Source organism: Lactococcus petauri (assembly GCF_002154895.1).
Lineage (GTDB): Bacteria > Bacillota > Bacilli > Lactobacillales > Streptococcaceae > Lactococcus > Lactococcus petauri.
In genome coordinates, this window is sequence record NZ_MUIZ01000008.1 from 1 (window position 1) to 45,901 (window position 45,901).

The following is a 45,901-nucleotide window of genomic DNA, read 5'->3' on the forward strand; positions in this document are numbered from 1 at the left end:
AAAAGGCTAAACAAGTCCAACAGGAGAAAGAGAAAAAACAAGCGATTGAAAATGCAAAACAAGCAGATAAAGAATTATTGATAAAAGCTAAAGCAAGTCTTGCTGAAGCACAAAAAAATCCTAGTGCTAATAATTTAGAACTTGCGAAAAAAGCTATTTCTCTTGTAAAAGATGATAAAGCAGCTCAACAATTGACGAAAGAATTAGACGGTATTAAAAATCGTGTAAAACTTGAAACTGAAGCTAAAAAAGCAGTCGCAGATTATCAAAAAAATGCTACAAATGCAGATAAATTGAAAAAAGCACAAACTGCTGTATCAAAATTGACTTCTGATTATAGCAAGACTTTAAAAGCAAAATTAACAAAAGATATTGCAGCTTCAAAGTCACAAGCGGATAAGGCTAAACAAGCAGAAGAAGCTAAGAAGGCTGCTAATGTTTCAAAGGAAGCAGATAATTCTAACAAGACAACAAAAGGTAATGCTTCAGAAGTGAATCAGCGACAAGCTGAAAACTCAGCTGTGACGGATTCTATACCCGTAAATGCTGGTGTAATTTCAAATGATAATGTGAATGCTTATCAACCTACCCCACAAGCTCCTGCAGGTGGCGGAAACACTTCAACCCCTGCTACACCTAGTACAGGTGGTGGTAATACAGCAACTCCTTCAACAGGAGGAGGGAATTCAGAGGGTAATAGTAATACAGGTGGCAATAATGGTACTGTAACTCCTCCTCCTGCGGAAACATTTACTGGTTGGGTGAGAAGAAATGGGGTTATTGTTTGGTCGCAAGGTGGCTTTGCTACTTTGGCAGAAGCAGGTCGTGCGGCAGCAATTTGGATGAATGCAAATGCTGATTTTGATGGAGATTATTCATCAGGTGCTTATTAATATAAAAAATAAAGCGGTAGTTTCCTGTGAAACTATCGTTTTTCTATTTTGCCCTCAAATAAGGCATAAAAAGGTTTGGAGCTAGGAGGTGTGGTGTAGTAGTAAAAATAATAGTTTAAAGAAAGCCTGAGCCAAGACAGGCTTTTTTATTTTGCGCAGAATAAAAAAATAAAAATAGGAGGCATTTATGTCTAAATTCAAAAAGAAAAAATTACAAGAAGCATTTACAGAAGAAAAACAAACCCGTTTCCGATTACGCAAATCAGGTAAACACTTTATTACTTCAGCCATGTTACTACTAACCGTAGGGGGGACAGTCGCAGGACTTGTAAAAGCAGATGTTATTAATATTAAGCCATTTTCAAGCCCTGCACGTTCAATTACTCTACCTGATAATGGGCCAGTCAACTATAAGTTTTCGGGTACAGGCACAGTGAAGTTTGATAATGGGCACGAAGCTTCCGCAAATTTTATGGAAGTTAACGGTGCGACAACTTTCTGTTTAGAACCTTTTGTAGATGTTTTCAATGGTGCTTATGCGACTAAAGCGGGTCAAGATGAAGCGGCTCAGAAACAATGGAAGGCAATGACAGAGTACCAACGAAACCTCATTAATAATATCACTTATATTGGTGAAATTAATAATGCGGAAGCAGACAAAAATATCAACCTTGCGACACAATTTGCTTTGTGGTTAGTTGAAGCGGGGCAAAATGAAGTTTCAGGATTGCTTCCTAAAGTTTCAGAAGTTGATATATCAAAACTGAATAATGTTGTTGGCGGTCATAGAATTACAGGCTTAGAATCCACTGGTGCAGATATTTCACAAGTTATCCAACATGCAACAGTTATTCTTAAACAAGCTGTCGCAAGTTCAAAAAAACCTGATTTTAACCCAAATCCATTAACAGTACTTGCTGGATCAAGTGCAACTGTGACAGATAAGGCAGGGGTTCTTGCAGGTGGTGCAGGAGGTTACGGTTTACCTTTTGATAAAATCCAAGCTTCTGAGGGCTTGAGTGCTAAACGTGATGGAAACTCATTAGTAGTTTCTGCTACACCATCAGCTATTGGTAAAGATGGTACGGTTAAAGTTCGTAATTACACCAATGTTGATTTTCAACCAAGTTATATTTATGGCACAATTAATCCTGATGGAAATGTAGGACAAACACTTTATGCCACAACTGACCCAGCTTTATTAAAAGGACAACTTGAAGTCAAAACTATTGGTTTAGGTGAAGTGACACTTCAAAAGACTTCTACAAATAATGCTTTTTCAAATAAAGCTATGGCAGGTGCTGAGTTTACACTCTTTAATAAAGATGGTAAAGCTGTAAAATGGGCTGACGGTCAAAAAGGTTATCCTATCACACCTCTTGCAGGTACAAAGACGAATGATACAAATGTTGTTCTTAAAATGGGTACCGACGGTAAATTAGGGGTTAAAAACCTTGATTACACTAAAGGTTATTATTTCCAAGAAACAAAAGCCCCTGCAGGTTTTGCTTTGAATGCTACTAAAATTCAAGTTTCATTTGATGAAAACTCTAAGTTTGACGGTACAACAAACAACTATCAAGATGATGTTGCAACACAAGATATTCCAACAGGTGCAACAACATTAACAAAAGTCGATTCTGATACAAATTCTTCTAAAACACAAGGTGAAGCAACGCTTAAAGGTGTTACTTATGGCTTGTTCCATTCGGACGGAAAAGCGGTTGAATGGTCTGAGGGCTTAACAGATAAGACCGCAGGTTCTACTGAAAATCTTCCAATTACTCCGCTTTTTGGTACAAAAGCAGACAATAAGAAAGTAGAATTGACGATTGATAGTTCAAATAAAGTTGGAGTGCAAAACCTTCCACTTAAAGAAAATGGTCAATCCTTCTATTGGAAAGAACTGCGTACTTCATCAGGATATTCACAATCATCTAAGAAAATTCCAGTCGTCTTTGATGATAAGAGTGAAGTAGATGTTGCGACTAATGATTTCATGGATAAAGACAAAGCAGCAGATAAAGTAAATGTCTTTAATCTCATGTTTGAAAAAGCACAAGACGTTAACGGTTCTCTTCCAGGTCTTAATGGAGCAGAATTTGAACTCAAACAGCAATCAGGAACAAAAGGTAATCCAATTAAAGCTGTATCAGGTACTGGTACAGACTCTAACGGTTATACAAAAAATGGTTTAGTTGTCTTTGATGGAAAAGCTAATGCACTTGCAGGAAATCCAAGTAAAGACGGAATTGCAATTGGTGATTACCTCTTGACTGAGATTAAAACACCAAATGGCTTGAAACCAATTAATCCTATTGCGATTTCTATTACGGATAAATTGGATAAAGACGGTTCACCTGTATCTTATACAGCTACTTTTACAGATACTGTAACAGGACAGCAAATTGATAAAGTTACAGTTGAAGCTTCATCACTGGTTGATAATAACTTGATGTTCAAACTCAATCTCGGTATCTTTACAGATAAACAAAAAGAGCAGCCAAAAATTACTACAACTGCAACTGATAAAGCAGACGGTGATAAAACATTAGGTGTTGGTCAAGCACAAGTTACAGACAAAGCAGAAATGGAACATTTACCTGCTTCTAAAGACCTTACCTTAACAGGTACGGTAGTTTATAAAGACTCTGGTAAAGAAGTAAAAGATGATAAGGGAAAAGCTATCACTGCTTCTAAGGAGTTTAAGTCAGATGATAAAGGAAAAGCTTCAGTTCAACTTGATTTCCCAACGGTTAATACTGTGAAAGACCAAAATAAAGTCTACACAGTAAAAGAAGTCGCAAAAGATAAGGAAGGTACTGTAGTTGTAGAAGAAAACAACTATAAAGATAATCCTTCTCAATCTGTAAAAGTTGATAAGGCAGACGGTCATACAGAAGTACAAAGTAAAGAAATTTCAACAACTACAACAACAGTTACAGATAAATTCTTCTATGAAGGACTAGTTAAAGGTGATACTTACACTGTTAAGATTTCACAAGCGTATGATCATGACTTGAAAAAAGTTATTGATGTTGACGGCAGCTTAACCTTTAAAGCTACAGATACGAAAGGTACTGTAGATGTACCAGTCAAAGTTGATGCGAAGAAGTATGCAGGACATAAAATTACATTTTATGAGGACGCATGGCATGGTAAAACTCCAAAAGGCACACCAATCATTTCTCACCATGATAAAGATGATGAAAAAGAAACATTCAGTGTTGTAGTTCCAAAAACTTCAACACTGAATACTCCAAAAAGTATTCTTCCACATACTGGAGAAGAAAAGACTATTTGGAGCTTAGTAGGTATTGGTGCAATTCTTGTAGCATTAGCTATTGCTCGTCGTGACAAAATTAAAGCTTTTTTTAATAAAGATAAAAAATAATAATAAATATTAACCGTAAAAAGCGGTGCAGTGGTGGGATAGTGGTGAAAAATGAATCAAAAAATTTGTGAGCGAATTTGTATTTTTAGCTTAGTAGTAATGGTTATAGCAACATATATTATAGTTATAAATACATTTTTCAGGTTAAATATGGACAATGTAGTTGGTATATGTGTTTTATTAGCTTTAGGGGCAGGGTTAGTATTGTTGGTAGCTTCATATTTTTTTGATTAAAAAGTATGTGAGTTAAGAAACTTTAAAACCTCATCATATTTATGTTGAGTATCATTTTTTAAACTTTCTAACTTTTCTTTTTCAGATGTAGTCAAATTATTATTTTCTAATTTATCATTCCAATACGTGTCAGAGAATAGTTCTAGCCCATTAAATGAGAGCTGAACGTCGTTTTCTGCTCCTGTATTTTTGTTTAGAATATAAAAGAAAGTAAGGATTTGATAGCTATTATCAGTTCCTTTTAAAATGATGAACTTAGGAGAAATTATCTGTTGGCGATAGAGTGCAATATTACCATCAAAAAAACTAATTGTTACAGATTTTTCTTGATGAGGGAATGAGTAATGTTTTTGTATTGAAGCTTCTTGATGGGTAATAGAATAATCTGAATTGAGATATTTTGAAGATTGTTTGGCTAATTTTAAAATATAGTCTTGCAAATCCGTTGCATTTCTAGCAATTTCCTTATTTTTAGGGCTAATTTTGTTAAGAAGTGCTTCAGTATTGATTTTAGAAGTTGAAGTAGGTGTAATAATAACATTGCTTTTACTATCAAAGTCAGCTAAAAATATTTCTTTTTCTAAACCTGAGTTATTCCTATCAAGTGAAATATCTATAGTGGGAGCAAGTGTGTAGCCATTAATCTTTTCAGAATTACTTTGACTCAAAGAGAGTTTATAATCAAGTGGTTGGTGATTACTAGTAAAAGTTGTTCCAATTAAGGAAATGGAAATAGAAATACAAATACCAATAATTGAAAGACCGATGGATATCCAAGGACGGATATCCTTTTTACGTTTATTATTCATAAACATATTGTAACAAAATATTGACTGTGAAAAGCAGTGAAGTGGTGGGGTGGTGGCATAAATAAAGTGGGGGTAAAATTTGAAAATTTATAAACTAGCAGATGACTTGGGGGTGGATAAAAAAACACTTCTTTCTTTTGCCCAAAATAAGGGTATTGGAGCCAAAAGCATAGCTTCGGAGCTAACATCTGATGAAGTAGACAATTTACTTATTGCATTTGATGAAGCAGGCGGAGTTTTAGAACCTGTCGAAGCTGTTTCAAAAAATCCAACACCTCAGGCAACTAAAAATGGGGAATCGCAAAAACAAGGTTTTTTCAAATCAGGTCTTTCAAATTTGAAGAAATATGAAAAGCAGCCAAAAGAGCCTAAAATTCCTAAGACTAAAATAGTAAAAGAAGGAACAGCGCTACGCATTTATCGTCTCGTTGCTCTGTTTGTTATTGCTCTGTTTATTGGATTAGGCTATTCAGCTTATAATGCAAATATTCAGGTGACAGAGTTAACAAAAAAAGTGAATGAAACGACTCAAACTTTGAGTGAGAATCAAAAAGTTCTTATGGATCAGAGCGAAAAATTGACAGGTCGTGTAAAAATCTTAGAAGAAGGTCAGAAAAAGTCGGAATCATCCTCAAAGAGAACAGATAAAAAGACTTCAGCGCCTAAAGCTAAAGTGCAGCCGTCTAAAAATAAAAAATAGGAAGTGAGATTAAAATATGAGTATTGAAGATATTAAACATGGCTTTATAGTGTTGCTCGCTATTATTGCAGGGGGGATGATATTCAAGCATTGGAAGAATGCAGCATGGATGGAAATTGTTTCAGTTCTTGCTATTGGTGGTATTATGTGGGCATTATTCACAGGTAAAGACATATTTGCGATGATGTGGAGTGTCATTACTGCCATTCTAAAAGTGTTTGGAATTCATATAGCGTGATTGCCTATGGAAAAACAAGAGAAATTACATTATGATTATGCGATTGGCTTAGAAACACCCTACTGGATACAAGAAATCAGGTTACGAGGGAAGGTTTACTGGACTTTTCAAACGCCCTTATCTGTTCCATTTTTAGGGGTCATGGGTTTAAGTGCAGTCGCAATTTTTCTTCTCATTCATCCGCTACTGCCTATCTTAAGATACGTGCCATTTGTGCCAGTTTCACTTTGTACGATAGCTCCTTGGTTTATAGGAAAAGCTTATGTTGAAAAAGAGCCTGATGGTAAAAAAATGCACTATTTTATTTATGGTACATTTCGTTTTATAAAAAACTTCGGTTTTGATAAACGTTGTATTTATGGTGAGGAACGGAGGGAAGAAGTGCAAGAAAAAATTGTATTTGAAAAAGTAATGCTTTAGAGAAAGCTAGAAAGAGGAATATGAAACTTAGTTACCCAATAGAACGCTATAAGGAGAATTTAGTCTTAACCAAAGAAAGAGAAGTGATGGCTTTTTATACTATCCCTTATTTTTCTTCTTCTCCAATCAATTTTAAGAAAAAAAGAGAAACAAAAGAAACAATAGAAAAAGCAATAAAAAAATTATTACCGAATGCCTATTTTGAACTTTCTTTAGTATCACGTGATTTTCTTTTGGAAGAAAAAATGTCAGACCTTGCGGAAACATTCGTATCTGAAAATAAAAAATCAGGAGAAGTTTATCTTAAAGAAGTAACGGAACGTTATAAAAAAGAGATGGAGATTCCTTATAAATATGTTTGGTTACTAGGGGTCTATCTCTCAAAAGAAATGAAAGATATGTCTTTCAAAGAGCTTATTAAAAATGCAATCACAAAACAAACAACAGCTTTGATGAATGCTTTAGGACGATACGTTCAAGTGGGAGAGGATTGGTCTGAAAATTGGTACCATGCAGAAATGGAACTCAGACAAACACTATCAGCGTTAAAACCTGTACCTTTGTCTGATGAACAAATGTATTATTACCAAAAGCTTCAATTTTTACCTTATATCCCACATTTGTTTAAAGATGTACTGGAATCAAGAAGTATCAACAATATTACAGATACTATGATTTATGCCAATAATATGGGAGAGTTACAGTTTGTAAGTCCTTATGGTACAAGTTACCTTTCAATTTTACCAATTGGAAAGTCTACTGGAATATTGACTAACAATCATATTGATGAAATTGTTCAAAGTTTCAACTTTCCAATTGGTCTTAAGAAGAAGTGTCATTTTCCTGATATGAAAAGTTCATTTGGCTATAAGTCCAAAATGAGCCAAAGCTTAGTCCGTTCAAAAACAATTATGCGTGAAACTGCAAATACAGGAAATGTTATGCATGACCGTATTATTATTGGGCGTAAAGGTTTAAACGATATGGCAAAAAAAGTTCAAGCAAAAGAGCCTATTATTGAATATGGCGCTTTTTTATTTATTGCAGCTTCAAGTCGTGAACAATTGAGAAGCCGTGTAAAAACAGCAATCGGTGCATTTGAAGGTAAATTTGAATTGGAACGTGCACGTATGGATCAAGCCTATCTTTTTCAATCGTTACTCTATGGCGCAAAGTTAGACCGTACAACACGCTTTTGGTATCACTCTTCAGATTCTGCAGGTTTTTCACAACACTTGCCATTTACCACAACAAAGAGCGGTTCAGATTCAGGCTTTCCTTTAGGGCGAGTAGATACGAACTACCACAAGTGGGAAGATTTAAACCAAGCTATTCATGCTTCGAGAAATATTGTCCTCTATAATCCTATGCTTGCCAATAAAGAGGGAATTGCAGGGAAGGTGACTAAAAATCTTTTAACGACAGTTACAGGTATGACAGGTTCAGGTAAGACAATACTTGCTCAATATAAGTTCTTACAAAATGTACATTCTAAAATCAAATCACTTTATATTGACCCCAAACACAATATTAGGGCGCAATGGCTCAGTGTATCGCAAGACCCAGTATGGCGGAAGAAAAATCCCGAACTGGCAGCGGTGATTGATAGAATTAACTTTGTAACACTTGATTATCAGAAAACAGAAAATGTAGGTGTACTTGACCCTATTGTCTTTTTAAATCCAGAAGATGCCTTGACAGTGGCGAAAACCATGCTTAAGTATTTGGGAGAGGGGACATGGAAAAAAGAAGAAACAACAGCTATTTCTAAAGCTGTAAAAGCAATTGTGAAACGTAAAATTGAAGGTGAATCAGTCGGTTTTATGCACGTGATTGATATTTTGAGAGATTCAAAAAAAGAAACTGTACAAGCTGCAGGGGAGTATCTTTTTGAAGCAGTTGAAGGTTCTATTTTATCTTTGGCATTTTCTTATGGAGAAGTTGAGGGAATTTCATTTGAAGAACACGCAACTATTTTAGAAATAGCGGATTTAGAACTTCCTGAATCAGATTCAGATGATGAACTTTCAGAAGAAGAACGTAATTCTGTTGCTTTGATGATGGCTTTAGGCACATTCTGTAAACGATTTGGTTCAATGAACGACCAAGAAGAAACGGTTGAATTTATGGATGAGGTTTGGGTGATTATGACTTCTAAAGAAGGAAAACGTATCATCAAGTCCATGAAGCGTGTCGGACGTTCTCAGAATAATAAGCTTGTTCTTATTTCTCAATCCGTCAATGACGTGAAGGATTCAAACGATACCACAGGTGCAGGTGAACGTTTTTGTTTCTATGAGGATGGAGAGGAAGAACAAATTTTACGTACCTTGAAATTAGAAGTCAATGAAACGAATATTCAATGGATTCGGAATATGAATCAAGGACAATGTGTGTATTTAGATGTCTTTGGCAACATCAACCGCATTTCAATTGAAATCCCTGAAGCGTGGTTAGAATTATTTGCGCCTAAGAATGATTCAGAACAGTCTCAGTTAGAAAAACAATACCAAAAACGTTAGGAGGTAAATATATGGATTTTAGTATTCTATATAAAGGTATAATGAAATATGAAATTTACCGAGAAACTGTTGGGGGTAAGATTGCAGAACCAGTGCCTTTATTTTGGAATTTCATATCAAGTATTCTTATAGGAATGCCATTTCAAATTTTTAAAATACAAGCAGTAATGGTTAGTTTTTTGACAAATCTTCTTAATATTTCAGGCACTTTGAAATCTGTTCAAGCAACTATGATGACTCATGCTAAGGCTATCTTTTTAGGGTTTATTGGTGGTTCAAATGGTACAATTGCACAGGCTTCAGGGGCGGGGATGTTACTTGCTATTACTGGTTTTTACTTGTTTTACCAATATACCAATGGTAAAGGAAATTTCATGCGTGCTTTCATTCATTTGATGGCAGTTGTCGCGACTATGTTTTTCTTTTTTGGAAATTTTACTGTAACGACACCAGCAGGAAATAGTAAAACGGCTATGGGCGGTCAAATCCTCTTTGATACAGTAACCAATATCGCAGATACAGCCAAAAAAGAAATTAATAATGGAATGACGGGTTTTTCTAATACCGAAGAATCGGGAGATTTTATTGAAAATTATGTGGTTAAACCTACCGCAAATTTTATCAATACAGGTAATCCTGCAGGGATTATTAATTCTGAAACTGGAGAAACTTTTTCTTATGAAGCTGCTAGTGGTGAGAAAGAAGTAGATGGTAAGAAAGGTCAAGCTTATGTAGATAAATTAGCTGCAGATGGCTTGATTGATGGTCGTAAAGGTAATCCGTATCTTAAAAATACAGGTAAACAATTAGGTTTTCAAGTTGCTGCAGGTTTTATGGGTGGTATGAATTTATGGATATACGCTGTTCCAATTATCGCAGTCAATTCAACTATATCAGCTCTTTCACTCTTGGTCTGTGTTTTTGTCATAATCATACCTTTGAGCGCTCTATTGAGCTTTGTTCCATGGTTTAGAAATGCTTTCTTTACGACAATAAAAACAACGCTTGGTTTATTAGTTGCGCCATCAATTTTAAGTGTTATGCTTGGAATGTTATTCTTTTTAATGATACAGATTGATTATGGCGTATTAAGTCTGATTATTGGTAAACCACAAACGAATTTAGAAGCTGCAGTATCAGGGTTAAGCAGTATAGAATTTCTTATATTTTTCCCAGTTGTTTTTATCTTGAAAATAGTGTTCATGATGATTTTATGGAAAAATCGTTCAGGTATTTCTCAAAAAGTTGCAGGAACAAATATGGCTTCAGGAAATGCGGAACTTTCTCATATGAAGATGGAATGGGAGCAGTTTAAACGTGGTTTCAAAAAGAATGCTGAGGGTGGTGCTAAAATAGCAACTGGTGTAGCGACAGAAAATCCAGCTCTTATCGCTGATGGTGCTTCTTTGGTTGCCCCTAACATGACGAAGGGATATAATCGTTTTCAAGAAATGAAGCAACAGCCTTCTGAAGATATACAAGAGCCTGAGAAACAGATGGAAGAACAGAGTCCAAATGATAGCCAAGTTCCAAATGAAACTCAACTTCAAGAGCAAAATGCTTCAGAAGAAACTCAAAATATTGAAGTTCCGCCTGAAGAACATATTTTAAATGCAGAGGACAACAGTACAGAACTTGAAAATACAGAAAACTTAATTTCTGAAGAAAGTCAAACACTTGAAAATGAAGAAATATCGGAACAAGTTGATGTTCAAGATTTGCAAGATAATCCTGATATTGAGAAATCGTTTGCGACTGAAGAAGAATCGATTATTGAAGAATCAATGGATCAAAGTGATTTAATCAGTTGGGAAGAAGCGGTTCAGGATTTACAAGAAGTGAGAGTATAAAGTATGAAGAAAATAGGCTTAATAATTGCAGGAGTTCTCACTCCTGTTTTTCTTTTCTTTGGACTAGTCTTAGTACTCTTTGGTTCAATGTTAAGTATTGGAAGTAAAGAGGGTGTTCCCGATATTTCAGGAAATGGCACTCCTCCAGTAACAGGGCAAGCCCTTCAAGTTGCGACAAAAACTTATCAACACTTGATGAAAGAACACAAATTCACTTCTGAGGGAGCTTCAGGGGCACTTGCAGTAGCTCAACGTGAGAGTATGTTTGACCCACAAGCCATTAATCCTGCAGGAGGTGTTGCAGGGCTTTTTCAATGGTCTGGATGGGGGAGTTTTATTAATGGTGACCGTATTCACTCTGAAGGTTCAATTAAAGGAATGGATTTAACTACTCTAACACTTGATAATGAGTTAACGCTTATGGATAAAGAATTAAATGGTTCTTTTTCAAAAGTAAAAACACTTCTTCGTAAGTCTAAAGACCCTGTACAGGCAGCCAAAGATTGGTCGCTTTACTATGAAGGAGTGAGTTTATCAGATGGGCAAACTAATTTGGAGCTGATTTCTCAGTTAGCGAATCAATGGTATGCCTATTTTAACGGTTCAGGTTCATCAGGTGGGGCTATCAAACTTCTTAATGAAGTATTAGGGAAAAAAGTAGGTTCAGGACAATGTTATGCTTTATCAGATTACTATGTGAATAGTATCAGCGGTTTTCATCTTCAGGGGTTATGTGCTTTTAATATTGGTTCAGACAACTTTAGTGCCTTTACCTCTCATGGTTGGAAAGTCATTATGAAGCCAAAAGCGAGTGACCTTGTGGCAGGAGCAGTTGTCAATTGGGGCTTTGGACCAGTTGCAGGTTCAGCAAGTGAGAATCCATACGGGCATACTGGTGTAATTAGCACAGTAAAAGGAAATAGCTTTACAACTTATGAACAAAATGTAGGGGGAGTTCAAATAGTTCAAAAAATGAATCGCACGTGGGATGGCAGTATTACAAGTATTGCAATACCACCACAAGGAGATAAGAAGTGAAAAAAGTAAATTTATTAATATTTGGAGTTTCTTCATTACTATTACTTTCAGCTTGTGGCAATAATCAAATTGTCAAACCAAATAAAATAGAAGTTTCATCATCACAAGTAACGAACACTTCTACCAAGAAAGAAATTGTAAAGACAACTGAAACTTCTGAAAGTTCAGAAATGAAATTTGAACCTTTGAAGGCAAAAGAAGTTGTGCAAGATTTTATTGATAGTTATTACAATTATTCTTCGGAAAACAAGCGTAATGAATTGACTAAAGCTTTTTGTACTTCAGAGGTGCAGAAGAAGTTGCATTTAGTTAAAGTTGCTAAAGAAATAAAAATGGAATCGTCTGTCACTGCTTCAGATATTTATGAGGGAGAAGAAGGGGAGTACTTAGTTATGGTTTCTTATGATTTAAATGGTAATCAAGTGACACCACAGGTATTAAAAATAAATGTTGAGCAAGGAAGTAATCAGTATTTAATTTCTAGTGTTGATTTTCCATTAATGAATTGAGGAGAATATTTTGAGTACAAATAGAATAAGAGATGAATCATGAGGTTCGTTTTACATAAATAAAAATTAAGAAGTAAAGACTTGTTTTGGAACAAGTCTTTTTTGTTTTAAAGGAGAAAACATGGAAGTAAATGAAATGCGCCGCTTAGCTATTTTAGATTTGAAAACTAAAGGTTTTGCGTTGGATAGTTATTGGGAAGGGTCAGGTAGTTGGCTAGGCTGTTATGCCCGTCCTAAAAACAAACCACCTTATGGGTTTGATGAAGCTTATGATGAATTTGGAAACTTGATCCCTAAAGATGGTCGGGATTATACAGAATGGTTTGAATGGAATGTTCCAGAGCTTTTGGAATTACAAAGACAATATCCACAATAATTTAAATCGGTGAATATTAAGGGCGAGAGAAATCTTGTCCTTCTTTTTTTATAGGAAAGGAAATTTAATTTATGGAGAGAGAGTGGTACAAAGATTTAAGAACAAAGGAAGAACTTGGGGAGTTTTTAAAAGTGTCAGACAGTACGATAACAAGACACATAGATGAAATGAAAAAAAGTGCAAAGTTTAGTGAATATATCCATGAATATTCAAAGAAGATACTTCGTATTGAATTTCTTGGTTATTGTCAATTTTTAGAAGAAAAAGAATCAAAACGTAAGAAGATGTTATAATGTTATTACACACATTTCTTTGTTTGGTTTCCTAAGGAGAAAATATGTTTTGGAAACTATTAGAAAACGGTAAGTATAGATATTTTGAAAAGTACTTTGATGTTGAGCAGAATAAATGGAAACAAGTAACTGTCACAATGAATTCAAAGAGTAGGGTATCTCAATCAGAAGCGAGGAACAGGTTATCTCAAAAGATTGAGAAGAATTTACAAAAGAGTAAGGAGTTAGCTGAAGAAAGCAATCAAGAACTTAGTACAATAAATGAGATATTTCAAGATTGGCGATTAGTAAGAGATATTGAGTTAAAGGATTCATCTTCTCATGTTGAAAAGAAGGCGTTTAGTAAGTTTTTAGCAGCTTATGGTGACTTAAAAATTATAGAGATTAAAGCTAAGGACATACAAGATTTTTTGCTTAAATCTAATCTATCTCCAGTTACTCGTACATTAAGGAAAGCACATTTTAATTTGTTCTTTCGTTATGCCACTACTATTGGTTATATTAATGAAAATCCAGTAGATAGGGTTGTTCTTCCAAGAATTAGTAAGACACTTTCAGAAGTTCAAAGGAAGCAAAATAAATTTTTGAACAAAGAGGAAATGAAAACAATTTTGGAATTCTCTTTTAAGAATAAAAGACATCTAAGAAAAACATATTTGTATGAATTTTTATTTTTGACAGGTCTTAGAATTGGTGAAGCTTTAGCTTTAAGATGGGAGGATATAGACACAGATACTAGTAGATTGACTGTTAATCACACATTGGATGTTCATAGTGCCTGCACGGGAGATAGAAAAATAACTTCTCCAAAAACGATTCAATCTTATCGTACAATATATTTAAGTGATAGATGTATAGAAATTTTAAATTACTTTTCTAATAATAAAAAAGACTTAGAGTTTGTATTTGTAAATGAATATGGACGAATATTCAACATGTCTACGTTGTCCCATTATTTTAAAGAAATTTGTACATCTTGTTTGGGGGGAGAAACAGATGAGAGAAAATATACATTGCATATGCTTAGACACTCGCATATTTCATTGTTAATGGAAATGAATATTCCTTTAAAGGCTATCATGGATCGTGTAGGACATTCTAATGAAAAAATGATTCTGCAAGTTTATAGTCACACAACAACTGAAATACAAAAATCAATGGAGAAAAAAATAAAAGGGTTAACAGTTTAAAAACTAACCAAAAACTAACCAAGGAATTGACAATAATTGATTTTAATTGACTATTATTGAAAGAATATAAAAATAGAGGATAGCTTAATAAAGGGCTATTGACAGGTATTGAGGATAATTGAGCAGAATAAAAAATATGAATGTGGTAAAATAAAGCAATGACATGGATTATAATTTTACTTTTCTGCCTTTTGGCTTATGGTATTTTCGTTGAACCGCATTTGATGCGTGTGCGACAAGTGAAAATTTCAAACACAGCCGGGTTGAAAGTTGCACACTTTACCGATACACATTTTAATTGGCACACACATCCACGCCGCTTTTTTAAATTTTCAAAACACATAGATAAAACACAACCTGACTTGATCTTGTTCACAGGCGACTTATTTGATAAAGTCGATTGGGCGCAAGCGCATGATGTTGATAAGGTAAAAGAAATTTTAGCAAAACTTGAAGCACCATTAGGAAAATTTGCGATTTTGGGTAATCATGATTTTTCTCATGAAGGGGATGCGAACTATATAAGAACTTTTCTAAAGGAAGCAGGTTTTACTGTACTTACCAACCAATCACTCATGTCAGGAACAGTATCATTAACCGGACTTGATGATTTACGTGAAGGACAACCAAATTTTAGTATGGTCCCTGAGCAAGGAAAGTTTTCTATTTTAATGATTCATGAGCCGGATACGATTTTACAAGTAGAATTTCCTGAAAAATATGATTTAGTCGTTGCAGGACATAGCCATGGTGGGCAAATTCGTCTTGGTAATTTGCGCTTACGTAATGATGGCTCAAAGGTGTATGATTCTGGTCTATACATATTAGGGAAATATACAAAACTTTTTGTCAATGCCGGTATTGGCTTAACCTTTTTACCAATCAGATTTGGTGTTCCTCCAGAAATCGTCTATTATGAAATTTAAAAAGTCTCCAGAATTTTATCTGGAGACTTTTGTTTAACGTTCTTGTGAAGAGATAATGGTTTCTTTACCATTATTATCAACAGCATGGAAATGCCGAGGCCAAGAATTATTAAAAGGGTATTGGAAATCAACCGTAATGGTTAAAGGATTGTGCGGCTGTGAAAATTTCACAGAAAGCAGTCCTTTTTGGTTGAGTAATTCAAAATTGATAAGGGGCTCAAGCGGGATAACGCCTTTTAGCTGATTGTCAATGATGAACCAAAAACTGTCAATGATTTCACCAGGAATACTAGAGACAGTTCCATAGCTTGCATAGCGTCCTTTTGTTTCAGTAAATGCCATTTTGGTCCTCCTTTATCATTTATCATTAACTTTCTAGTTTAATTTAAACGGGTTTGGCTGATCACTTCTCGAATGTTTTCCAAAGTATCTTCGATTGAATCCTGAGCTTTCATCCCGTACATCAAAAAGATGGCATCGAGAAGACTAATTTGAGAAACGGTTGAAGCGACAGCTTCAGGTCGAAAAGATATTTCTTCAGCGATTGAAATAAGTGCCAAGTCGCTTTTTTTCACCAAGGCTGAGTTGGCAAATGACGTAATGGCAATCACAGGAACGTGATTGCTCTTCAAAATATCAACGATTTTCAGTGTATCTTTGTTTTTACCAGTATGTGAAATAACAAAAGCACAGTCTTTTTCGGTCAGTTTAGAAGCCAACATTTGTTGATAATGAAAATCCTGATGATATACCGTTTGCAGTGGCATACGCAAAAATTTATGGTAAGCAATTAAAGCAACGGCATTAGAGCCACCCAGACCAAAAAAACCACATGTTTTGGCGGATAGGAGGATATTCATAACCTTATCCAAAGTTTCGCTCTCTATCAGCTGCAATGTTGCATTGAGAGAAGAAATATTACTTGTAAAATTCTTGGCAAGAATATCTTTATAGCTATCTTCTGGCGATAGTTCGCTGAAAAAGTTGTCGGATTTAAATTTTTCGGTGCTGTGGATAGCTAACTTTAAATCTTGAAATGAATCAAAACCGATTTTTTTGGCAAAACGCGAAATGGTTGCAGTAGATACTTTAGTATTCTTTGCGAATTCTTGAATGGATAAGCGGGCAGCCGTGTCCATATTTTCAATCAAGTAATTTGAAATGGCTTGATCAGATTTACTGAGATTATCGTAATAAGAGTTGATACGTGTGATGAGAGATTGTGTCATATGCTTTCCAGTCTTGCTTTTATTATATCATAACACAATTTTGAGGTGGAAAATGGGAAATGCTTTTAAAGAGAAAGTTGATTTATTCCTCTTCAAAATCATAGTCTCGTATTGCGCTAGAAATATCACTAAAGTCGAAACCTTTACGGGCTAAGGCTTGGGTGATGCGTTTCTTAAGCTCATAGCCTTCGTATTTTCTACTGTATTTACGGGCACTTTTGTCGAGTTCAGTGTAAAGGAGCTCTAACTCATTTTCTTCATCCACTTCAAGTTCTAGACTTTCAAGAGCTATAGCGCTAATGGCATAGGAAAAACCCTTAGCAGTGAGTCCTTGTGTGATTTTTTGTTTTAGTTGTTGTCGAGTGTGACGACTTGCTTTTTGACGGACTATCTTTTCCGCAAGAGCGACAGCCACGTCAATTTGTTTTTCTTCATTGAAAACTTGTGCTATACCCTCATCAATAAGTTGTAAATCTAGCCCCTTTAGGTGGAGTTTCTGTTTGATCTGATAAGGACCAGCACTTGCTGTGCGTACTTTTCCCTGGATATAACTTTCGATATAAGCTCGGTCGTTGAGGAGACCATTTTTAGTAAGGTTGTCAATGATCGCTTCGATTTGAATTGGTTGGATATTGTGTTCATAGAGGTACTTTTTGACTTCTGATGATGTCCGAGCCTTGTAGGAGATAAAGTAAAGTGCTAAAGATTTACCTTGTGCAAAATTATCAAAAGCTAACAGCTGCTCCAGTTCCGCTGTAGAAAAGGCTTTATCCCTCGTCAGCATATATTTTACAACTGTATCCTCACAGACGTAAATTTTATCTTTAGCTTCCTCCCAGTCCTTATATGAAAAAGGCTCTGTTAGTATAACTTTATAAAGCTTTTTGAGTTTTGTGATTTCCTTGATTTTTATCATAACTTTATTATAACAGAGTACCGGATGAAGGGGAAATAGATTTTTTGGATCTAAGAAAAAAGCACTAGCGAATGAACTAGTAGCTTTTTCTAAAGTTGTCTTTGTTTTTTATCTTGGAGCGATTTATTTGATAGCAACTTTTTGTTTTTGAGCCCCAATAATGAGAAGCATAGCAAGGAGGACAATAACAATCCCTGCAAGTGGTGTATAGATAACGCTACTTATCTTCGCTACCTCGCCACCGGCAAATGAACCCAGTGTAATACCAATGTTGAAAGCTGAAATATTAAAAGCTGAAACAAGAGTGATGTCTTGGGGAGTGAATTTTTCAGCCAGTTGGACAACATAGAGTTGTAAACCAGGCACGTTCATGAAGGCAAATAAACCCAGCAAAAGCGTTGCAAGTAATCCAAGCCACTGAGAAGCCAATAGTGCTGCTATAAAAAGGATAAGCAAACTTGCAGTTAAAGCACCAAACATTTTGAGTAATACAGGTAAAATATTTTTATTTGAGTAATGTCCACCGATAGTATTACCGATTGCTACCGTTATACCGTAAGCGACCAGAACGACAACAACAGTACTTGAGCTGAAATTAAAGGTATCTTCTAATAAAGGAGCTAAATAAGTATAAGCAGCAAAGGTACCACCGTAACCAAAAGCAGTAATAAAGAAAGAAGTCATAATGTATTTATTGCGGAAAATTCTCGCAAAACCACTTAAATTTACTTTGCCTGGTATAGGGAGGTTTGTCGGAATTAAAAAGATGCTCGCTAATAATCCAATCAATCCAATTGCGGCAATGAAGATAAAGGACATATGCCATGTAGAATGTTGTCCGATAAAAGTTCCCAAAGGCACGCCGATAACAGTTGCTACAGTAAGTCCTGTAAACATCAAAGCAATAGCAGAAGCACGTTTTTCAGGACGAACTACATTTGCAGCAATAAGTGTTGACACCGACATAAAGATACCATGTGCTAACGCTGCTAAAATACGTCCAACTAAGAGCAGGAGGAAAGTTGGAGCAAAAGCAGATAAGAGATTACCGCTGATAAAGAGTAGCATAATAGCTAACATTAATGAGCGCCGATTCCATGTGTCTGTAACAATCGTAAGAAGAGGTGCTCCAATAGTCACACCTAAGGCATATAAAGAGACGGTAAGTCCTGCTTGAGATAAATTGATATTAAAAGTGTTCACAATCATCGGCATAAGACCAACACTGATGAATTCTGTTGAACCTATGGCAAAGGCATTAATGGCTAAAGCCAATAAGGTTAGGCTTGGTGAAATTTTTTTCATGAAGGTTTCCTATTTTTTAAAAATTAAATGTTTCTGGATTTGGTCCCACGCGCAGATTTTCATCAAGATTGTTGAGGAGTTCCATATCATCTTGATCCAGAGAGAAATCAAAGATATCACGGTTGGCAAGCATACGTTCTGTTTTGACAGATTTCACGTTAACCAAAATACCTTGCTCTAAATGCCAACGAAGGATAACTTGTGCTGTTGATTTATTGTGCTTCTGAGCAATTGTTTTAATTGTTTCATTGTCTAACAGTTGTCCTTGCATCAATGGGGACCAAGCTTGTACTTTAATATCGTGTGCTTCTAAAAAGTGACGCAGTTCTTTTTGAGCAAGTTTAGGGTGAAGCTCGATTTGATTTACTGCAGGGATAACTTGTGCATAGGTAAAGAGACGCTCTAAGTGATGTTTTTGGAAGTTACTTACACCGATAGCTTTGATACGACCGTCTTTGTAGAGGTCTTCCATAGCTTTCCAAGAAGCTTCAAACCCATAATCAGTACCTGGCCAGTGAATGAGATAAAGATCAAGGTAATCCAGACCTAATTTTTCTAAACTTGTTTCAAAGCTTTGAATGGTTTCCTCATAAGAAAGGTTGCTGCCCCATAGTTTTGATGTGATGAAGAGGTCTTCGCGTGTAAGATTTGTGTCTTCAAGGCCAGCCTTGATCCCCTGTCCTGTGCCTTCTTCGTTACCATAAATTTGGGCGGTATCGATCAAACGATAACCGTTGATGATTCCGTTTTTTACGACTGCAGCAGTTTCCTCATTTGAGATTTGGAAAACGCCTAATCCTAATTCGGGGATATGTGTTGTATTGTTAAGTTTCATTGTCTTTTCTCCTTAGGTTTTCTTTTGACAAAAAATAGTATATAATAAAAATAACTTGTTGAATAGTACCTACTTTTTTGTCATATACATACAAAAAAGTAAGTTTTGTTTGAAATAAAGGATTTAGAAAGGAAATTTTTTTTGGAAAAAACTTATAACATAGGTGTAGAAGCCACAATGGACGTCATTGGTGGAAAATGGAAATCTATCATTTTGTGTAATCTCAGACACCAACCACGCCGTCCAGGGGAACTTAAACGAAGTATTCCAGGGATCAGTCAAAAAATGCTTACACAACAATTACGTGAATTAGAGCTGGATAATATCATTGTCCGCACCGTTTACAATCAAGTGCCGCCAAAAGTTGAATATTCGCTTAGCCCATATGGTGAAAGCTTGAATAACATTTTAGATAATCTTTGTTCTTGGGGGGAAGATCACGTCCGTAATCTCAAAGCTCAAGGAGAAGAAGTCTGCATCTTGGAAGAAGATGAACTTACGGCTGAGAAGATAAGATAGAGGGAAACATGTATACACCAAATTTTAAGAGCATACATCATATCGCTATTATAGGGAGTGATTATGAAAAATCACGACACTTTTATGTAGATATTCTGGGATTTCCAGTAATCAGAGAAAGCCATCGTCCGGATAAAGGGGATGTGAAAATCGATCTTCAAATGAATGACAGTACTGAAATAGAGCTCTTCATTAAAATTGATGCCCCTGAGCGTGTCTCCTATCCAGAGGCGAAAGGTTTACGTCATTTGGCAATACAGACCGATAATATTGAAGCAGACATGGCTTATTTATCGGATCAAGGAATTAAAGTTGAAGAACTGCGCGTGGATGAGATTACCAATAAAAAGATGGTTTTCTTCTATGATCCTGATGAATTGCCAATAGAATTACATGAATAGAAAAAAATTCCAGTGAAGGTACTGGGATTTTTCTGTACAAATAGGGGAAACCTTGGATTTTAGTGGTCCAATTATAGGGAAATTATGTTAAAATTGGGATATGATTAATCTGAAAATTGGACAAAAAATCCCACTCAATATCGAGCGTATGGGTATCAATGGCGAAGGAATCGCCTCTTATCATGGGCGCTTGGTATTTGTGCCTTATGCACTGCCTACAGAAGAAATTTTGGCAGAAATTACAGAAAATGCCCGCAATTTTTCACGCGCAAAAGTTGTCAAGATAAATAAAAAGTCAAAATACCGTGTTAAGCCTGAAGATCGTGTTTACCATGAGCTGAGCGGCTCACACATCATGCATCTTGCTTATCCGCAACAATTAGAGTTTAAGCGTGATTTGCTCCGTCAAGCTCTTGAAAAATACCGTCCAACAGGTTGGAAGAAGTACGAACTTCTGCCAACACTTGGTATGGAAAATCCTTTACGTTACCGTAATAAGCTGCAATTCCAAGTGCGCCGTCTAAACAATGGCGATGTTATTGCTGGATTGTACAAAGAAGGCACACACCATTTGGTGAATTTAGAGAATTGCTTGGTCCAAGACGAAGTCATTCAAAATATCGCTAATCGTATTTGTCGCTTGATTGAAAAATACAATTTACCTGTTTATGATGAGCGTAAAGTCATGGGGATCCGCACAATCGTTGCGCGACGCAGCCAAAAAACAGGTGAAGTCCAAATTATTTTCGTGACATCTGCACGCATTAGTCTAGATGGACAGGTTTGGCCTGCCCCACGTGAAGAGCTCTCAAAACGTCAACGCAAAGACTTGGTGAAGATGGATAATATTTTATCTGACTTGACGGAAGAGTTCCAAGAGATTGTTTCTGTATCGGCCAACTTCCATCCGAAGAAAACCAGCGAAATTTATGGTGACCGTACACAGATGCTTTTTGCGGAAAAAGAAACGATTACCGAAGGCGTTTTGGATTATGACTTTGAGTTGTCACCACGTGCTTTTTATCAACTCAATTCAGAACAAGCTAATGTGCTCTATGGTGAAGCTGTACGTGCGCTAAATCCGAAAAAAGATGACCGTGTGATTGATGCCTACTGTGGCGTTGGGACAATCGGTTTTGGTGTGGCCAAGAAAGTAAAATCTGTCCACGGAATGGATATTACGCCAGAATCTATCGCAGATGCTAAAATCAATGCAAAACGTCTTGGCTTTAAAAACTGTCACTATGAAGTAGGTAAGGCGGAGCGTATCATTCCTAACTGGTATAAGTCAGGCCATAGAGCCACAGTCCTTATCGTTGATCCACCGCGTACAGGATTGGATGATGCTTTGTTGGAAACAATCACCACTTATACACCAGAAAAACTGGTTTACGTGTCTTGTAATGTTTCAACATTGGCAAAAGACTTAGTGATTCTTTCGCAATTTTACAGCATCGAATATATCCAATCTGTCGACATGTTCCCACATACAGCTCGTACTGAAGCGGTAGTGAAAATGCGTAAACTTGCCCAACCTTTGGCAGCACCTTTCCGTGCGGAAAAACCAAAGCAACAATATGACAAGCCACGTAGAAAAAGAAAATAAAATAGGGCGTTTAGTTTGAGCGGGGAGAAAAAACATGATTTATTTAAGAAAGGCAACCACAGCAGATATCGTAGCTATTATGCCGATTATTGCTCAGGCGCGTGAATTTTTGGGCAAATCAGGCAGCGATCAATGGCAAGCAGAGTACCCCGCACAAAGTGATATTGAAAATTTTCTTCATAAAGCTGTAGGTTACGTTCTGATTGTAGATGAGAAAGTTGCAGGTTTTTGTGCGGTTATTACTGGAGAAGATACACAATATACGAAAATTTATAATGGCAAGTGGTTGAATGATAGCTTGGACTATGTCACTGTCCATTGTTTAGCACTATCCGACCAATATCGTGGTTTGGGTCTGACAAAATATCTTTTTTCAAATATCTTTACTTTGATGCAGGCACGCGGTTATAATGATTTCCGCGTGGATACGCATCCAGCTAATGCAGTGATGCAGGCAGTCTTTGAACGTGAGGGCTTTGAAAAGCGCGGCATGGTTTTCTACGAAGGAGATCGCTTCGCTTATCAACTCCTTTTAGGAGAATAAGATGGATAAAGAAAACTGGCTAGAGTTTTGCTTAGCGCTTGGTCCAACTTTTGCAGATACACCTTTTGCAAAGATGGAAAAAGGGCCAGCGACGATTGTAGTGAAGCATCTAAAAAATAAAAAATCTTTTGTCTACATCTCGGAGCGTGAAGGCGAGCTTGTTTTGGCTGTCAAAGGTTTACCTTCAGTCAATGAGGAACTGCGTGAATCTTTTGTCTCAATACGACCAGCTTGGCACATGAATAAAACGCACTGGAATGATATTCATTTTGGTGGTGACGTTTCAGAGAAGCAAGCGAAACAGATGATTGAGAACAGTTATCATTTAATCAAACCAAAAAGAGAATAAAAATGGAATATAAAGAAAAATTTTTAAAAGATTTTAGTGAGTGGGTGGACCAACAGGTTCAACTTTCAGAAATTGCAATGAAAGCCGCAGAAAAAATTGCGCATGAAGATAAAAAAATTGAAGCAAAAGAAGCAGCTATTCGTTATGAAAGTCGTCTCGATGCCTATCAATTTATTCAAGGGAAATTTGAAAACTATAAAGCAGGTAAAGATTTCCATGAGGTACCAGACTTAGGTACAAAAACTTTTTAAATAATAAGGAGGGTTTTATGAAATTAAATCCTATGGTTGGTAAACAAGTGCGAGTAACTGCTCTCGCGTAAGTTTACCGCTAAGTTAACAATATTCTCACTTAGCGGATAGTTAAGGAGAAAAAATGAAAGCATATGAATACAACAGAATAAAATACCTTACCTTTGACCTCATCAATGTCTACCATTCGGTTAATGATAAAGCCACGGTAGAAGCAGTTTATGCTCAAACTGTAGCTGAAATAGAAGAGCTCTCGAAAGCAAAAGAAGTCGGGGACTTTTTAGAGAGAATTGCTGACAGTAAAACAACTAAAGAGCAAGCAGAACGAGATTTGCTCCATTTAAAGAATTTAGTTGAACCTTTTGCCTTACCATCTGAAAGTCAGATTAAAAAGATTTTTAAGAAGGTCAAAAAGCTGAAAGTTCCAGCGCAAGCATCTTGGGACATGAAAGAACTCACCTATTTTGCTTGGAATGAAATTTCCAGTCAGCGAAAATATATCGTGACGAGTGATGGGCGAGGTTTTTATGGGACGACTTCTGGAAGTATAAAAAATATTTGTGCGATTTGTCAAAAAACAAGCCAAGTGACACAGTTTTTAGCAACCACTAAAAGAGGTTCTGATGGCACCTATACTAAGAACGGAACATATATCTGTGTTGATAGTGTGAACTGTAATCGACAAATGCAAAAAATAGAAGGTTTAGAGCATTTCTTAGAAATAATCAAAGAACGCTGAGCGACCTTGCAAAAAACTGACAAATCTGATAGAATAAAAACACTAAATGAGGAGTAACAAGTCTAGTCTTTGAGAGAGAAATCGGTCGCTGTGAGATTTCAGATGAAACTTGTGAAGGTTGCATTGTGGTCAGTTAAATAAAATTAAGTGTCTGCTTTAAAAAAGGCAGGAATTTAGGTGGTACCGCGCGTGAGCGTCCTATTTTGGATGTTTAGGTGCGGTATTTTTTTATTGACATACTCTTGAACTTCTCCCTCGACATTATTAACTGTTTTCATACCGAAAGGAAAAATAAATGACAGAAGAATTATCAACAAAATTTAATCCTGCTGAAGTCGAAGCAGGGCGCTATGAAAAATGGCTCGAACAAGGTGTTTTTGCCCCTTCAGGGGACAAAAAAGCAAAACCCTATAGTATCGTTATCCCACCACCAAACGTAACAGGGAAGCTCCATTTAGGACATGCTTGGGATACAACCTTGCAAGATATTATCATCCGTCAAAAACGTATGCAAGGTTTCGATACCCTTTGGTTGCCAGGTATGGACCACGCAGGTATTGCAACGCAAGCCAAAGTGGAAGCGCGTTTAGCTGAAGATGGTATCTCCCGTTATGATTTAGGCCGTGAGAAATTCTTAGACAAGGTTTGGGAATGGAAAGACGAATACGCCTCAACCATCAAAGAACAATGGGGTAAAATGGGTATCTCTGTTGATTATAACCGTGAACGTTTTACTCTAGACGAAGGTTTGTCTGCTGCAGTCCGCAAAGTTTTTGTTCAACTTTACAAAAAGGGCTGGATTTACCGTGGTGAGTTTATCATTAACTGGGATCCAAAGGCCATGACTGCGCTCTCTGATATTGAAGTTATCCATAAAGATGTCGAAGGTGCCTTCTATCACATAACTTATCCTTTGGCGGATGGTTCAGGTGCACTTGAAGTAGCGACAACACGTCCAGAAACTTTCTTTGGAGATACTGCTGTTGCTGTTAACCCAGCAGATGAACGTTATGCCAAATACATTGGTCAAAGTGTTATTCTCCCTATCATTAACAAAGAAATTCCTATTGTTGGTGACGAACACGCAGACATGGAAAAAGGGACAGGTGTGGTTAAAATTACCCCTGCCCATGATCCTAACGACTTCTTGGTTGGTCAACGTCATAACTTGCCACAAGTTAATGTAATGAATGCTGACGGTACAATGAACGAGCTCACAGGCGAATTTAATGGTATGGATCGTTTTGAGGCCCGCGAAGCTATCATTAAAAAATTAGATGAGCTCGGCAACTTAGTTAAAGTTGAGAAAATGATGCACTCCGTTGGGCACTCAGAACGTACAGGCGTAATGGTTGAGCCTCGCTTATCGACACAATGGTTCGTTAAGATGGAAGAGTTGGCTAAAAATGCAATCGCAAATCAAAAAACAGAAGATGCTGTTGAGTTTTATCCTCCACGTTTTAACGACACTTTCCTCCAATGGATGGAAAATGTACACGACTGGGTTATTTCACGCCAACTTTGGTGGGGACATCAAATTCCTGCATGGTACAACGAAGCTGGCGAAATGTATGTTGGCGAGGAAGCCCCAGAAGGTGAAGGTTGGGTTCAAGATGAAGACGTACTTGATACATGGTTCTCTTCAGCCTTATGGCCTTTCTCAACTATGGGCTGGCCGGATGAAAAGGCAGAAGACTTCCAACGTTACTTCCCTACATCGACCTTGGTTACGGGCTATGACATCATCTTCTTCTGGGTTTCGCGTATGATTTTCCAATCACTTGAGTTTACAGGAAAAGCACCATTTAATAATGTACTTATCCACGGTTTGATTCGTGATGAAGAGGGACGCAAGATGTCCAAATCTTTGGGGAATGGTATTGACCCAATGGATGTGATTGAAAAATATGGTGCCGATGCTTTGCGTTGGTTCTTGTCCAATGGTTCAGCTCCTGGACAAGATGTGCGTTTCAGCTACGACAAAATGGATGCAGCTTGGAATTTCATCAATAAGATATGGAATGTTTCACGCTATATCTTGATGAATGCAGGAGATATCACAGCAGAAGAAATTTCTGCTCATCTTGACCAAGTGGCAGCGAAAACAGCAGGTAATGTTACCGATCGCTGGATTCTCACACGTTTGAATGATACAATTGCGCGCGTTACGGAACAAATGGATAAATTTGAGTTTGGTGTTGCAGGTCATATTCTGTATAATTTCATTTGGGATGAGTTTGCCAACTGGTATCTTGAGTTGACTAAAGAAGTAATGTTTGGCGATGATGAAGCAGAAAAAGACGTCACACGTTCAGTACTTGTGCATGTTCTTGATCAAGTGCTCCGTCTCTTGCACCCAATCATGCCTTTCTTCACAGAAGAAATCTTCGAAAAACTTCCGACAGCTGAAGGCAAATCTATTGTGGTATCTGAATATCCAGAAGTACGTCCAGAATTTGATGATGTAGAAGCTGGAGATGGTGTTGCCATGCTCATTGAAATTATTACAGCTGTACGTAATATTCGTGCGGAAGTGAATACGCCTTTATCAAAAGCCGTGCCAATGATGATCAAATCAGACAAAGAAGCCTTCCTGAACAAGGTAGCGCCTTATATCAAACGCTTCACTAACCCAAGTGAGTTAACTATTGCAGCGGATATGACAGCACCAGAACAAGCCATGTCAGCAGTTGTTACTGGTGCGGAAATCTACCTTCCATTAGCAGGCTTGATTAATATCGAGGAAGAAATTGCTCGTCTCAATAAAGAACTAGACAAATGGCAGAAAGAACTCGATATGGTTAACCGTAAGCTTTCTAATGAAAAATTTGTGGCAAATGCCAAAGCAGAAGTTGTAGATAAAGAACGTGCTAAATTAGCAGACTATCAAGAGAAGTTTGAAAGCACACAAGCCCGTATTGAAGAGTTACAAAAATAGTTTATGAGACGTGGAAAAGTTCCTAATTGTGGGAACTTTTTCTTTTTGGTATAGATAGGTTTACAATATCTTAAATTTTCATTTCTTGTTAAACCTATGGAAAAGTGATAAAATAAACAAAGAAAAAAACTCTAAGGAGAGATATAAGATGGCACATATTAAATTTGACTATTCTAAATTGAAACCATTTGTAGCTGATAAAGAACTTGACGAAATTCAATGGCAAGTTGATGGCGCAGATAAACTTCTTCGTGAAGGAACCGGTGCTGGTTCTGACTTCATCGGTTGGTTAGATCTTCCAGAAGACTATGATAAAGAAGAATTTGCACGCATTCAAAAAGCAGCAAGCAAAATTCAATCTGACTCAGAAGTTCTTATTGTTATCGGTATCGGTGGTTCATACCTTGGTGCCCGCGCTGCAATTGACTTCTTGAACAACAGCTTTGTTAATCTTCAATCAAAAGAAGAACGTAAAGCACCACAAATTCTTTATGCAGGAAATTCAATTTCTTCAAGCTATCTTTCAGACTTGGTAGAATATGTGGCAGATAAAGATTTCTCTGTTAATGTTATCTCTAAATCAGGAACAACAACTGAACCAGCAATTGCTTTCCGTGTCTTTGAAGAACTTTTGGTTAAAAAATATGGCCGTGAAGAAGCAAATAAACGTATCTATGCAACAACAGATAAAGAAAAAGGTGCCGTTAAAGTTAATGCTGATGCAAACAACTGGGATACTTTTGTTGTGCCGGATTCAGTTGGCGGACGTTTTTCAGTTTTGACAGCTGTTGGTCTCTTGCCTATCGCAGCATCAGGTGCTGATATTACAGCTCTTATGGAAGGTGCTAACGCAGCGCGCAAAGAATATACAGCCACAGACGTACGTGAAAATGATGCTTATGCTTATGCAGCGCTTCGTAATATCCTTTACCGTAAAGGTAAACTTTCAGAAATCTTGATTAACTATGAGCCATCATTGCAATACTTCTCAGAATGGTGGAAACAGTTGGCAGGTGAATCTGAAGGTAAAGACCAAAAAGGTATTTATCCAACATCAGCAAACTTCTCAACAGACTTACACTCATTGGGTCAATTTATCCAAGAAGGTACACGTTCTGTATTTGAAACAGCTATTCGTGTTGAAAAACCACGTAAGAACATTAACATTCCTGAACTTGAAGCAGATCTTGATGGTCTTGGCTACTTGCAAGGTAAAGATGTTGACTTTGTCAACAAAAAAGCAGCTGACGGTGTTCTCCTTGCACACACAGATGGTGACGTTCCAAATATGATCGTTACTTTGCCTGAGCAAGATGAATTCACTTTAGGTTACACTATCTACTTCTTTGAGCTTGCAATTGCGATCTCAGGCTACTTGAATGGTATCAATCCATTTGACCAACCAGGTGTTGAAGCTTACAAACGTAACATGTTTGCACTTCTTGGCAAACCAGGATTTGAAGAATTGAGTGCTGAATTGAACGCACGTCTTTAATCAAAAATGAGATAAAAACAAAAACCACAGTACATCATTGAACTGTGGTTTTTTTGATGCTTGTGGGCGAAGAAGACACAGTGTGCTATAATAGAACAATGAGAGTTGTAGCAGGAAATTATGGTGGTAGACCACTGAAAACATTGGCAGGAAAAACAACACGTCCAACGACAGACAAAGTTAAAGGAGCAATTTTTAATATGATTGGTCCATATTTTGAAGGTGGACGAGTTCTGGATTTATTCTCAGGTTCGGGTTCGCTTGCTATAGAAGCTGTATCACGTGGGATGGACAATGCTGTAATGGTTGAAAAAGACCGTTCAGCACAGCTGGTGATTGCAGAAAATATTAAGATGACCAAGGAAGAGAAAAAGTTTCAACTTCTTAAAATGCCAGCAGAACGTGCTTTGGCTAATCTTTCTGGACAGTTCAACTTAGTTTTATTAGACCCACCTTATGCGAAAGAAAGTATTGTTGCTAACCTAGAAGAAATGCAGAAAAAAGACTTGTTGGCAGATGATGCTGTCGTGGTTTGTGAGACGGATAAGGAGGTCACACTTCCGGAAAATATCGGTCACTTGTCGTTAAGTAAAGAAAAAGTATATGGAATTTCAAAGGTAACCATCTATGAAAGATAAAATCGGTTTATTTACGGGCACTTTTGACCCGGTCACAAAAGGCCATCTTGATATCATTGAACGTGCCAGTAAGCTTTTTGATAAGCTTTATATCGGTATTTTTAAAAATGAAGCTAAAAATCCTTTGTTCAGTCTAGAAGAACGTGTAGCTCTAATCGAAACAGCCTTAGCAGATTTACAATTAACCAATGTGGCAGTCATTGCACATGCGAGTGATCTGACAGTAAATATTGCGGAGAAACTTGAGGTCACAGCGCTTGTTCGGTCCGTTCGCAATGCGGCTGATTTAGACTATGAGAAAAATATGATTTACTTTAACCGTGAAATGACAGGGATCGAAACCATCTTACTGACTGCAAAACCAGAACTCGAAAATATTAGTTCTACCCGAATGCGTGAACTTTATCATTTTGGTCAAGACCTAAGTCGATGGTTACCTGCAAATGTTATTGAAACATTGAATGAGAAAAAAGCACATGAAAAATGAAAAAATAAAAAAGCATAAAAAACTAAAGCTATTCTTTGCCATCGCGCTACCGCTTCTTATTGTAGTGGGTTTATTCTTCCCCTTACCTTACTATATCGAGCAGCCAGGAGGAACCATTCCAGTTAACCAAATGGTTGATGTTGCAGGGAAAAAAGACGAACATAAAGGCAACTTTTATTTAACGACAGTTGAAATGGTTCGCGCCAATGCAGCAAGTATGCTTTATTCCAAGTCGAACTCTTTTGCCACTGTTGTGAGTAGTGAAGAGATGACGGGTGGAATGACCAATCAGCAATTTGACTTGGTCAACCAGTTTTATATGCAGACAGCGCAAAACACGGCTATTTATCAGGCCTTTAAGTTGGCAGGGAAACCTTATGAGATGAAGTATCAAGGTGTTTATGTTTTGAGCATCACTGAGGATTCAACCTTTAAAAATGACTTACAACTTTCAGATACGATAACGGCAGTTAATGGACATACTTTCAAATCTTCAACTGAGATGATTGATTATGTATCGCAACAAAAAGTTGGGGATAGCGTTACCATCAAATATACACGTGTGGATGGCAGTAATCATGAAGCCACAGGTAAGTACATTAAGTTGAGTAATGGTAAAACAGGGATTGGTATTGGTTTAGTAGATCATACCCAGGTTGTGACAGACCCTAAAGTTAAAATCGATGCTGGAAGTATTGGCGGGCCAAGTGCTGGTATGATGTTTACCTTGGAAATATATAGCCAAATCACAGGCAAAGATTTACGTCAAGGACGCGAAATTGCAGGTACTGGAACGATCAATGAGGATGGCAGCATCGGGCAAATAGGTGGCGTTGATAAAAAAGTTGCTACAGCAAGTAATGCGGGCGCAAAAATTTTCCTTTGCCCAGATGAAACGGAAGAACAGACAAAGGCTTCTGGTACAACAAATAACTACACAGATGCGCTTGCGGCAGCTAAAAAGTTGAATACAGATATGAAAATTGTACCTGTAAAGACGATTCAAGATGCGCTAGATTATCTCGAAAAATAAAAAAAGCTGTAATTTACAGCTTTTTTTATGCTTAATATTGATCTTGTAAGAGTGTTTTAAGCTCTGAAATACTTGGCTGGCGTGGATTTCCAGGTGTGCATTGATCATCATAAACAAGGTTTGCAAGCTTATCGAGTTCACGCTCCAAGTGGTTTTTATCAACACCATTTCCTGATAGAGTGACATCGATATCGATGCTGTCCGTCAATTTTTTAATTTCCTTAATAAGTTTGTCTACGAGTTCCGCATCATCTTTACCTGTAAGACCAATATAACGCGCAATTTCAGCGTAATCTTCTTGGGCACGGTAAATCTCATAACGTGGGTATGGTGTACGTTTAACGTTTCCTGTTACAGCGTTAAATTTAATGACGTGAGGCATAGCGATAGCGATAGCTAAACCATGTGGTAATTCAAACTCACCACCCACTTTGTGGGCTAGGGAGTGATTAATACCGAGAAATGCATTGGCAAAGGCCATACCAGCTAAGGTTGCTGCATTGTGCATATTGGCGCGTGCGACTTGTCCTTCTTTAGAAGGCTTTGATGGGTCGTAGTGATATGAGGTTGTCAAATTATCAAAGATTAACTTAATGGCACGAAGTGATAATGGTTTAGTATAATCCGAAGCCATGACTGAAACATAGGATTCAAGCGCGTGACTGAGGGCATCAATACCTGACCAAGCCACAGTACGTTTTGGCACGGTCATAACAAATTCAGGGTCAACAATAGCTACTTGAGGTGTAAGTTGATAATCAGCTAAAGGATATTTAACATGGGTTTCATCATCGGTGATAACAGCAAAGGGCGTTACTTCAGAACCTGTACCAGAAGTGGTCGGAATACATACCAATTGCGTTTGATCTTGATGCGGGAATTTGACGATACGTTTACGAATATCGATGAATTTTTGCGCCAACTGCTCAAAGAGAGCTTTTAGTGCAACGTCATCATTGATGTCAACCTCTCCACGAACAGAGTATTCATAAATCAAGCGGCCAATTTTTGCTGCATCAAGTGGAGAACCACCGCCGAGTGCGATAACTGTGTCAGGTTTAAAATCAGCCATTTGTCGAGCAATTTCAATCGCTTGTGAAAGTGTTGGGTCAGGTTTTACAGAACCATATATTGAAGTTTGAACTTGTGTTTCACGAACGGCCAATTGCTCAAGCATGTGGTCGACAAAGCCAAATTGCAACATGCCGTGGTCTGTGACGACAAAAGCACGCTCGATATTAGGCATTTCTTGTAGGTAAGAAATAGAGTTGTTTTCGTAGTAAATTTCTTTTGGCAGACGAACCCATTGTGGGCGATTACGACGACGTGCCACTGTTTTGATATTCAATAGATCATATGTACTCAAATTGTGTGAGATTGAATTTTTCCCCCATGAACCAGTTCCTAAAGTCAGCGATGGACGCATTGCATCAGTATAGATATCACCAACGCCTCCAATAGAATCTGGTTGATTAACTAAGATACGTGCAGCACCAATAGCATCAGCATATTCTTTCACAAAAGGATCGTCTTGTGCACCTATCTGGATAGCCGCATTATGCCCAGCGCCTTGATAAGCCAAAAGTTTCTGAACGATGGCGGTACCATTTTCGCGTGAGGTAGATTTGTAAATTGACAAAAGCGGGCTAAGCTTTTCAGAAGAGAGAGCTTCACCAATGTTTTTTTCTTCCAATTCAAAGAGAAGAACATCTTTTCCTTCAGGTACTTTTACGCCTGCTTGTTCAGCAATCCATGGGCCAGGACGACCGGCAACCGGACCAGTTACTCCGAAGCCTTCACCGGCACGCTCAACGAAAACAAATTTTTCGATGGCTGAATAATCTTCCTTTGGAACATTGTAAGCACCGTGAGCTTGAAGTTTTTCGAGGAATTCATCGTAAATTTCTGCAGCAACTACAGCAGAGTTTTCGGTAGCGCAAATCATGCCGTTATCAAAACGTTTAGAAAGTAGCAGGTCTTCAACTGCACGATCCACATTTGCAGTAGCATCAACGAAGACGGCACCATTACCTGCGCCCACTCCTAGTGAAGGGTTGCCTGACTTGAGTGCTGCATTAACCATTCCGGGTCCACCTGTAGCTAGAATAGAAGCAATACCGTGGTTTTGGATAAGTGCAGTAGTGTTGTAAAGACTTGGATCTTCAACCCATTGGATAAAGTTCTCGGGTGCCCCAGCTTTTAGGGCAGCTTCGTAGACAATACGTGCGGCATGAGAGGAACAATTTTGGGCTTGAGGATGAAAGGCGAATACGATAGCATTTCGTGTTTTTGCTGTTAAAAGTGATTTGAAAATTGTTGTAGAAGTAGGGTTGGTTGTTGGTACAATTCCTGCAAGCACACCCAAAGGGGCTGCAATTTCTACTGAGCCAGCAACTTTGTTCTCGCTGATTACTCCTACTGTTTTATCATTTTTAATTGAATTATAAACAGATTCTGAAGCAAAGCGGTTTTTAGTATCCTTATCCTCAACGATTCCTCGCCCTGTTTCATTATGAGCTTCGTGCGCAAGTTCAAGGGAATGTTCGCTTGCTGCTAAGGCCATTGCTGCGACAATTTTATCTACTTGCACTTGTGTGTAGCCTTCAAATTTTAAAGCGGCTTGATGTGCTTTTTTGACAAGACCGTCTGTATATTGCTCTGCTTTTTCCGCAAGTACAGCTTTATCAGCGGTTGTTAGTTCTTTTTTGGTATTCTTGCTTGACATATTTAAATTTCTCCTTTGTGAAATTTATCACGTTATTATTTTAACAAACTTTGAAAGTGCTGTCAAATAATATTGTGTAAAACCACACAAACTTTTTTTGATAAAATACTATCTGCATTTTAATGATAAAAAAACCGCCTTAAGGGCGGTTTTCATTAGAGTGTTGGTAAAATACATGTGCCCTCTGGGCTATAAAAATCTTTTTGCTTAAGTGTGAGCATTCCTGTTTTCCTATTACGGCGGAAAAGACTAATATTATCGCTATCTTGATGTGCTACGATAATAAAATCTTCTGTACTGTTGAAATTGAAATCGCGGGGCGTTTCCCCTTCAGTTTTTACAATATCTTCTAAAGTTATCTTTGTCCCTAAGGGGCTAACACTGTAGATGGCGATAGAATTATGTCCACGATTTGAAGCATAAAGAAATGCACCATCGGAAGAAAGACGGAGAGCAGATGCGCTCTTTGTGCCTTCAAAATCTACTGGAAGAGTACTGATTGTTTCCAGTGCAGCAAAGCGTCCTTTTTCTTCATTATAGCTGAGAACAGTTACAGTAGAAGAAAACTCACCAATAGCATAAGCAATCTTACCATTGGGATGGAAAGTAAGATGACGTACTCCAGTACCTGCAGGCATACGATAGAGGCTTACAAGAGAGAGCTTGCCTTCTTCACCAACAACATCGTAAACTGTAATCTCATCTGTACCCAAATCACAAGTAACTAAGCGTCCGTCAGGTGTAAGATCTGTGTAATGCACGTGAGGGCGTTCTTGGCCAGGGTGTACTTTTGATCCCTCGCCTTCATGTTTTACAGTGTCTGTTAAGGTAAGCGACCCATCTTTTTGAATTTTGTAGACACGGATTTCCCCTAAGTGATAATTGGCACCGTAAACAAAACCACGTTTATTATCAACAGCTACATAGCACAGAGGTGCGCCAACACTAGTAACATAGTTGAGAAGCTCTGTTTTACCTCTTTTATAGCTGAGAGCAGCAATACCGCCACCATTTTCATCTGCAGCACAAGTGTAAAGGTGCTGTTTTGTTTTGTCCAAAGCAAAATAAGTAGCATTTTGAACATGAGCAACTTCAGTTAGATTAGAAAGTTCTTCCTTTGCAATATCTAGGTCAAAACTATAAATCCCCTTTGATTCACGCTTAGTGTAACCGCCAACTAGAATTTTTTCACGCATATCTTGGCTCCTTTAACATTTAATATTCGTATAATTATTTTATCATAAATGAGCGTTTTCAGGAAACTAAATCTCTTGGAATTTGCGAAGACAGGACAGCCAACAAAATGACACAACAAGCTCTTGCAATAAGGGAGTGTTTAGTGTATAATAGTACTGTTGTCTATGGGCAATAATTTCACATTTTGACTTGACAGTGTCGTAGTGCACTTGTGTAGCGGCATTGGCTGACAGTTAAAAGAGGAAAAACTATTTTAAAAGGAGACATTAATATGTCAGTTATTTCAATGAAACAACTTCTTGAAGCTGGTGTTCACTTCGGTCACCAAACTCGTCGTTGGAACCCAAAAATGAAACCATACATCTTCACAGAACGTAATGGTATCCACGTTATCGACCTTCAAAAAACAGTTAAACTTGTTGACGATGCTTACAACTATGTACGTAACGCTTCATCTGAAGGTGCTGTAGTACTTTTTGTTGGTACTAAAAAACAAGCTTCAGAAGCTGTTAAAGAAGAAGCACTTCGTGCTGGTCAATACTATGTAAACCACCGTTGGCTTGGTGGTATGCTCACTAACTGGAATACTATCCAAAAACGTGTAGCACGCCTTAAATCAATCAACAAAATGGAAGAAGACGGAACTTTCGAAGTATTGCCTAAGAAAGAAGTTGTTCTTTTGAACAAAGAACGCGAACGTCTTGAAAAATTCATCGGTGGTATCGCTGACATGCCTCGCATCCCAGATGTGATGTACGTTGTTGACCCACACAATGAACAAATCGCTATCCAAGAAGCTCAAAAATTGGGAATCCCAGTTGTAGCAATGGTTGATACAAATGCTGACCCAGATCCAATCGACGTTATTATCCCAGCAAACGATGATGCTATCCGTGCAGTTAAATTGATCACTGCTAAAATGGCTGACGCTATCATCGAAGGTCGTCAAGGCGAAGATTCAGTAGAAGCTGAACTTGCGGTTAAAGATACTGCTGCTTCAGAAGAATCACTTGAAGAACTTGCTGAAATCGTTGAAGGCAAATAATTTGTAATGAATAATACAGGCGAGGCCCTACGCCTCCCTGTTTTTTTATAAAATATAATAATAGGAGAATTATACAATGGCAGTAACAGCAGCTCAAGTAAAAGAATTGCGTGAAAAAACTGGTGCAGGTATCATGGATGCTAAACGTGCACTTGTTGAAACTGATGGAAATATGGAAGCAGCCGCTGAGCTCCTTCGTGAAAAAGGTATTGCGAAAGCTGAGAAAAAAGCTGACCGTATCGCCGCTGAAGGTTTGACAGGTATCGCTGTAAATGGTAATACTGCAGCACTTATCGAATTGAACTCAGAAACAGACTTCGTTGCTAAAAATGAACAATTCGTTGCTATCGTTAAAGAAACAGCTGAACTTATTGCAGAGAAAAAACCTGCAACTAATGAAGAAGCTTTGGCTTTGACAACTGCAGAAGGTATCAGCCTTGAAGATTCTTACACACAAGCTACAGCGACAATTGGTGAAAAAATTTCATTCCGTCGTTTCCAACTTATCGAAAAAACAGATGCGCAAACCTTTGGTGTTTACCAACACAACCAAGGTCGTATCGGTGTAGTTACAGTTGTTGAAGGTGGAGATGCTGAGCTGGCTAAAGCAGTTGCAATGCATATCGCTGCGATGAACCCAACTGTTCTCTCTTACAAAGAGTTGGATGCTGAGTTTGTTCATGATGAGTTAGCTAAATTAAACCACACAATCGATGAAGATAACGAAAGCCGCAAATTGGTAAACAAACCAATGCTTCCACATCTTGCCTACGGATCACGTAGCCAATTGACTGAAGAAGTTCTTGCAAATGCTGAAGCAGAAATGAAAGAAGAACTTTTGGCTGAAGGTAAACCAGAAGCGATCTTGGGTAAAATCATCCCTGGTAAAGTTGCAAAATTCATCATTGATAACACTAAAGTCGACCAAGCCTACACACTTCTTGGACAACTTTATGTTATGGATGACAGCAAAACAGTAGAAGCTTTCCTTGAGTCTAAAGGGGCTAAAGTTGTAGCATTCACACGTTACGAAGTGGGTGAAGGTATCGAGAAAGCAGAAAATAACTTCGCGGCTGAAGTTGCTGAAGCAGCAGGTCTTGCTTAATTATAAAAAAAACAGTTCATTAGAGCTGTTTTTTTTATGACTATTTGTGTGAAGCGCTTCTTTTTCATGGTTTTAAACTTATAGTGTGTGTAATCTAAAAAATGTAGAAAAGTGATGTAAAATCAAATATAATGTGCTATAATAAAGAGTGAAACTTTGTATTTAAAAATAAGTTTAAATAAAAAGATAAAATTACCTAAAGTTTTGGAGAGAAGATGTCAAGTACAATAATTATTCTTTTGGGCGTTCTCATAGTGATTGTCGTTGGATTCTATGTATTTTCAATGGTAATGCGTAAGAAAACAGAAAATCGTATTCTTGAGTTGGAAGAGCGCAAAGAGCTGCTTTTTGATTTACCTGTGCAAGAAGAATTAGATGCCGTCAAGAAGATGCATCTCGTTGGACAGTCACAGACCATTTTCCGTGAGTGGAACCAAAAATGGATTGATTTGTCATCAGATTCATTTGCTGATTTAGAAAACCATATTTTTGAAGCTGAGCAATTGAATGACTCCTTCCATTTTTTCCGTGCACGTGAGTCTGCTGATGATAGCGAAGCACAAATCGAAGTTATGGAATCTGAAGTCGAAGCGATTCGTGCAGGTGTTGCAGAGTTGGTCGAACAAGAAAAACGTAATTCGACAAAAATTCAAGAATCTCTTGACCTTTATGAAACACTCCGCGATGAAATCACTGACAATCAAGAAAAATATGGTACAGTTATTGACGAAATTAACCGTCACTTAGCAAACATAGAAACAGAATTTTCACAGTTTGTTACGCTTAACTCAACAGGGGATCCGATTGAAGCAGCCGAAGTGTTAGAAACTGCGGAAGAACATACAATTGCTTTGCGTGCAATTACAGAGCAAATCCCAGACTTGCTTGTTGTTGTCGATAAAGAGTTGCCAAAACAAATTGAAGAGTTAGAAGAAACAGTTCATAAGTTCGAAGAGGAAGATTACGTACTTCCTGCAAGTGTTAACCTTGAGAATGAAATGAAAGCTATCCAAGATGATTTGGAGGAAGCTAAAGCCCTTCTTGACAGTTTTGAACTTGAAGCAACGGAAGCCCGTATTTCTTCAATTAATGACCGTATTAACGGTATTTATGACATTTTTGAGCGTGAATATAAAGCACGTCGTAGCGTAGAAAAACGCGTCAATATTCTCCGAAGCTATATCGAACACACACGTGCAAACAACAAAAACCTCTTGTTAGAAATCGACCACACGATGCAGTCATATTTGCTGTCTGACAATGAAAAAGCAGCTGTACGTAGCTACTCTGAACATCTTGATATCCTCGAAGGGGAAGTTGACAGTGTGCTTGAAGCAGTTAAAGAAAAACAAAAACCTTACTCTGCTTTAGGTGGAAATGTAAATTCAATCATTGAAGCTTTGGAAGATATCGAAAAGAATCAAATTAGTATTAGTGAAGGACTTGCTAACTTACGTGAGCAAGAAAAAGTTGCACAAGAAGCTGCTGATCGCTTTGACTCAGAATTGCGCATCATCAAGCGTTATGTGGAAAAACGTAACCTTCCAGGTTTACCGAAAGATTATTTAGATCTCTTCTTTGCGACAAGTGAGCGCTTAGAAGCCCTCTTTAAAGAATTAGGTAAAGTACGTATTAATATTGATGTAGTGAACCATCAACTTGACACATCTACTCAAGATATGGAAGCCTTGAAAGATGCAACAGATGATTTAGTAGATCATGCCGTTCTTGCAGAACAGTTGATGCAATATGCTAATCGTTATAAAGCAAGTGATGAACGTATTGCTGGAGCCATTGCTCGAAGCTTACAACTCTTTGATCGTGCGCGCAACTATGATGGAGCTTTTAACGAAATTTCAAACGCTCTAGAAATGGTTGAACCAGGAGCAGCAGAACGTATTGCAAATGTATACAATAATCACAAAGAAAAACCAGATTATCGTTAATAAAAAGACGTAAGTAAACTTACGTCTTTTTATTTTATATCATTTTAAAATGTCCTTTTCCAACAAGCTCAAGTCTCGAATAAAAGGACAAATGGTTATTGTATGAAATATGTTATAATAGGCCTATGAATGAAACTGAAAATATTATGGAAGAATTGCATTGCATTGGCTGCGGTGCATTGATTCAAACAAAAGATAAAAATGCCTTGGGTTTCCTGCCTGCGGGAGCGCTAGCGAAAAGAGGAGAAGATGACGCGCTGTACTGTCAACGTTGCTTCCGCCTTCGTCACTATAATGAAATCGCTGATGTCAGTTTGACAGACGATGATTTTTTGCGCCTTTTGAGCGAAATCGGTGAGCATGATGCGTTAATCGTGAATGTTGTTGACATCTTTGATTTTAATGGCTCCTTAATCCCAAGCTTGCATCGTTTTACGGGCAATAATGACCTTCTCTTAGTAGCCAATAAGAAAGACATTCTGCCGCACTCATTAAAAGTTGGTAAAATGAGCGCTTGGCTCAAGGAGCAAGCAAAGAAAGCTGGTCTCCGTCCTCTTGATGTTCTTGTAACTTCAGCTAAAAATCAAGATGATGTTCGAGAACTCATGGAAAAAATTGAGAAAATGCGTAAAGGTCGTGATGTTTACGTAGTTGGTGTAACGAATGTGGGTAAATCTACATTAATTAATGCCATTATCAAACTTGTCACAGGGGATGACAATGTTATTACCACTAGCCGTTTTCCAGGGACGACTTTAGATAAGATTGAGATTCCTCTTGATGATGATAGCTTGCTTATTGATACACCGGGGATTATTCATCGTGGACAAATGGCGCACTATCTTGAAGCAAAAGACCTGAAACTCGTTTCACCTAAAAAAGAAATCAAGCCTAAAACTTATCAACTTAATGCAGGGCAAACTCTATTTTTAGGGGGGCTTGCACGTTTTGACTATATACAAGGTGAAAAACAAGGGCTTACTGTTTTTTGTGATAATGAGTTAGATATTCATCGTACAAAATTAGAAGGAGCTACTGAATTTTATGAAAAACATGTGGGTGGTTTACTTCAACCGCCACGTGCGAAAAATCTTTCGGACTTTCCAAAACTCATCCGTAAAGAATTTTCTGTCAAAGAAAAATCAGATATTGTCTTCTCTGGTCTAGGATGGATTCGGGTTGCGGAACGTGGCGTTGTGGCAGCATGGGTACCAGAAGGTGTAGACGTAGTTCTGCGTAAGGCATTGGTATAAGTATGATAAATCTAGAAGAAAAACAAGAACGTGTCTTACTCGCTGGCGTAGAGACCTTTGAAAATAGCGAAAATTTTGAAAGCTCGATGCTTGAACTTGCTGAACTCACAAAAACAGCAGGGGGGATTGTGATTGATGCCTTTACACAAAAGCGGGACAAATACGATACTAAATTTCTGATTGGAACCGGCAAGCTTGAACAAATGAGGTGGGCAATTGAAGTCGGAGAAATAGACACGGTTATTTTCAATGACCGTCTGACACCTCGCCAAAACATTAATCTGGAAGAAGCTTTAGGAATCAAAGTTATTGATCGGATGCAATTGATATTGGATATTTTTGCATTGCGGGCGCGGTCTCATGAAGGGATGCTTCAAGTCGAACAAGCTCAGCTTAGCTATTTGTTACCACGCTTGGTCGGCCAAGGTATCATGCTCAGTCGTCAAGGAGGAGGTATCGGCTCCAAAGGTCCTGGTGAAAGTAAACTTGAAACAGACCGTCGTTATATTCGGACACGTATTGAAAATATAGATAAACAGCTCCAAAAAGTTGAAAAAACCCGTGAAACGATTCGGAAAAAGCGTAAAGAAAGCTCTATCTTTAAAATCGGATTGATTGGCTATACGAATGCCGGGAAGTCAAGCATAATGAATGCTTTGACTGAAAAAACGCAATATGAAAAAGATGAACTTTTTGCTACACTAGATGCAACAACCAAGTTGGTAAAAATAAAAGAGGATTTTACAGTCAGTCTTACAGATACAGTTGGTTTTATTCAAGATTTGCCGACGGAGCTGATTAAGGCATTCAAGTCGACTTTAGAAGAGTCGACTCATGTGGATTTACTCATCCATGTCATTGACGTGAGTAATCTCCATCATGAAGTCCATGAAAAAACAGTCCAAAAATTGATGGAAGAAATGGATATTCAAGGTATTCCTGTGTTAAATGTCTATAATAAGATGGATATTGCTAAGGATTTTGTACCTACTTTGACACCAGCAGTACAGCTTTCGATTAAGTCAGACGAAGGTGTCCAGTGGTTGCGTACGGCAATTTTAGAAAAATTGCATGAGCTCTTTGTTGCTTTTGAGTTAGATTTGCCTTATGCAATGGCTTATAAACTACCTGAACTGAAAAAAATAGCCATGGTCAACGAAGTTGTTGAAGGTGAAACAGCTTATAAAGTTAAAGGGATCATTGCTCCCAGCATGACCTGGAAGCTGGATAATTATTAGAAAAGAGAATTAAAATGGAATTAACTGGAAAACAAAAGCGTTACCTGCGAAGCCTCGCAGTAAATATTCGCCCCATAGTTCAAATCGGAAAATCTGGACTGTCGAACGAAATCCTTACAAGTATTCGCCACGCTGCAGATGCGCGTGAATTAATTAAAGTTAACATCTTACAAAACTCTGATGAAACTGCCAAAGATGTTGCAGCGATGATTGATGAAATGGGGCTCAACGTTGTCCAAATTATCGGACGTAATGTAGTAGTCTTTAAGGTTAGTGATCGTAAAGAAAATCGTAAAATTTCAGAAGATGTAAAAAAGGTATAAGTTATGTCGCTTGAACTTCTAACACCTTTTACTAAGGTGGATCTACAAGAGGAAAATGCTCGTGTTCGCCGTGCCATCGGTCTTTTTTGGGGAAGTTTCAATCCTGTACACATCGCACATTTAACAATCGCTGATCAAGTGCGTCAGCAGCTGAATTTAGAACAAGTTGTGTTTCTTCCAGAACATAATACCGATGGGCATGTTACCCGCATGTTAGAGCTAGCACTGGAAGGGAAAGAAGGTCTTGTATTGAACAAATGCCGCTGCCAAGCAGATGAAGGCATATATGAAACAGTAAAGGCCCTCAAGGAAGAACATCCCGATACAGATTTTTACTTTATCATTGGGGGAGATTTAATCAATAGTTTACCAAGTTGGAAAAATATTGAGCAACTTTTAGAATTAGTACAGCTGGTTGGCGTACGTCGACCACGCTTCCGCGCGGGGACAAGTTATCCTATTTTGTGGGTGGATGTACCGGGAATGGATATCTCTGGTAATATGATACGTGAACAATTTAGCCGAGGGCTTGTTCCAAATTTCTTGTTAGCACCCAAAGTACTTGCTTATATTAAGAAAGAGGGACTTTATGTTTGATTTTTATCCAGAAGTAAACTTGTCAAGAGAAGAACTACTTGCGAATATAAAAGCTCAAATGTCTGAAAAACGTTTCCAACATATCCTAGGAGTAGAGAAAGCAGCAGTTGCACTTGCTGAAAAATATGATGTAAATGTGCATAAAGCAAGTCTTGCTGCTCTGTTGCATGATTACGCAAAAGAAACAGCAGATGACATCTTTTTAGAACTGATTGAAAAGTATAACTTGAATCCTGATTTGAAAAATTGGGGCAATAACATATGGCATGGTACAGTGGGCATCTATAAAATGCAAGAAGATTTAGGTTTGAAAGATCCCGAAATTCTACATGCAATCGAGGTGCACACTGTAGGGGATGCAGCGATGTCTGACTTAGCAAAAGTACTTTATGTGGCGGACTATATTGAAGAGGGACGTGATTTCCCGGGTGTTATTGAAGCGCGAGCTATCGCGGATTACTCTCTGAATATGGCAGTTGCCTTTGAGACAATGCGACTTATTGATTATCTGGCTGAACTGCGTGTAAAAATTTACCCCCAAAGTATCGAAACATATAACGCATTTATCAAATATCTTAAAAAATAATAATAAAAATAGAAAATAGGAATAAAATGAATTCAAAACAATTACTCGAAACAGTTGTAAAAGCAGCCGATGATAAAAAAGCTTTAGATATTGTAGCACTTGATGTCGCTGCTGTATCAGGCGTTGCAGATTATTTCGTTGTCCTTGAAGCAATGAATACACGTCAGATTGATGCGATTGTTGATAATGTCGCTGAAGAAGCAGATAAGCTTGGTGTTCAAGCAGCAGGTCATATTGAAGGAGATGCGCGTACAGGATGGGTTTTAGTTGACTTAGGTGACGTGATTGTCAATGTTTTTGACCATGATTCACGCTTGCGTTTTAACTTAGAGAAACTTTGGTCAGATGCACCACTTGTTGATATTAATGAATGGATTTCTGAATAAATGACGGCTTCTTATGAGGAATTTGCCCGGGTCTATGATTCCGTAATGGATGAGGAGCTCTATGACTTGTGGTTTGAGTTTAGTCAAAGACATTTTCCAGCAAAAACGCAAAATATCATGGAATTGGCATGTGGTACAGGGATTCTCTCGATAAGATTTAGTCAAGCAGGCTATGAAGTAACCGGTGTTGATTTGTCAGAGGAAATGCTGACCATTGCAGATAAACGTGCACGTCAGATGGGGGCAAAAATTACTTTTGCTGCCGGAGATATGCGTGAATTATCAGGAGAAACCACATTTGATGTTGTGACTTGCTATTCGGATTCGCTTTGTTACATGTCGAATGCTTCTGAAGTTCAACGCGTTTTTGATGGTGTTTATAATTCTTTAAATGCGGAAGGTGTGTTTATCTTTGATGTCCATTCGACATATCAAGTGGATTCGGTTTTTCCGGGTTACTCTTATCACGAAAACGATGAAGATTTTGCTTTTCTCTGGGATTCTTTTGTAGGGGATTACCCTCATTCAGTCGTCCATGAATTGACTTTCTTTGTTAAAGATTCCGATGGAAAATTTGTGCGTAAAGATGAAGTACATCAAGAGAGAACGTATCCAATAAAGGAATATTTGACAAGACTTCAAAAATTTTCTAAAGTAGAAGTATATGCTGATTTTGAAGATGAAAAACCTGAAGAAGAAAGCTTACGTTGGTTCTTTGTATGCAAAAAATAATAGGAATTGTTGCTGAGTTCAACCCTTTTCACAATGGACATAAATATTTATTAGATCAGGCAGGCGATGGTATAAAAATCGTTGCCATGTCTGGTAATTTTATGCAAAGGGGTGAACCGGCTCTTTTTGATAAATGGTCAAGAGCTGAAATGGCTCTAAAAAATGGTGCAGATATCGTGGTTGAGCTTCCTGTCATGGGAGCTGTCCAAGCTGCTGATTTTTTCGCACAGGCAGCAGTGGATATTCTTGATAAAATGGGGATTGGTGAACTTGTTTTTGGTTCGGAGTCTACCCTTGATTATCAAAAAATCGTGAATCTTTATGAAGAGAAGTCAATCGAAATGGAGAACTTTATTAAAGATTTACCTGATACATTGAGTTATCCCGAAAAAACTCAGATGATGTGGCAGAAATTCTCAGGCTTACATTTTGATGGAAATACACCCAACCATGTCCTGGCTCTTGCTTATGCCAAAGCCAGTGCGGGCAAAGATATAAGACTACAAGCCATTCAGCGTAGTAACGATTTTCATTCTCGTAGTTTATCTGGTGAAATTGCTTCAGCAACAGCTATTAGAGCAAATATCGACCAACAAGATATTTTGAATTTTGTGCCGGAAAATTTAAAACAACTCTATCAGCACCCCAGAGTTTCTTGGGATAATTATTTCACTTTGCTTAAGTATAAGATAATCTCCCATGATTTGAGCCTTATTTTTCAAATGAATACAGAGTTGGAAAGTCGGATAAAAACAGCCATCAAGCAAGTGAATACTGTCGATGAATTGATAGAGGCAGTGCATACAAAACGATATACTAGAGCACGTGTAAGACGGCTTTTGACCTATGTTTTATTGGATATTCCACGTGATTTTCAGTTGCCTCAAAACATTCATGTTTTAGGTTTTACAAAGCAAGGACAACAACATCTGGCTAAAGTGAAGGATAAGCTTGTGACTCGCATTGGAAAAGAATCATGGGACTTACTTACGCAAAAATCAGATGATATTTATCAATTAGGAAATCGTAATTTTAAAGAACAGAACCATGGGCGCAAACCATTGATTTTGTGATATAATATTTAAGAATAAATTGAAAATAGGAGGTGTCCCATGGGACGCAAATGGGCCAATATTGCCGCAAAAAAATCAGCTAAAGACGGAGCAACATCAAAAGTTTATGCAAAATTTGGTGTTGAAATATATGTAGCCGCAAAGCAAGGGGAGCCAGATCCAGAGTCAAATACCGCGCTCAAGTTTGTTATTGAACGTGCGAAACAAGCACAAGTTCCAAAGCATGTTATTGATAAAGCGATTGACAAAGCTAAAGGTGGAGCAGAAGAAGCTTTCGTTTCTGGACGATATGAAGGATTCGGACCGAATGGATCAATGATTATCTGTGAAACGTTAACTTCAAATGTAAACCGTACAATTTCTAATATCCGCACAATTTTCCATAAAAATGGTGGGAATATTGGTGCGGAAGGTTCTGTAGGCTACATGTTCGATAATACAGGTGTGATCGTCTTTGCTGGTGATGATGCTGACGAGATTTTTGAATATTTGATTGAACAAGAAATTGACGTCCGTGATGTTTCTGCGGAAGAAGGACAAATTATTGTTTATACAGAACCTACAGATTTACACAAAGCAATTGCTGCTCTCAAAGAAAAAGGTATTACTGAATTTACAACAACTGAACTTGAGATGATTGCACAGAGCGAAGTTGAACTTTCTGGTGAAGATTTAGAAACCTTCGAAGGTTTGGTAGATGCTTTAGAAGACGACGACGATGTTCAAAAAGTTTATCATAATGTGGATATGTAAATAAAAAGATGGCCAAGTGGCCATTTTTTATTTACATAACGATGTTCTTATCTTAATTAACTGGAAATCACAAAAAAAAATAAATGGCGTAAAGCCCAGTAAATGGGGGATAAACCGAACAAAAGTAAAATTTTTAAAAAAAATCACAGTTTATTCTTGACAGAACAAATTGAGTTTGATAGAATATAATAGTTGTCGCGAGAGAGCGTATCTCTTACGAGAGCGATAGACCTTTGAAAACTGAATAAAGTAGAATGACTATATG

At 37.6% G+C, this 45,901-nt stretch carries 45 protein-coding genes and 1 other annotated feature; of the genes, 37 read left to right on the forward strand and 8 right to left on the reverse strand.

Annotation, left to right across the window (positions count from 1 at the left end):
• Positions 1–893: hypothetical protein (locus tag BZZ03_RS10245; protein WP_086583219.1), on the forward strand; the 893-nt coding region annotated here is incomplete at its 5' end.
• Between the two features lie 187 nt (positions 894–1,080).
• Positions 1,081–4,287 (forward strand): SpaA isopeptide-forming pilin-related protein, encoded by a 3,207-nt coding sequence (locus BZZ03_RS10250; protein WP_086583220.1) that lies wholly within the window; start codon positions 1,081–1,083, stop codon positions 4,285–4,287.
• A 230-nt stretch (positions 4,288–4,517) separates the two neighbouring features.
• Here BZZ03_RS10250 and BZZ03_RS10260 read toward each other — a convergent pair whose 3' ends face one another.
• The gene (locus tag BZZ03_RS10260) at positions 4,518–5,330 is read right to left on the reverse strand and encodes a hypothetical protein (protein WP_086583222.1); all 813 of its coding nucleotides are present in this window, start codon (positions 5,328–5,330) and stop codon (positions 4,518–4,520) included.
• A 79-nt stretch (positions 5,331–5,409) separates the two neighbouring features.
• Here BZZ03_RS10260 and BZZ03_RS10265 point away from each other — a divergent pair, with 79 nt between their 5' ends.
• The 11 genes from BZZ03_RS10265 (at position 5,410) to BZZ03_RS10315 (ending at position 15,392) form a co-directional block, all read left to right on the forward strand.
• Entirely contained in the window at positions 5,410–6,030 is a 621-nt protein-coding gene (locus BZZ03_RS10265) for a hypothetical protein (RefSeq protein WP_086583223.1), read from the forward strand.
• Positions 6,031–6,046: 16 nt separating this feature from the next.
• Positions 6,047–6,268, forward strand: a complete 222-nt coding sequence (locus tag BZZ03_RS10270) for a TcpD family membrane protein (RefSeq protein ID WP_086583224.1) — start codon at positions 6,047–6,049, stop codon at positions 6,266–6,268.
• 6 nt (positions 6,269–6,274) lie between these two features.
• A complete protein-coding gene (locus BZZ03_RS10275; RefSeq protein WP_198943952.1) occupies positions 6,275–6,688 on the forward strand; it encodes a conjugal transfer protein in 414 nt (137 codons plus the stop codon).
• A gap of 20 nt (positions 6,689–6,708) precedes the next feature.
• Complete coding sequence (locus tag BZZ03_RS10280; protein WP_086583226.1) at positions 6,709–9,210, forward strand: ATP-binding protein; 2,502 nt, start codon at positions 6,709–6,711, stop codon at positions 9,208–9,210.
• An 11-nt stretch (positions 9,211–9,221) separates the two neighbouring features.
• Complete coding sequence (locus BZZ03_RS10285) at positions 9,222–11,060, forward strand: hypothetical protein (RefSeq protein ID WP_233128979.1); 1,839 nt, start codon at positions 9,222–9,224, stop codon at positions 11,058–11,060.
• Between the two features lie 3 nt (positions 11,061–11,063).
• Positions 11,064–12,098 (forward strand): phage tail tip lysozyme, encoded by a 1,035-nt coding sequence (locus BZZ03_RS10290; RefSeq protein WP_086583227.1) that lies wholly within the window; start codon positions 11,064–11,066, stop codon positions 12,096–12,098.
• A complete protein-coding gene (locus BZZ03_RS10295; RefSeq protein ID WP_086583228.1) occupies positions 12,095–12,607 on the forward strand; it encodes an EF0163 family protein in 513 nt (170 codons plus the stop codon). Before BZZ03_RS10290 ends, BZZ03_RS10295 begins: the two co-directional genes overlap by 4 nt.
• Positions 12,608–12,728: 121 nt before the next feature.
• Entirely contained in the window at positions 12,729–12,983 is a 255-nt protein-coding gene (locus BZZ03_RS10300) for a hypothetical protein (RefSeq protein WP_086583229.1), read from the forward strand.
• Positions 12,984–13,054: 71 nt separating this feature from the next.
• The gene (locus BZZ03_RS10305) at positions 13,055–13,276 is read left to right on the forward strand and encodes a hypothetical protein (protein WP_086583230.1); all 222 of its coding nucleotides are present in this window, start codon (positions 13,055–13,057) and stop codon (positions 13,274–13,276) included.
• A gap of 44 nt (positions 13,277–13,320) precedes the next feature.
• Positions 13,321–14,466: a tyrosine-type recombinase/integrase gene (locus BZZ03_RS10310; RefSeq protein ID WP_086583231.1), complete on the forward strand. Its 1,146-nt coding sequence runs from the start codon at positions 13,321–13,323 to the stop codon at positions 14,464–14,466.
• A 158-nt stretch (positions 14,467–14,624) separates the two neighbouring features.
• Positions 14,625–15,392 (forward strand): metallophosphoesterase, encoded by a 768-nt coding sequence (locus tag BZZ03_RS10315; RefSeq protein WP_086583232.1) that lies wholly within the window; start codon positions 14,625–14,627, stop codon positions 15,390–15,392.
• 33 nt (positions 15,393–15,425) lie between these two features.
• On the opposite strand, the gene BZZ03_RS10320 is transcribed toward BZZ03_RS10315, so the two are convergent.
• The 5 genes from BZZ03_RS10320 to BZZ03_RS10340 form a co-directional block, all read right to left on the reverse strand.
• Positions 15,426–15,734, reverse strand: a complete 309-nt coding sequence (locus BZZ03_RS10320; RefSeq protein WP_019291953.1) for a DUF960 domain-containing protein — start codon at positions 15,732–15,734, stop codon at positions 15,426–15,428.
• Positions 15,735–15,772: 38 nt separating this feature from the next.
• On the reverse strand, positions 15,773–16,621 hold the full coding sequence (locus BZZ03_RS10325; RefSeq protein WP_019291952.1) for a MurR/RpiR family transcriptional regulator: 849 nt from the start codon (positions 16,619–16,621) through the stop codon (positions 15,773–15,775).
• Positions 16,622–16,703: 82 nt separating this feature from the next.
• A complete protein-coding gene (gene recX / locus BZZ03_RS10330) occupies positions 16,704–17,537 on the reverse strand; it encodes a recombination regulator RecX (RefSeq protein WP_086583233.1) in 834 nt (277 codons plus the stop codon).
• Between the two features lie 123 nt (positions 17,538–17,660).
• A complete protein-coding gene (locus tag BZZ03_RS10335) occupies positions 17,661–18,842 on the reverse strand; it encodes an MFS transporter (protein WP_086583234.1) in 1,182 nt (393 codons plus the stop codon).
• 16 nt (positions 18,843–18,858) lie between these two features.
• Complete coding sequence (locus BZZ03_RS10340; protein ID WP_086583235.1) at positions 18,859–19,677, reverse strand: aldo/keto reductase; 819 nt, start codon at positions 19,675–19,677, stop codon at positions 18,859–18,861.
• 141 nt (positions 19,678–19,818) lie between these two features.
• On the opposite strand from BZZ03_RS10340, the gene BZZ03_RS10345 reads away from it, so the two are divergent.
• From BZZ03_RS10345 to BZZ03_RS10400, 12 genes are all read left to right on the forward strand, one after another.
• Complete coding sequence (locus BZZ03_RS10345) at positions 19,819–20,196, forward strand: winged helix-turn-helix transcriptional regulator (RefSeq protein WP_019335764.1); 378 nt, start codon at positions 19,819–19,821, stop codon at positions 20,194–20,196.
• Positions 20,197–20,204: 8 nt separating this feature from the next.
• Complete coding sequence (gene gloA2 / locus BZZ03_RS10350) at positions 20,205–20,597, forward strand: SMU1112c/YaeR family gloxylase I-like metalloprotein (RefSeq protein ID WP_086583236.1); 393 nt, start codon at positions 20,205–20,207, stop codon at positions 20,595–20,597.
• 100 nt (positions 20,598–20,697) lie between these two features.
• Positions 20,698–22,203: a 23S rRNA (uracil(1939)-C(5))-methyltransferase RlmD gene (gene rlmD, locus BZZ03_RS10355; RefSeq protein WP_086583237.1), complete on the forward strand. Its 1,506-nt coding sequence runs from the start codon at positions 20,698–20,700 to the stop codon at positions 22,201–22,203.
• A gap of 34 nt (positions 22,204–22,237) precedes the next feature.
• Positions 22,238–22,747, forward strand: a complete 510-nt coding sequence (locus BZZ03_RS10360; protein WP_019293307.1) for a GNAT family N-acetyltransferase — start codon at positions 22,238–22,240, stop codon at positions 22,745–22,747.
• A 1-nt stretch (position 22,748) separates the two neighbouring features.
• Entirely contained in the window at positions 22,749–23,096 is a 348-nt protein-coding gene (locus BZZ03_RS10365) for an MmcQ/YjbR family DNA-binding protein (protein WP_086583238.1), read from the forward strand.
• Between the two features lie 2 nt (positions 23,097–23,098).
• A complete protein-coding gene (locus tag BZZ03_RS10370; RefSeq protein WP_019335766.1) occupies positions 23,099–23,347 on the forward strand; it encodes a DUF1912 family protein in 249 nt (82 codons plus the stop codon).
• Positions 23,348–23,471: 124 nt separating this feature from the next.
• Complete coding sequence (locus tag BZZ03_RS10375; RefSeq protein ID WP_086583239.1) at positions 23,472–24,086, forward strand: FusB/FusC family EF-G-binding protein; 615 nt, start codon at positions 23,472–23,474, stop codon at positions 24,084–24,086.
• Positions 24,087–24,119: 33 nt separating this feature from the next.
• Positions 24,120–24,290, forward strand: a binding site (T-box leader).
• Between the two features lie 91 nt (positions 24,291–24,381).
• A complete protein-coding gene (locus tag BZZ03_RS10380) occupies positions 24,382–27,024 on the forward strand; it encodes a valine--tRNA ligase (protein ID WP_086583240.1) in 2,643 nt (880 codons plus the stop codon).
• Between the two features lie 148 nt (positions 27,025–27,172).
• Positions 27,173–28,519, forward strand: a complete 1,347-nt coding sequence (locus tag BZZ03_RS10385; protein ID WP_003133148.1) for a glucose-6-phosphate isomerase — start codon at positions 27,173–27,175, stop codon at positions 28,517–28,519.
• A gap of 98 nt (positions 28,520–28,617) precedes the next feature.
• Positions 28,618–29,157 (forward strand): 16S rRNA (guanine(966)-N(2))-methyltransferase RsmD, encoded by a 540-nt coding sequence (gene rsmD, locus BZZ03_RS10390; protein WP_086583246.1) that lies wholly within the window; start codon positions 28,618–28,620, stop codon positions 29,155–29,157.
• Positions 29,147–29,644 carry a pantetheine-phosphate adenylyltransferase gene (coaD, locus tag BZZ03_RS10395; protein ID WP_019335771.1) on the forward strand — a complete coding sequence of 166 codons (498 nt, stop codon included), beginning with the start codon at positions 29,147–29,149 and terminating at the stop codon, positions 29,642–29,644. Before rsmD ends, coaD begins: the two co-directional genes overlap by 11 nt.
• The gene (locus tag BZZ03_RS10400; RefSeq protein WP_019293303.1) at positions 29,634–30,677 is read left to right on the forward strand and encodes a SepM family pheromone-processing serine protease; all 1,044 of its coding nucleotides are present in this window, start codon (positions 29,634–29,636) and stop codon (positions 30,675–30,677) included. Before coaD ends, BZZ03_RS10400 begins: the two co-directional genes overlap by 11 nt.
• A 31-nt stretch (positions 30,678–30,708) precedes the next feature.
• On the opposite strand, the gene adhE is transcribed toward BZZ03_RS10400, so the two are convergent.
• Together adhE and BZZ03_RS10410 are read right to left on the reverse strand one after the other, a co-directional pair.
• Positions 30,709–33,402: a bifunctional acetaldehyde-CoA/alcohol dehydrogenase gene (gene adhE / locus BZZ03_RS10405; RefSeq protein WP_086583241.1), complete on the reverse strand. Its 2,694-nt coding sequence runs from the start codon at positions 33,400–33,402 to the stop codon at positions 30,709–30,711.
• Positions 33,403–33,557: 155 nt separating this feature from the next.
• On the reverse strand, positions 33,558–34,598 hold the full coding sequence (locus BZZ03_RS10410) for a lactonase family protein (RefSeq protein WP_019291938.1): 1,041 nt from the start codon (positions 34,596–34,598) through the stop codon (positions 33,558–33,560).
• 272 nt (positions 34,599–34,870) lie between these two features.
• Between BZZ03_RS10410 and rpsB the strand changes: the two genes are divergently transcribed.
• The 12 genes from rpsB (at position 34,871) to BZZ03_RS10470 (ending at position 45,636) form a co-directional block, all read left to right on the forward strand.
• The gene (gene rpsB / locus BZZ03_RS10415) at positions 34,871–35,644 is read left to right on the forward strand and encodes a 30S ribosomal protein S2 (protein WP_003133158.1); all 774 of its coding nucleotides are present in this window, start codon (positions 34,871–34,873) and stop codon (positions 35,642–35,644) included.
• Positions 35,645–35,720: 76 nt separating this feature from the next.
• The gene (gene tsf, locus BZZ03_RS10420; protein ID WP_003133160.1) at positions 35,721–36,749 is read left to right on the forward strand and encodes a translation elongation factor Ts; all 1,029 of its coding nucleotides are present in this window, start codon (positions 35,721–35,723) and stop codon (positions 36,747–36,749) included.
• Positions 36,750–36,964: 215 nt separating this feature from the next.
• Positions 36,965–38,695 carry a septation ring formation regulator EzrA gene (ezrA, locus tag BZZ03_RS10425; RefSeq protein WP_017369501.1) on the forward strand — a complete coding sequence of 577 codons (1,731 nt, stop codon included), beginning with the start codon at positions 36,965–36,967 and terminating at the stop codon, positions 38,693–38,695.
• Positions 38,696–38,841: 146 nt separating this feature from the next.
• On the forward strand, positions 38,842–39,948 hold the full coding sequence (gene yqeH / locus BZZ03_RS10430; RefSeq protein ID WP_029343497.1) for a ribosome biogenesis GTPase YqeH: 1,107 nt from the start codon (positions 38,842–38,844) through the stop codon (positions 39,946–39,948).
• A gap of 2 nt (positions 39,949–39,950) precedes the next feature.
• Entirely contained in the window at positions 39,951–41,186 is a 1,236-nt protein-coding gene (gene hflX, locus BZZ03_RS10435; protein ID WP_086583242.1) for a GTPase HflX, read from the forward strand.
• 14 nt (positions 41,187–41,200) lie between these two features.
• A complete protein-coding gene (gene yhbY, locus BZZ03_RS10440) occupies positions 41,201–41,509 on the forward strand; it encodes a ribosome assembly RNA-binding protein YhbY (protein ID WP_017369498.1) in 309 nt (102 codons plus the stop codon).
• A gap of 3 nt (positions 41,510–41,512) precedes the next feature.
• Positions 41,513–42,106, forward strand: a complete 594-nt coding sequence (locus tag BZZ03_RS10445) for a nicotinate-nicotinamide nucleotide adenylyltransferase (RefSeq protein ID WP_003133170.1) — start codon at positions 41,513–41,515, stop codon at positions 42,104–42,106.
• Positions 42,099–42,692, forward strand: coding sequence for a bis(5'-nucleosyl)-tetraphosphatase (symmetrical) YqeK (gene yqeK, locus BZZ03_RS10450; protein ID WP_086583243.1), 594 nt, complete (start codon positions 42,099–42,101; stop codon positions 42,690–42,692). Before BZZ03_RS10445 ends, yqeK begins: the two co-directional genes overlap by 8 nt.
• Before the next feature lie 26 nt (positions 42,693–42,718).
• The gene (gene rsfS, locus BZZ03_RS10455) at positions 42,719–43,078 is read left to right on the forward strand and encodes a ribosome silencing factor (RefSeq protein ID WP_003133173.1); all 360 of its coding nucleotides are present in this window, start codon (positions 42,719–42,721) and stop codon (positions 43,076–43,078) included.
• The gene (locus BZZ03_RS10460) at positions 43,079–43,810 is read left to right on the forward strand and encodes a class I SAM-dependent DNA methyltransferase (protein ID WP_019291521.1); all 732 of its coding nucleotides are present in this window, start codon (positions 43,079–43,081) and stop codon (positions 43,808–43,810) included. It begins immediately after the preceding gene.
• Positions 43,798–44,883 carry a nucleotidyltransferase gene (locus BZZ03_RS10465; RefSeq protein ID WP_086583244.1) on the forward strand — a complete coding sequence of 362 codons (1,086 nt, stop codon included), beginning with the start codon at positions 43,798–43,800 and terminating at the stop codon, positions 44,881–44,883. Before BZZ03_RS10460 ends, BZZ03_RS10465 begins: the two co-directional genes overlap by 13 nt.
• A gap of 39 nt (positions 44,884–44,922) precedes the next feature.
• A complete protein-coding gene (locus tag BZZ03_RS10470; RefSeq protein ID WP_017369493.1) occupies positions 44,923–45,636 on the forward strand; it encodes a YebC/PmpR family DNA-binding transcriptional regulator in 714 nt (237 codons plus the stop codon).
• Positions 45,637–45,901: the final 265 nt, after the last annotated feature.

Excerpts from the sequence above, each read along its gene's own strand:
- BZZ03_RS10315 (WP_086583232.1), top strand. The coding sequence starts at position 14,625 with ATGACATGGATTATAATTTTACTTTTCTGCCTTTTGGCTTATGGTATT.
- BZZ03_RS10470 (WP_017369493.1), top strand. The coding sequence starts at position 44,923 with ATGGGACGCAAATGGGCCAATATTGCCGCAAAAAAATCAGCTAAAGAC.
- hflX (WP_086583242.1), top strand. The coding sequence starts at position 39,951 with ATGATAAATCTAGAAGAAAAACAAGAACGTGTCTTACTCGCTGGCGTA.
- BZZ03_RS10400 (WP_019293303.1), top strand. The coding sequence starts at position 29,634 with ATGAAAAATGAAAAAATAAAAAAGCATAAAAAACTAAAGCTATTCTTT.
- BZZ03_RS10285 (WP_233128979.1), top strand. The coding sequence starts at position 9,222 with ATGGATTTTAGTATTCTATATAAAGGTATAATGAAATATGAAATTTAC.
- BZZ03_RS10260 (WP_086583222.1), bottom strand. The coding sequence starts at position 5,330 with ATGAATAATAAACGTAAAAAGGATATCCGTCCTTGGATATCCATCGGT.
- BZZ03_RS10335 (WP_086583234.1), bottom strand. The coding sequence starts at position 18,842 with ATGAAAAAAATTTCACCAAGCCTAACCTTATTGGCTTTAGCCATTAAT.
- BZZ03_RS10410 (WP_019291938.1), bottom strand. The coding sequence starts at position 34,598 with ATGCGTGAAAAAATTCTAGTTGGCGGTTACACTAAGCGTGAATCAAAG.
- BZZ03_RS10275 (WP_198943952.1), top strand. The coding sequence starts at position 6,275 with ATGGAAAAACAAGAGAAATTACATTATGATTATGCGATTGGCTTAGAA.
- BZZ03_RS10370 (WP_019335766.1), top strand. The coding sequence starts at position 23,099 with ATGGAATATAAAGAAAAATTTTTAAAAGATTTTAGTGAGTGGGTGGAC.
- BZZ03_RS10310 (WP_086583231.1), top strand. The coding sequence starts at position 13,321 with ATGTTTTGGAAACTATTAGAAAACGGTAAGTATAGATATTTTGAAAAG.
- BZZ03_RS10320 (WP_019291953.1), bottom strand. The coding sequence starts at position 15,734 with ATGGCATTTACTGAAACAAAAGGACGCTATGCAAGCTATGGAACTGTC.
- BZZ03_RS10375 (WP_086583239.1), top strand. The coding sequence starts at position 23,472 with ATGAAAGCATATGAATACAACAGAATAAAATACCTTACCTTTGACCTC.
- BZZ03_RS10270 (WP_086583224.1), top strand. The coding sequence starts at position 6,047 with ATGAGTATTGAAGATATTAAACATGGCTTTATAGTGTTGCTCGCTATT.
- BZZ03_RS10365 (WP_086583238.1), top strand. The coding sequence starts at position 22,749 with ATGGATAAAGAAAACTGGCTAGAGTTTTGCTTAGCGCTTGGTCCAACT.
- rlmD (WP_086583237.1), top strand. The coding sequence starts at position 20,698 with ATGATTAATCTGAAAATTGGACAAAAAATCCCACTCAATATCGAGCGT.
- gloA2 (WP_086583236.1), top strand. The coding sequence starts at position 20,205 with ATGTATACACCAAATTTTAAGAGCATACATCATATCGCTATTATAGGG.
- coaD (WP_019335771.1), top strand. The coding sequence starts at position 29,147 with ATGAAAGATAAAATCGGTTTATTTACGGGCACTTTTGACCCGGTCACA.
- rsmD (WP_086583246.1), top strand. The coding sequence starts at position 28,618 with ATGAGAGTTGTAGCAGGAAATTATGGTGGTAGACCACTGAAAACATTG.
- BZZ03_RS10380 (WP_086583240.1), top strand. The coding sequence starts at position 24,382 with ATGACAGAAGAATTATCAACAAAATTTAATCCTGCTGAAGTCGAAGCA.
- BZZ03_RS10360 (WP_019293307.1), top strand. The coding sequence starts at position 22,238 with ATGATTTATTTAAGAAAGGCAACCACAGCAGATATCGTAGCTATTATG.
- recX (WP_086583233.1), bottom strand. The coding sequence starts at position 17,537 with ATGATAAAAATCAAGGAAATCACAAAACTCAAAAAGCTTTATAAAGTT.
- yhbY (WP_017369498.1), top strand. The coding sequence starts at position 41,201 with ATGGAATTAACTGGAAAACAAAAGCGTTACCTGCGAAGCCTCGCAGTA.
- yqeH (WP_029343497.1), top strand. The coding sequence starts at position 38,842 with ATGGAAGAATTGCATTGCATTGGCTGCGGTGCATTGATTCAAACAAAA.
- BZZ03_RS10445 (WP_003133170.1), top strand. The coding sequence starts at position 41,513 with ATGTCGCTTGAACTTCTAACACCTTTTACTAAGGTGGATCTACAAGAG.
- BZZ03_RS10290 (WP_086583227.1), top strand. The coding sequence starts at position 11,064 with ATGAAGAAAATAGGCTTAATAATTGCAGGAGTTCTCACTCCTGTTTTT.
- BZZ03_RS10300 (WP_086583229.1), top strand. The coding sequence starts at position 12,729 with ATGGAAGTAAATGAAATGCGCCGCTTAGCTATTTTAGATTTGAAAACT.
- yqeK (WP_086583243.1), top strand. The coding sequence starts at position 42,099 with ATGTTTGATTTTTATCCAGAAGTAAACTTGTCAAGAGAAGAACTACTT.
- BZZ03_RS10325 (WP_019291952.1), bottom strand. The coding sequence starts at position 16,621 with ATGACACAATCTCTCATCACACGTATCAACTCTTATTACGATAATCTC.
- ezrA (WP_017369501.1), top strand. The coding sequence starts at position 36,965 with ATGTCAAGTACAATAATTATTCTTTTGGGCGTTCTCATAGTGATTGTC.
- BZZ03_RS10250 (WP_086583220.1), top strand. The coding sequence starts at position 1,081 with ATGTCTAAATTCAAAAAGAAAAAATTACAAGAAGCATTTACAGAAGAA.
- BZZ03_RS10305 (WP_086583230.1), top strand. The coding sequence starts at position 13,055 with ATGGAGAGAGAGTGGTACAAAGATTTAAGAACAAAGGAAGAACTTGGG.
- rpsB (WP_003133158.1), top strand. The coding sequence starts at position 34,871 with ATGTCAGTTATTTCAATGAAACAACTTCTTGAAGCTGGTGTTCACTTC.
- rsfS (WP_003133173.1), top strand. The coding sequence starts at position 42,719 with ATGAATTCAAAACAATTACTCGAAACAGTTGTAAAAGCAGCCGATGAT.
- BZZ03_RS10340 (WP_086583235.1), bottom strand. The coding sequence starts at position 19,677 with ATGAAACTTAACAATACAACACATATCCCCGAATTAGGATTAGGCGTT.
- BZZ03_RS10460 (WP_019291521.1), top strand. The coding sequence starts at position 43,079 with ATGACGGCTTCTTATGAGGAATTTGCCCGGGTCTATGATTCCGTAATG.
- BZZ03_RS10385 (WP_003133148.1), top strand. The coding sequence starts at position 27,173 with ATGGCACATATTAAATTTGACTATTCTAAATTGAAACCATTTGTAGCT.
- BZZ03_RS10280 (WP_086583226.1), top strand. The coding sequence starts at position 6,709 with ATGAAACTTAGTTACCCAATAGAACGCTATAAGGAGAATTTAGTCTTA.
- adhE (WP_086583241.1), bottom strand. The coding sequence starts at position 33,402 with ATGTCAAGCAAGAATACCAAAAAAGAACTAACAACCGCTGATAAAGCT.
- BZZ03_RS10465 (WP_086583244.1), top strand. The coding sequence starts at position 43,798 with ATGCAAAAAATAATAGGAATTGTTGCTGAGTTCAACCCTTTTCACAAT.
- tsf (WP_003133160.1), top strand. The coding sequence starts at position 35,721 with ATGGCAGTAACAGCAGCTCAAGTAAAAGAATTGCGTGAAAAAACTGGT.